We start from the raw sequence: 57,671 nt of genomic DNA, 5'->3' as shown, positions 1-57,671 counted from the left end.
GCCGCTCCCAGCGAGGGCGCGCCGTTGCTGGGGCTGGGGTTCTCGTACTGGTCCGACGCCGGGTCGTTCTCCGGCTCATACGTTCCATACGTGCCGTTGCTGCCCGAGCAGTTGTGGGGGTAGCAAGACTCCAGACCGGTGGGATCCGACTGGGTGACGGGGCTGTTGTTCGCGTAGGTGTAGCCGTTGAGGGACTGTGTCTGATCGGTGGTGAGAACTGGGTCGACACTGATGAATCGACCGGTCACTGGGTCGTACTCACGGGCGCCCAGGTGGGTCAGGCCGGTGCCACTGTCGGCGCTCTTCCCGAGGAATCCCTTGTCGTCGGCCCAAGTGCCGGTGGAGCCCGCGCGCGTAGCGCCGAAGGCGGTGGAGTACCGCTTGGTGACACCCTGCGCGTTCGCCTCGACCGCCAGCCCGGAGGTGCCGTGCTGGTCGGCGGCGAGCCAGGTCAGGGTGTTGCTGCCTGACTTGTTGCTGCGCAGGGCGACGGTGGCGTCACCGGCGGTGTAATAGCGCTGGGCCCAGCGCTTGGGCGTTGAGGTACTGGCATCCAGGTGCACCTCGGTGGCGCCCAGGTACAGGACGGTCTCTCCGGTGGCGTTGCGCCGGATGAGCAGGGTGCCATCGGCGTCATAGACGTAGCCGGTGGTGCTGCTGCCCTCGACGAGTTTGCCGAGGTCGCCTTCCTCGTTCCAGGTCAGGGTCTGAGTGGTGCTCCCGTCCGGCCTGGTGGTCGTGTTGCCGGTGGCGTCATAGCCGTAGGCGGCGCTCACGCCGGTGCAGGAGGAGGCGGTGGTGACCGCCGCCAGGGCGTGCTTGCGGGTGCCGTCGTAGCAGTACGTCTTCTTCGTGTCGCCGCTGGGGGTGTGGCTGGTCTCGGTCGTGCGCAGTCCGGAGTCCCGGTACGTGTACGAGGTCCAGTACGGGCTCGCCCCGCCCAGATTGGCGGCAGTGCGGCTGGTTGCCGAGCAGTCGGCGCTCTTAGGCGTCCATGCCTCGGTAAGGCGCTGGTAGCCGTCGTAGGCGAAGCACTGGTTGTCCGCCGCGGAGGTGGTGCCGAGTGTGGTGGGATCCGTGATCGAGGTGACGTTTCCGGCGTCGTCATAGCCGTAGTTGAGCTCTTGGAGCTCGTAACCGTGGGTCTGGTCGGTGACCATGGCCTGGGTGAGCCGGCCCGTGCCTTCCTCGAAGGCATTGGTGATGTACGCCTTCTTGGTTCCGGCCGCGGCGGACGTGCCCAGGGTGAGCTGCTCGGTTTCTCCGAGCGCCGAGTAGCTGGTGTCCAGGACGTAGCCGCTGGTGCCCGAGACGGTGGTGGGCAGGCCCACTCCGTTGTACTCGGTGGTGATCTTCTCGGTCGCCAGTCCGCCGGCAGCGGGTTCCTGGGTGTACTGCCGGGTGCCGTCGATGTTGTAGTACGAGGAGAAGTCGAGCGTGGCGGAGGACAACGCACCGGAGCTCACCAGCGCGTCGCCTGCCGGCAGGACCAGCTGGGTACCGGTGGGCCGGTACAGGGCGTCGTAGGCAGTGACTTTTTTGGTGTAGGCCGTACCCGTAGTCGCGCTGCCGTTGACGTAGCGGACGGCGGTGTCCAGCTGCCCCTTGGCAAGGGTGTCGTAGGTGTAGGCGGTGAGTTGCTTGGCGGGTACCTGTTCCTCGATGGTGGAGGTCAGGTCGGCCGTGGCCGGTGCGCTCCAGGTGCCGGAGACGCGACCGAGTACGTCGTAGGCGGAGATCGCCACGCGTCCTGCGGCGTCCTTGAGCCAGGAGACCTGGTCGAGATCGGTGTAGCCGGTGGTGGTCTTCCCCTTGTCGGGGTCGGCGGAGGTGACCTTGCGGCCGTGGAGGTCGTAGTCGTAGGACCACACGGAGTCGTCCGGTCCGGTGACCGTCGATTCCCTGCCGTCCGCGGTGTAGGTGAAGGAGGTGGAGGTGTACGCGGCGCCGGGGCCGGATCCGTAGGCGGCGTCGGACGGGGAAGGGCTCGCGTATTCACGACGTTCAACCGTGCGGCCGAGGGCGTCGGTGATCACACGGGTCGCGGATCCGCCGGTGAGAGCGGAGCTGGCCGTGGAATCACCGGTGTAGCCGGTTGTGGTCGTCCAGCGTTTGACGCCGTATACGAACAGGGAACTGCTGGTCGGGCGTTCCACCCCGTCGAAGACGGTGGCGGTCTGCTGGGCCGCCTCACCGTATTCGGCGCGTGTGTACGTGCCGCTCGGTGATTTGTCCTGGTCGAAGATCTGGGCGTACGTCTCGTGGGCGAGACCCCGGTTGTCATAGCGTGTGTCGGTCAGCAGGCGGCCGCCGAGCGGGGTCGGGGACTGGGTCTGCAGCGGACGTAGTTGGGCGTCGTAGATGCTGTAGCTGGTGTTGTAGGTGTTTCCGTCGGCTTTCAGCGTCGAGGTGGAGGTCCAGGACGGCGCGTCGGCGGTGACGGAGTAGGCGTAGGTGTAGTTCGCCGACTGTTCGGAGGAGCGGGAACGGTTGGGCAGCCAGACCGCTGTGGCGCGGCCCAGCGCGTCGTACGCCGTTTCAGTCAGCTTGGTGTTCACGTCGTAGACCTTGGTCTTCGACCCTCGCGCGGGATCCAGGTAGGTCAGGGTCTTCTGGCTCTTGGGATTGGTGAGGACCGTGCGGGTCAGCGGGCCGGCGCCGACGGGGGTGTAGGCGGCGGTCGTGGTGTTGTCTGCGGCATCGGTGATGGAGAGAGGGCGGCCGAGTCCTGCTGTCGTGGTGTCGTAGGCCGTTCTGCTGACCGTCTGCCAGGACGTGGGGTGGCGCTCCCCGCCGGTTGCGGTGGCCGGGTAGGCGGAGGCACGGCCCTTCCAGGTGGCCAGTCCCAGGGTCGGTGTCTGGGTGGTGCTCCAGGCGGTGGCAGTAGCGCTGTCGTAGACGGTCGCCGCATCGGACACCACGTCCCCCGGGGTCGCTGCCGAGGTCGGCAGCGACAGCGCGGTCTCGGCCACGGAGCAGGGACGGCCCACGACACGGGTGCGGGAGACCAGGGCCGTGATGCCGAGGGTGGTGTTGCGGGCGTACCAGGTACGGGTGCAGGTCTCGTCACCGGATTTGGCGGTGTCGCCGCTGTTGTCGACGCTCTCCGGCATGCCGTAGTCGTCGTAGGCGGTGGCACTGGTGGTGGTGCGCCAACTCGACGAGGCAGTCAGATACGTGTGGGTGTGTGCCTTGGCCTCGCGGACGTAGTACGCCTCGGTGTCCGCATACGACTTGTGCTGGGTCGCCGTCTTCTTCGACCAGGGGTCGTGGACGGCGACGCTTACCGGGGTGGTCCCGTCGTAGATGATCTCCTCACGCAGGAGGCCGGCGTACGGCTCGCTGTCGGTCTGGTCGGCGACGTCCAAGCCGCTGACGTCGATTCCCGCGACGGTGGCCGACCGGCGGGCGCTTGCGTCCAGTGCGCCGTCCGCGTCCAGCAGACGGTCGCCGTCCATCCCCTGGAGGTAGACCGAGACGGTCTTGCTACGTGTGGTGCCGGTGCCCTTGGTGACGGTGACCTTGCCGTAGCCGCGGAAGATGGACCAGGTGCGCTCGTCGACCGGGGTGAACGGATTGTCGTCGTAGTGCCATGCGGGAGCGGCGTAGGAGTACTGGCTCTCCACCGCGTCGTTCTTGCCGGTGGGGTCGGAGACGTTGACGGCGAGGACGCGATATTTGTGGAACCAGTCGAGCGACGCGTCCTCGGCGCCGTTGATGTTCCAGTACTGCGGGTAGCACGGTTTGGTGTTGTGGTCCACGGCGCTCGGCATGCTCGAACCGCGCACGCACTCGGGTTCGGACAATGTGACTCGGGTGATCGCACCGGTCTCGGTGGTGACGCTCTCGATGCGCGGACGGCTGAGCGGCAGGATGTCGTCGGTGGCGTCGACGCGGTTCTCCCGCATCTGGTAGGTGAAACTCACCGGCGGTAGGGGTATGTCGGTGCCGTTCTTGCCGGTGTGCCGCACGCTGTCGAGGACCAGCGTCTGGTCGCTGGTGTCGCCTATGTCACCGCCGTCCAGGAACTTCTGCGTGAACGCCCAGGAGTCGACCGCGGTGAACGCGACCGACTCCGTCGACCAGGCGAAGGTGTCGACCTGGGCGAGGCGTTTGCGGGTGAAGAAGAACGGGCCGCGCACGTCGCAGTCCGCGTCCTTCTTGCAGACCGCGTCGTAGGGGACGTCAGGCCAGTTGTCCGCGGTGGACTCCTTCAGCTCCGAACAGTCGGCAGCGGTGCAGCGCTCGCTGTAGGAGAAGGTGACCTTGTTGGAGGTGACGCCGGTGAACAGGGTGCTGGCGCGCTGACCGTAGAGAATTTTGTCGAGGTGGCCGCCGCGGATGTACTCGGCGGTGGCGGTGGTGGCGCCGTTCTTGCCGTAGTAGTTCGTTTCCGGGGTGTACCAGTACGTCATGGCGTTGCCGTTCAGATCCTCTGCGTAGTCGAGGTTCCAGCGCCATGCCTGGGTCGTGGAGCGGTTCGCGAAGGTGGATCCCTGGTCGTATCCGGGCTCGTCGGAATCGTCACCGAAGACCGGCACCGTCCACACCGACTGCGTGCGTTCCGTGCCGGCTCCGGGAAGCTTGTTCAGACCGAAGACGTACTTGGTGCCATCTCCGGTGGTGACGGTCCAGTGTTCGCCATCGCCGTCACCGTTGTCGGCCCCTGTGGAATGGGTGACGGTGGAGGCGTCGTCGTTCTTCAGTCGCCACCGACCGGTGGTGTCGTCCTTGACCAGTTCACTGGACTTACCGTTGAGGACGAGGGAGGCGTTGTCGTACTTCCAACACAGGTCCGACTTGCCGCTCTGGCCGTCCTTGTCGCAACTGCCGTAGGACCGCTCGACATAGGACCCTGAGGACAGGTCGAAGCCTTCGCCGACCTGGGTGGACTGGTTGTTGGTGGATGCGGTACGGCCGTCGATGCCACCGGAGTCGTACGACAATTCCAGTTCGGGCTGGGGGCCGACCGCCGCGGGCGGTGTGTCCAGCGGGTACGACCAGGTTAAGGCCCCTGACGAGCCGCCGGCCTCCCAGGATGAGGATGCGGACAGCGGGGTCGCCGAGTAGTCACCGCCGCCTGAAGCGGACGTACCTGAGGTGGCGGTCAGCGCGAACAGCGCAACGGAGGAGGCGGGGGTGAGCGCGACATCGGCCGAGACGGTCTGCCCGGCGGTGTCGTTGTCCGAGTCGATCGTGGTGCGGGTGCGGCACTCGGTCTTCCGAGGGGTGGCCAGGGCGCAGTCCGGTAGCCGCACCAGAGCCAGTCTGCTCGCCCATCCGCCACCGTAGGCGGAAGCGAAGGCCGAGTAGTCGAGGGTGAGGCGGGCACGGCCCGGCCGGGTGGCAGCCGCCGTGAACACCACACCCTTGATGCCGACGGCGTCAGTGGTACGGCGGTCCAGGACGCGGATCGTGGATGCGCCGCCCGCCGCCTTGCCGGCGCTGCCCCGGGCCACGGTGACCGGCAGTCCGCCTGCCCGGCCGGTCGAACGGTCGGATCGGGCTGTGGGCACGGCGACCGTGACCCGGCCCGGCTCGGGCCAGGCGGAGCGCTGCTCGCCTGCTGCACGCTGGGTCTGGGCGGTATTGCGCTTGCGCGCCGTCGCGACGGCCGCACGGGCCCGCGTGGCACCCAGGCCGTCGACCGCGTGCACCTCACTATCACGTTGCTTCGGCAGGTCGGGGCGGCCCAGGCCGCCGGTGGCAGCCGTCGCCGGTTGCGCGGCGGGCAGTGCTCCGGTGGCCAGTGCGACGGCCAGCGTCACGACGACAACCGCGCGTCTGCCGCGGAGCCAAGGAACCGCTCTCGTACCGGTGTTCACGGCATACCCCTGTCAAGGCACGGCCGCTGTCACGGCCACGGAGGGAAAAAGGAACAGGAAGACGGAGAAAAAGGAGCAGCGGCAGTTCAGCCGCCGATCATCGTGTCCAGTTGGGTGCCGTCGGCCGCCGCGCCGACCCAGATGCGGATGTCGGAGATCTTGCCGGGCAGGTGGTGACGCCACGCGTTGTTCATGAACGCCTTACCGACCGCGAACTCACCGGACCCCACGACCGCCGTGTAGGGCGTGTCGGTGTCGTTCTGGGTGGAGTCCAGGTAGAGGGCGACGGTGCCGGCCTGCGCGTCGTACGTCCCGGTCAGACGGACCCGGTTGCCGACGACGGCCGCGCTGTCGGAGTCGACGGCGGTGAAGGTGCCATCGGCGGCCAAGCGGCCGAATCGCCAGAAGCCGACGGGGACTTCGTAGGGGTTGTCGTCGTCGTCGAAGTGCGTCTCGGTGCCGGTCGTCTGGTACCACAGGCCCCAGGCAGAGCCGTCCGCGGTGCGCTGACCCAGCACTTGTCCGATGAAGCCGTTGCCCTTGGCGTTGAGCGCGCTCTGGTCGAGTTCGACCTCGGTGGTGACCGTGAAGGAGCCCGTGTCGTCGATGATCGGGCCCATGGTGGTGGCCGTGTCGTCGACACCGTCCAGGACGATCGCCTCGCCGTTGAGCGAGGCTCCGCCGGACAGGGCGAGGTCGTGCCCGTATCCCGTCAGCGGGTCGGCGAGTGCGGTACCGGTGGCTCCCTCGGGATTCCAGGAGGCCACGAGTTCGGTGGAGGTCGCGGTGCCGGTGGGATCCAGCAGCCGGGCCTCGGTGGCGATCGCGGCCGGTTGCAGCGCATCCTGGAAGACGGCGACCTCATCGATACGTCCACGCCAGTACTGCTCGTAGTCGCCGTACACATAACTGGCGCGGCCGAACTGGAGGGTCCCGTCGGGGGTCTGCTTCTCCCCGCCGGCGGGGACCGCGACCGGTTCACCCTGCGCACGTCCGTTGACGTACAGCTGAATCGTCCTGCCCTCGGCGTCGTAGACGGCCGCAAGGTGGGTCCAGACCTTCAGCGGCGGTCCTTCGGCCGTCGCGTTCTTGGTGACGTAGCGCCGGGTTCCGGCGCTGTCGGTCCAGTCGAAGCGGAACACCCACCGTTTGACCCCGGCCGACCAGTAGAGGACGAAGCCGGAGTGGTCGGTTCCGGTCTGGGACAGCACGGTCCGGTACTCGGTGTTCTCCGTCAGGTAGGCCCAGGCCGAAACGGTGTATGAGGACTGGGTGTTGACCGCGGCGGAAGACGTTGCGGCGTAGCCCGCGTGCCGGGTTGGATCGGATACGTCGTTCAGCCACAGTGAGCGGTCGCTGGAACCGCGGCGCCCCAAGCCGGACCAGCCGGATCCGGTGGTGTACAGCGTGGCGGGATGACGAGTGCCCGAGGCTGTCGCGGAGTCGGCGGCCAGCGTCTCACCGGAATTGACAGCGCTGTCGTTGAAATGCCAGCGACCGCTGGCACCCGGGCTCTCCTGGACGTTGAACCGCACGCTCGCGGTAGCACCCCAGCGACCACTGCCCACATTGTCCAATGCCCGGACCTGAAGCACCGTCGTGCCGGCGAGATCAGGTGCGATGGCCTTCTTCACCGTGGTTCCGGAGACCGTCGGCGACCAGGAACTGGAGGAAGACAGTTTGTAGCGGTATCCGATCACGGTGGCCGCGTCGCCGGACGCCGGGGCAAAGGTGAACTCGCCCTTGACTCCCGGTCCGCCGGCCGGTGGGCAGGCGTTGGCGGTGCATGACGTGTAGGTCGTGCCGAAAGCGATCATCGGCGCCTTCGGGGCGGTGGTGTCGACCTTGAAGTAACACCAGCCTTTGGTCGTCACAGTGCTGTGCGACTCCAGATAGCTCGCTCCGCCGTTGTAATAGGAGCGGGTGAACACCGCCATCCGGTAAGTGCCGCCGTCGGCGAATGTGACCGGAGAACTGACCGACACCCGTTGTCCGTCGTTGACGTATCCAGGGCTGACCGGTCGCACTGGCTCGGTAGCCACCTCCCACGCGCTGCCGTTTTTCTTCTGGACGTAGAAGTGGGTGCGAAGGTCCGCGCCGCTCTCACCACCGGCGAGGGTCTGGGCCACCGCGGTGAGCGTGGGGGTGGGGTCCGAGAGGACATCAGGGTCACTCGCATCCGTCTCACACGAGGTGACCTCTCCCGACAGGACGCCGGGACTGGTGGGCGGGGCCGGAACACCGACGTAGTCGACGTCCAGCACGGCATCGTCGTCGAACCGCTTCCAGCCATTGGGGTCTGACTCGTTGTACGCCTTCAACATCAACGTCAGGCGGGAGAAATCACCGGCCGCAAACGCTTTCACCGTGTTGGTGAGGTTCTCGTAGTTCTGCGCCGGATCGTCGTTGAACTCGATGGGCGCGTCCGGCTGGTCAGGATCGCACGCCGTGCCGCGACCCGCCGAGACGGTGCGGTCACCCATGATGTCCCAGTTGCTCGTCGGTCCGGGCCAGCGCGTCGACGAGGAGATGTTCGGCGTCCGCACCAACTGCACGGTCGTCTTCTCGCAGGACATCGACCAGCGTTCCGTCACCCGGAAGGTGGCATCCAGCACCCGCTTGCCGCGCAGCGCGGTCGGCGCGAACTCGAAGTACATGCGCTGCTTGTAACCGGAGCCGCAGTAGTACCCGTATTCGCCGCTCACGTAGGTCCCGCAGTAGCCCACACCTTCGCCGTCGTCCCCACCGGAGAAGTTGTAGAAGGTGTCGCCGTCGGAGGACAGCAGCGTGCGCTCCGACTCGCCCCACGACATGTCGGGATCGACATACACCGGGTAGACCGTGTCCGCACCGGTCAACAGAGCGGCGTCGGGCACGACGATGATGGAGTCCGCATCCGCAGTGACCGGCAGGACGGCCAGGTTGTCGCCGTCACTAGGGCCGGCCGCGGGGTCGGGATGCGAGTCGCCATCGGCGGGCACCGGCTCCTCGGCCGTACGGCGCGACATGGTGGACGTTCCCGCCGTCGCCGCGTCCCCAGCTGAGTCCCACTGCCGTGCCGCGGGGCTGCGGAACACGGCATTGCCATTGTCGTCTACGGCATCGAGACCGCTTCCCACGCCGTGGCGCAGCGTGACCCCTTGCGTCTCGACGGGGAAGTCCAGCGCCTTCAGCTCCTCGCTCGCCGCTGCCTCGGGTGTCTTGACTACCAGCACCTCGCGGTAACCCTCGATGGTCGCGGTCATCCGCAGGTCCACCCCAGGCATGACGTCCGGGTAGAGCGCCGAGTCCCCGTTCAACGTCGGTTCGGGTAGTTCACCCCGCCATCCGACCTTGAGCGATCGCCCGCCCTCTGCCACGGTCGCCAGAGCGGCTCCGTCCCCGCCCTCCGAGAAGGACACATCCACGGCCGCCGCCTTGGGGCCGATCCGGCCGTCCGCACGTCGCTCCAGTGATGTATCGGGTTCGACCCAGCTGCCTTCGGCGTCCTTCACCCGGACCGGCACGGCGGACATGCTGAGGGAAAACGTGGAACCGTCCGGATTCGCGTACGTCGTCGTGTATTCGGTGCGTTCACCGACGACCTCAACACGATGGCCGGTCTCCGCTGCTTTCGCAGCCGCCGCTTCGGCTTCGGAAGTGACGTCCGCTGAATCCGTGCGAGCTGTGCCGGAATGCGCGGCCGGTACGGCAGTCGAGATACTTGCCCCCGACACCTCCATGAGAAACACCATGACCGTCAAAAGGATCACAACAGTACGTGAACGTCTTCGACGAGCTCGGAAATGGTCAAGCCCCATGTGCGACAGCACGCGTCCCCCTGGTCACACGATCTTCACAGCGGAATGCCAGTTGTACACACCTTGATCGATCACGGTCAAGAAAAAATGAGAAATCGCCACCCACCTCGCCCCCGAAGGGAATCCGGTAAATATTTGCGGTTAACTCCTGGAATACAGATGGCGAAGCGCAGGGGTGACCGATTGCCGCAGCGTCGAGAAAAATCCCGCAGAACACCACCGAGGACTCACCACGCCGCTTCACCGTCCACAGGGCCGACCGCCGGCGGCTGATCCTGGACATTAGAGTCGATCAAGCACCGCAAGCGCTGACATCACCCCGCAGGGGTGGCCCACACGGAATTGAAGACATCCCCTCAAGGCCCGCACAGAACGCCCCCCCCAACCGGCGACCGGTTGAAGCTGAACCTTGCCAATATCGCTTCCTGCGACGCATAGGGCTCCACGACTACACCATTACCGCTCCACTCCTGGGCCGTGGAGTGGGCCGACAACCTCGCAGCCCATCTCTTCGAAGAAGCCGACGATCCGGACATCGACTGATTACATCCGAATGAGATCACGTCTGCAATCAACCAGAGCAAGAATCAAGAAATGAGCAGGTAGCAAAACAGGGGATCGCAGGTCTGTCCCGCGTCAAGCACACCGGGTAGGCCATACCCGGGGGGAGATCAGTCGACAGGCAGGCTGCGACTCAATTGGCACGGTAATCAATTGGAGCCGACCCTCGTTAAATCCCTCTACGCTGGTTTCCATTTCCTCGGCTGTCGAGAAGTCGGCGTGAACAGGTCAACGTGCCGGGCGCCGGATACCCGTACCGCCGTATCGGCGGCCAGTCGGTCTGCCGGAGGCGCGGCTCCTGCACGAGGAAGCCGTTCGACCTGCAGCAGCCGCTCTTGCACCGATCCGGACGGTACAGCTGCCCTCCGTCCGGCTGTCTTCGTCGCCCCTCTGGCCCAACCGACCGTGAGCGGCGCATCGTGGTGAGGCGGGTGGCAGGCCAACAACACACGTTGCCATCGGACGCGGCTGTGACTGCGTCATGACGACGGAAGTCGAGCGGATCGGCTGTCCGTTGCCCTGTATTCGGAAGGGCCCAGACCTGTGCCAGGGTGATCCTTGTGATTCCCGCACACACCGTCGACGAGCCGCCGCTCGCCTACGCCGACAGCTTCGACGTACCGATCCTGTTCCGTAACGGACCCGCGGACAAGCCCAAGAGGCAGTGGCGCACGGCGAAGCATGCGGCGTGGAGCGCGTCGGACGGGTTCCCGGCAACCGATGGCTGGTACGCCCCGACCACCACGTGGCGAGAGATCATCAAGGCCCGCCACCGAGGTCGGCCGCGACGTCACCCCCCACCTGCAGAACCAGCCCCGGTACGCACACGGGGAACTCGTCGCCCGGGTCTCCCCGTTGTACGCCTACCTCGGCGCCCACGCCGTCACGTCCCGGCACCCCGTACCGGGCGCAAAGGGCCGACGTCTGACCCTGAACCCGGTGTACGAGCACGGCACCGAGCGCACTGCGAAGAGCGCCGCCGCCTACCGGCTGGGCATGACGATGACCGAGTGGGCGTGCCGCTCCCTGCTCGGCCTCGGACAGACCCACCACCTTGAACTCGGCGGCCCTGTACCCGCCCTGAGCGACACCTTCAAGGACCCGAAGAAAACGCTGCCCGACCTGTGGGGACGGCACGAGGCGGAAGGGATGTACTGGCTGATCGAGGCCAAGGGCGGCAGTGTCGGCGTCGGCGAGCTCCGCAAGGGGTGGGTGCAACTGGAGGCCGGCAGCAAGATTCTCGGCCCCTAGGCACCGTATCGTCCTGGTCGGGGCGTCCGTGCGGCCCGGAGACGACCTCTTCCTCACGATCGACCATGACCTGCGTTCCGGCGAGCCGCCCCTTCCCCCGGCCGGATCCGACGCTGACGACGCAGCGGTCGGCCCTGGCAATCTCGAAGACCACCGCGGGGACAACGACGACGCGCTCATCGCTGCAGCCCGTGCCCAGATGCTCGCTTACCTGGCGCTGCGCTCCGCTCCCGCCTCTCAGTTGCGCACGGTACCGGTACCGGTACCGGCCGACCGCGCTTCCCGCCACCGGCGTTCCGGACTGACCACCCCCTTGGAGAGCGACGACCTCACCCTCTCCATGCGGGCGGACGCTCGCGGAGCGGCGCTCCACATCGAGTCGCACACTCTGCGCACCCAGATCCGCTCCTGGGGGCTCGACGACTTCCTCACCTGCCGCATCCCTGGAACCGAGGTCCACCTCGGCATGTCCAGAAAACTCTTCGCCGCTTGCGCACGTCTCCACGAAGAAGATCTGGCCATTGCCCAACGCAGAAGCTCGACCTGGAGGGCGACGAGGGTCTCCTCGAAGCGGCCACACCGGAAACGTATCTGGCCGTCAGCCGCTACGACCTGCCTCCCGCACGGCTTAATTAAGCCCTGGCGGCGTCGGGGGTGCTGCGCCTGTGGATGGTTTGCCATGTGGACGGGGGCCGGCCGTGGCGCACCAGTGTGGACGTGCTCCCCGACCATGATGTCCTCGCCACCATCGGGAAAGCGGCCGGCTCGGACGGTAGCGACTGCTTGGCAGCCGGCATTACCCGGCCGGCCCAGGTCTAGCAGGCTTCGGCAGTTCCGCCCTCGGGCCTGAAGAAGGCAACGACGGCCCTGCACAGCTGCGTTGCCAACTTGAGGGCGTCGCGGAGATGGCTGCGTGCTGCTTCGGCTTCCTTGTACGTCTTGGTCACCCCTCGCAGCGTTCTTGTCACCTTCTCGCTGAACTGGGCAAGGCGCTCGAGAAGCTCGATGCAAGAGGACTCGATGGGAGGGCGTGGTTCTGTAGCCATGCGATCAGTCTTATCGCTCGTTGGGCGCCTTGTCCGAGAATTGCGTAATGAGATGCCTTCACCCCTGTCGGGCACGGGCAGGGGTGAAGGAACGTTCATGTGGTGATGGTTAGCGGGTTCTCCATCCGCTTCCAGGCTCCCAGGACGGCCTTGTGGGCGTCCGGCTGCAGGTGGGCGTAGCGCTGGGTGGTCTGGAAACTCTCGTGGCCGAGGAGGTGTTGGACCTCGTAGAGCGAGACTCCCTTCTGGACGAGCCACGAGGCGCAGGTGTGGCGCATGGAGTGCGGCGGGTAGTGCGGGACGAGCTGCAGCTCGCCGTCGTCGCCGAAGCAGTAGGCGACCTCGACGGCGGGCCACCAGGCGACAGTCTCCTGGACCTGTCCCTGCCTCGTCCTCCGCGAGAGGCCCTCAACCGCTAAGCTCCCGCACGCCCTGCATAGCCTTCATGCCCTGGAAAGAACGCCTGGTCTCCTTGGGAGTCCTCTGGGACTTTCAGCTGCATCAAGGGGCACGAACGTGCAACAGCCGAAAGGTCGTTTCCGCAGGTCAGCGACTGGTGGTCGATCGTTCCTGCAGATCAGCCGAGTGACTGGTCTCTTCCGGGACATCTGACCCGATGACGCCGCCGCACCCTGCCTGACCTGCTGCCTAGCGGGCCGGGAAAGGGTGTAGCGGCATCCCTGAGGTGCTGCCGGATGGCGAGCTGTGCCACGCTCCGGTCGACGAGATGGCCGGTGTATCCGGCGTCGGCCCAGATCCGCGCCAGTCGCCCGAAGCGGCTTTCAGCTTGCGGCAGCAAGATACGGGCGGCGTCCCGGTCGGCACCGGGGCTGACCGGGACGCCGCTGCGGCACGGAGGGCGCGCGGCGTGGAGCCGTCAATACCCTTTTCACTCAGTTCAGTTGATGATTCCTGACGCCCCCCTCATGCTTGACAGATGAACCGTGACGATGAGTCCGTCGGGCAGGCCGATCATCACGGCCGACTCGTCGGGGAACTGAACGAGGTTCGGATCAAAGGGCTACTCCGGCTGCGCGGGCTCGCCCTCCCGGTGCTGACGGGCCTCGCGGAGCGACGCCCCGGGGGCCGGGCGGTGTCGGCCGAAGACGTGGAGCCGACCGACATAGAGAGGGTGATCCACGCCGTGGTGACGCGGCTGGATGGGGAGCGGCTGCGGGCAGCGGCCCTGTCCACCTTCGGCCTGGCGCCGGACACCCGCGATCTCAGCGCGAAGCAGCGCCGCGACCTGGCAGCCGAAGTGTTCGGCTTGACCGCAGACCACTTCCGGAAGAACCAGGAGAAACATCTCCTGGAGGAGGTGGCCGGGGCTCTGCTCGCATTCGACGGTTCCCGCTCCGGAGCGTCCACCGGGTACCAGCCGGACGGCGACCTGCGGCAGGGAGGCGGGGCGGCCCTACCGGACGGAGGCCCCGACCCGGGGCCTCCGTCCGTGGCGCCAACGCTGCCCGACCGGTCGACGGCCTCACGGCTCGTGCACGCCGGCCGCCACACGGCCACTGTCCCGCTCGGGCATCGGACGGTCGAGCTGACCCTGCACGTGGGTCCGATCCAGTTCCTCTGCGACATCGACGTACTGGTGTCGCCGGAGAACATCTTCTTCGAGATGTCCAAGACCTTCCGCCCGACGGTGTCCGGCAGCCTGCGCTGGGCCGGAGCGCGGAAGGACGCGGTGGGGGCCATCCTCGACGACCTGATAGCCGGGCAGTTGCACGCGTGGCTGTCACGTAACGGCACGCCGGGGTTGCCCGTCGCACCCGGTACCGTCGCCCCGACCTCGGCCGGCGAACTCGCCGGGCGCGGGATCAGGCGGATCTATCACGCGGCCGTCGCAACGCCGCTGGTAGGCACCGACCGGTACGACACCACGCCCGGCGCGGTCTCCGAAGCCGTGCGACGGGTGTTCCAACTCGCGCGGTGGGAGCGGCGGTCCGAAAAGGCCGCCCTGCGTTCGGTGGCCCTGCCGCTCCTGGGTGCCGGTCGGGGCGGGCTGGATCCGAGGATCAGTCTGGAGGCCATCCTCATCGCCCTCGAACACGTCCTGGCCGCCGATCCGGACTGGGCGGTCCATCTCGTGACGCACGACGCGGGCACCGCGCGCCTGGTCCTCGACGCCCTCACCGACCGGCGGGGGCATGTCTGCTGCCATCCGGCGTACTGAGGGTCGGCAGACGGCCCAAGAAGCCCGCTCGGGGACCGTCGGCCGCCTGAGGACCGTCACCGCTGTTCGATGACCGTCAGCGCGTACTCCTTCGGCGCCTGTCCCGGCACGGAGACGGTGACGGTGTCACCGCTGATGGCGTAGACGTAGCCTCCCCGTTCCGCGCGGTAGCCGTCGTCCGTGGCCTGCGCCGGGATGGTGATCGTGCTGTCGGGGTCGCCTTTCCGCCAGGCGCCGTGGTAATAGAAGCCGCCGTCGGAGGTCCGGCAGACGGTGATCAGGTGCTCGGACGTCCGGTAGCGCCGCATGAGTTCGGCCCCTGACCGCTCGGCGACCGGCAGGTCCGCGACGATCTCCTTCGGACAGTCCACGGCACTCACCGTCCGCGGCACGCTGCCCCGGGGCGCCGTGCCCTCGCCGTTCTCCACCGTCCACCGCGCGAGGGCGGCGACAGCCACCGTGCCGAGGATCAGCCCCGCACCCCAGCCCCGGCCCCGGCGCGCTCCGCTCCGCACCGGGCGGGCCGCCCCGGGCGCCGGCGGCGTCGGGGTCCCCGTCCTCCGCACGGCCGCGCCGGTCCCGGCGGGCGCGGCCCCCGCGGGGCGCCCCACCGGCGCGGGCGCTCTCGATGGTCCCCCGACGGGCGCCACCGCGCCCCGCCCCACGGCACGTGCTGCCGGTACGGGGACGAGGGCGGTGCCGCGGCGCTGCGCGGCGGCCGGGCCGACGGAGTCCCGGAACCGGTCGGCGTAGTCGTCCAGGACGCGGAGGGCGTCCCGGCGGTAGGTGGGGCGGCTGCCGGATACCAGATAGACGCGGTGCAGCGCGTCCCGCCACTCCGAGGGACGCGGTCGCCCGGCAGTGTCGTCGGGCCGGTCGAAGGCGCGGGCGAACAGGCCGCGCAGGGTGGGGTCGAGCCGGTCAGGGAAGTTCGACGCCTTGATCCACCGACCGCGGGGGCCCGCCTCGGACCAGCGGGGCCCTCCGGAGTTGAGGAAGAGGCCGCGGTAGAGCACGAGGGCCAGGGCGTACCGGTCGCTGTAGTGGTCGTGGGCCGGGACGCGACGCCGGATCAGCCGCGGGTCCTGCCATTCGTTGGTGCTCGGGCCCGAGGTGGGCGGGGGATGGTGGGGCCATAGACCGTCGCAGTCGATGAGGTAGGCGTGGGTGTCGTCCTCGCGCCAGACGATGTTCTTCCACGAGATGTCGCCGTGCGTCAGCGCGCGTCCGTCGAGCATGACGAGGATGTCGCAGATCCGGATCAGCACGCCGACACGGACGTCCGCGGCCGGCGGGTCGGCGCGCGCCATGCCCAGGAAGTCCAGCGTGCGCGGGTGGCGCTCGCCCTTGGAGTTGAGCCGCATGAACGAGTCGGGAATGAGCGGCAGCACCACCGCGTCGATGCCCTGGTGGCCGTCGACGACGTCGATGGGCCAGTTGACGGACGTCTCCGTGGTGCGGCCGAGCTTCCGATCGCCGTTCGTCCCCTCTGCGTTCAGCACGATGCCACGGCCGAGGGCGCTCAGCCGTGCCACCTGCTCCACCGCCGCGTGTGCAGTGATCGGTTTGTTGTACTTCTTGAGCACCCGGGTGCTCCCCCGGTCGTCCCGGCAGAGGTACAGATCCGCCTGGCCTCCCCGGTTCAGCAGGTCGGCCTGGACCTGATACCGGCTGCCGCTGCGTCCGCGGACGTTCACCGGATGCCCCCTTCCTCCGTCGGCCAGAGCACCAGCGCCGTCCGGTCGTCGTGCGAGCCCTGGAGGCGGTAGCGGAGCGAGTCGGCCATCCGGGCGGGACCGCACGGCTGCGACCAGCGGTCGGCCAGCCAGGCCCGGGTGCCCGGGGAGTTGAACAGGTCCGCGGCGACACCGTCCGTGGCGAGTATGAGCAGGCCGGGCCGCTCGGCGTGGAGGGCGGCGGTCTCGACGAGCCGTTCGGGCGCCGAGTGCGGCAGTGAGCCGGAGACCTGGTTCACGGGGCCGTCCCCGTTCTCGAAAACGGCTCCCCACCGCCCCACGGCCAGGGTCAGCACGTTGCAGTCGCCGACCCTGGCCGCCCATCCCGGCGTCCCGTCGAGCGGCACCACGCACACCGCGACCGTGCTCGACAGGGCGGAGTCGGTCAGCTGCGGCAGCGCGGCGGCCCGGTGCCGGGTGACGGCGGCAGAGGCCCGTACGAGCGTCTCGCTCAGCACGGTCTCCCCGGCCATCACGAGCGATTCCGCGGTGGCGAGTTCCCTCGCCACCGCGCAGATCTGCTCGGCGAGCAAGACCGCCCCGATCTGGGACGTCTCCGGCCGGGACCCCAGCCCGTCGCAGACGACGAGGACCAGCGCGGCTCCGTCGGCGGTGACGGTGAAGCGGTACGCGTCCTGGGCGGAGGTGCCCGCCTGAAGATGGGTCCCGCCGACCAGGCTCGCTGCCGCGATCCAGCGCCCGGCGAGGTGCCCCCCGTCGGCTCGCAGGCCCGGTAGCGCGGCGGGCAACGGTGTCAGGGACGGTGTCACAGGGATGCCGAGCGAACCGATCCATGGCGCGTCCGTGGGAAGTTCGGCGTGAACGCCGGCCTGGGCCGGGAGGTCCGACCGGACGGCGGTCGTGGTCCCCGGACCCGCCAGGCCGGCCGCCTCCGTGCCCCCGTAGTGCTCTCCCCAATCCGCCGGCCGTCCGGCGCCGGAGGTCTCCTCCTCTGCCGGGGCGCGGCCGGGGAGCCCATACGTCCCGGGGGCCGCGCCCGTCTCCGGGACGGTGCTTCGGGCAGGGTCGGAGCCTGTGCCCGCGCCGTCCCCGGCATCGGGGACGGGGTTCTCGTGCGCACCTGGTTCCGGCACCCGGCGCGCTTCCCCGCGGCGACCCCGCCAGGCCGTCAGTCGGCCCATGGTCAGTTCACCGTCTGCTGCGGCAGCGGAAGTTGGCTCAGCGCCTGGCCGACCGGCACCGAGAGGGCGCCCCCGCCGCTGGAGTTGAACGAGCCGGACGTGGTCCGGATGCTCCTGACCACGGTCGACAGGATCTCCCTGACCGCGGCCGCCGGGTCCCCGTCGTTCGCGTAGAAGGCGAAGTTCGTGGACACCTGGGCGATGACGCTCCGGTTGGCCTGGCCGAAGCCGAAACTGACCACCTCCGCCCCGTACTTGTCCTCCTTGCTCGTCAGATCGCGGAAGGGACCGGTCCAGTCCTCGGACGAGTTGTGCTCACCGTCACTGACGAAGAACACGACCGGTCGGTGGTAGGTGCTGCCCCGGCCGAGTCCGCTGATCCCCTCCCGCAGCGTTTCGTAGGCCGTGCGCAGACCGGCAGCGAAGTTGGTGCCTCCCTGCGGGGCCAGGACGGGCGGGACCGCGTACTTCAGGTCGGTCAGCGGCATGACCCGCTCCGCGTGGTCGGAGAAGGTCACCATGGCGAGCCGGGCGATCTCTCCTGTGGCGTGGTCGTCGAGGATGACCTGCTTGATCTCGGGCAGCATGGCGTTGACCGCCGCCAGCGGGGGCCCGGCCATGGACCAGGAGACGTCGAGGACCAGGCAGACGGGAAAGACCGGCGGCCTCTCACTTTCGGAGAACTCGGACATGATGATTCCGCTTTCGACTGGATCGAATTCCATCACGGCGGGCGTCGGCCGACCGGTGGAAACAGGTACGATGCGCGGTGGAATTAATCAATCATGCACCCACCGACACCTTTCGGTACGGGGCTACAATTCTCCCGCACAACCTTTTCCCACGCTTCTTTCAGAACATTTCTCAGAAGTATGACCACCCCACCTGCCCCACCGGTAGGCGAAAAGCAAATTCCCCGGGGAATCCCCGGGGAACCACCGGGGAACGTCCGGACCGCGCTCCAGGCACGGTCCGGACGCCCGGATCAGGACCGCGTCATGACCGGGTCGTCGTCCGATGGCGGCGCGATCACGGCGCGGTACCGGGCGAGAAGGCGGTTGACCCGCCGGATGCCGGGCTTGTCGTCAAGGGGGGCTGACGGATGCCCGGTGGGTCCCACCAGGTCACTACCCTCGGGAGACCCGAACAGCACCAACGCCGTTCGCGGGCTGTCGAACCGGGACCGCCACACGAACCCGTCCGCCCAGTCGGCCTCACTCCGCAGCCAGTCGCCCCAACGCCGGGTGAAGGCGTACTCGGTGGCATCCGAGGAGGACAGCCACATGTCCGTCTGGGCGACGGCCGCCATGTCCGGGGCGCTCATGAGGGAGACGAGTCTGACGTCCCGGGTGAGTTCGACCTGGGAGAGCAGGCGGCCCTCCACCTCCTTGCGTGGGAGGAGCCGCCGCCCGGCGTCGTCGAGTCCGGCGAAGGACAGACCGCGTACGAGCGTCTCATTGAGGGCGGTCGCCTGCAGCGGGGCGGCGAAGAGGGTGGAGTAGGAGTCCTTCCGTGTGGGCCCGAAGCGGTAACCGCCGAAATGCGGATCCTGCGGCTCGGGGTTGAAGGCGTCCGGATCCCACTTGGCGTGATGCACCCGGTACAGTACGGTGCCCGCCTTCCAGGTGGCAGGCCGTGCCTTCGCCAGGCCCTTCTCGGGCAGCTGTGCGCCACGAGGCATGTCAGTCCCCCTCTCCCACCGCGCCGGCCGCGGCCAGCAACTGCGCGTTAGCGTTCGTACGGAGCAGGGAGGCCGGAGCGGCTCCCAGCCAGAGGTTGGCGCCCAGCCACCAATCGGCGACGCCCCACGGATCATGAGCGGCGCCCAGCAGTTCGTTGACGCGGAGCACCACGGGCAGGGGACGACCCTCACCGTCGAACTGGAAGGCCGGCAGCCGGGGTTCGCCGGTGTCCCCGACCAGGATGATCAGGTGCGGGTGGTCGGCCCGCCGGCCGAAGTCCTCCTCCAGGTCGTCCGGGGTCAGGAAGGGTTCGGCCAGCAGGCGTGCCGCGACCGCCCGGAACACCTCCCGGGACGCCGGGTCGTCCTCGCCCTCGTCCTCGCCCCAGGGCCACTCCTCCTCCGGAACATGCGGGTCATGGTCCGCGCCCACCGGAAGGGTCGCTCGTGATCCGTCAGCCGACGGCATCCGCACTCCGCCGTAACGCGCGGCCAGGCGGGCGGACGGCAGGTCCCCGACGAAGGGCGACCCGGCGAGACGCCGCGCGATCGCCTCCTCCCGGTCCGAGGGCAGCGCCGCCGCCAGGTGGGCGCTCACAGCTCGGGAGATTCCGAGGATCCGCTCCTCGGAGCCCCCTTCCGCGTACAGGCCGAGGAGAAAGGCGAGCTGCTCCCTGTCACTCTCCGTCAGGCTTTCCTGTACACCTTGCGGATCCCGATCCAGTGCCTCCAGTAATATCCGATCTCTTTCCTCCACGCGCACTCCCTGATATTCATGTTCTTCGGGTCGGTGCGGCACCTTAGCCAGGCACCCTCGGGAAGCACAATTCCTGCGGGGAAGTAATTCGGCTCGCCCGGAGGAGAAATGCTCACGTCCGGTGCGGGGCCGGGCGGGCCACGCCGCCGTAAGCACGCATTCCGACCGGGCCGACCGGGCGGGCACCAGACACCAGGCAGACCAGTGGGCACACAGGGGGACGTCATGAACGGGAACACTCCCGGCATCGATCCGTACAAGGGCGAGCCGACGCGGTACATACCGCCGCCCAGCGTCCTCGGCGGCCCGTACGCTCCCCTCCCGGCCGCCCGGCGCGGCGCCGGGCGGGACGGAGCGGATCCGGGTGGGCGCCGGGCCCGCACCGAACTGGCCACCCGACTGCTGCTGGAGGCGGCCGCCGCCTTCGACGACGGCCCGGGGGCGGACGTCGGCCGGCTCGTCGCCCTGCTGGACGAGGCCGACCGACTGGTCGCGGAACTGATGGCGGGTTCCCCGGCCCCGCTCTCCGGGGAGCACCGCCGGCTCTGCCGGATCGCCGCGGAGGCGATGTCCCTGCGGGACGACCTCACCGGCCGGGAACCGGACTTCACCCGGATGGAGACCCTGCTGTCCGCGGCGGCGGAGTCGTCCGGCCCATCGCCGTCGGACGCCCGCCGAGGAGACACCGGCGTCACCGGCGCATCGGACGAGGACGACACGTGGTGGGACAGGGCGGACAGCGTCGAGGCCGCTTGCGCACTGGCCCAGCACCTCGCCGCTCGTTGGGACGGCGGTGGGGCGGACGGGGGCAGCCCGGCCGACGCGGACCGCATCATCGCCCTGCTGGCCCCGACCCTCGACGGTCCGGACCACACCCTGGTGGCGGATGTCTCCTATTTCCACGCGGTCCTCGGCTTCGTGCTGGCCGACCGCGCCGCCGGACCGGACCGGACCGACCCGGAGCGCCTCGCCGACCGCGCCGCCGCCCGGCGCCACCTCCGTGAGGCGCACGATGCTGCGGAGTCCCTCCCCGAGCTGGCCGCACAGGTGGCCTTCTCACTGGCCGAGGTGGGCTTCCTCGAACTCGGCAATCGGTCCGCCGCGTCACCTGGGCCTTTTCGGAGCGCCGCCGACGGCACGGGCGAGTACGTCGTGCTCCTCGACCTCCTGCGTCCGCTGTCGGCGGAGCGGGGACGGGCCGGCGGCAGGGCCGTCGCGCTCGGCGCCACCATCGCGGAGGCCCTGCTGGACACGGCCCCGGCCCCGGCGGAGCGCCGGCTCGCCGCGAGCTGGTTCGAGGAGTCGCTCACCCATCCGGCCGTCCCGGACGAGGACGCCGCCGACATCCGGTTCGCCTACGGTCTGCTGCTCGTCGACCGCGCCGAGAGCAACACGGCGCGACAGGACGTCGGAGACCCCCCGCCGCACGCCGACCGGGCCAAGGCCCTGGCGCTCTTCGAGAGGATCCTGCCCCTGCACCGGTCCATGGGAGGAGAGGGGCACACGGCGACCCTCGCAGCCGTCGTCGAGCTGCTCTGGCTCGAACTGTCGGACAGCAGGAGTGACGACTCCGGCTTCGACCGGTTCGTCACCGCCGCCCGGGAACTCGCCCGCCTGATCGACCCCGACGACACGGACCGCGCGGAGCTCCTGCTCAAGTCATCCATCGGCCTCGCCCAGCGGGCCCTGAACAGCGCCACCCCCCGCGCGTGGGGCCCGGCCGCCGACGCGCTCATGCTGGGAGACCGCACTCTGGCGGTCCCCGTGGAGCGGAGCGCACCCCGCGCGGCCCAGGACCTGCGCGAAGCGGCCGGGCTGCTGCGGATGGCGACCGGCCTCTACCACCACGAGGACGATCTCTACTTCGGGAGCCTCCTGCTGCAGGGCACCGTCGAGGTCCTGGACTTCGCGATCCGGCAGCCGGAGATCCGGCTGGACATCCTCCAGGAGGGCATCCGTCTGCTGCGCATCGCCCTGGAGCGGCTGCCCGCGCGCCACGAGTTGCGCGATCCCGACGTGACCGGCCTCTTCCTCATGGCACTGACCTGGCACGTTTGGTACAGCGCCCCTTTCGCGGCATCGGCACGCGAAGCCACTTCCCCCGGGCTGCCGGACATCGCGGGATACGCCGGCGTCGAGGACGACGTCCAACTCGTCGGGCGGCTGCTCGACGCGGAGGATCTGGAACGCGAGCCGCTCTTCACTCTCCTCGCGGCCCTGCTAGCCGTGATCACCGCACCCGACGGTCGGCACCTGGCCCCCGACATCTGCCGCGCCTGGCACGAACCGCTTCGACGGGCCGCGCGGGAACTGGGGCCCGAGGCGTGGACTATGAAGTCGATCATGCTCGGCATGTCGGGCGTCCTGGGCCTCCAACTCGCCGCTCGCGACGACGTCCCGCCCGCCGAGCGGCGCGCCGCGTCGGCCGCCGCCACCGTCTCACTCCGCGAAGCGCGGGATCTCGTCCCCACCGGCTCCCCCTTCCGCCGTATGCTCGACGCCGCCGCCCGCGGGGAGGCGGCGTCCCACGCTCAGGCGGTCGTGCACTTCCTCCTCGGTAGCGGGAGCGCCCTCGGCGCACAGCCGGGCATGCCGCTCCCCGGCGCCCCGGGAACCGTTCCTCGGCCCCCGTCCGGCCCGGGGCCCGGACGGGACCTCCGTACGGAACGGAGTACCGCGACGCGTCGGCCCGACTCCCGCACCGAGCCCGGCACTTCCGCGCCCGACGTCACCTCCCGCCCCGGTCGGGACGCCCCGGGCACGACCTCCTCCCGCTCCTCCGAGAATTCCCCCGCGAGGACCACGTACGCCCCCGTCGCCCCCGACCCCGCTACAGGACGGCCAGTCCGGCCTGGAACACCCGACGCCCGTACCACGCAACGTACTTCGAGCTCTCCGCGCCCCTCCGCCGACGTCGGCGGAGAACCGGCCGGCGGCTCGCCCGAGGCGGCGGAACGCACCGACCCCTCCGAGCGCCTGGAGCTCGACCCCGACGTGGTCGTCGCTCTCGGCGACGGCAGCCCGGACCCCTTCGCGCTGCCGGTCAGCCGGGTCATGGAGCTGGTTCACGGCGCCGACGGGCCGCGCTCCGCCGAAGCCGCGGCCACCCTGGCAATGGCCCATCACCGGCGGTGGCTGCGCGAGCGCCACCACACGGACCTCACGGTCGCCGCGGCCCTGCTCATGGAGGCGACCGACCGACTCGGGACACAGGAGCCCGGGCTGACGGCGCTCGGTGACCGGTGTGCGGAGTTCATGGGCGGCCTGCTGCTCGACCGGTACCTCCTCCTGGGTGACCACGCGGACCTCGACTCCGCCGCCCACACGTACGAACGGTTGCTCGATCGGGTGCCGGAGGATCTGGTCCACCCCCCGCTGGACGTTGCCCTGACGACCGCCCTCGCGCGGTCGCGCCCGGACCTTCCTCGTCTCTTCCGGCCCGCCGACCAGCCCCCGGCCCCTTTCCGTGCCGAGGTCACGGCCGCCGCCGGCACCGCGTGGCTGCTCCTCGCCCGCTTTCGCGCCGGGCGCCAAGGTGACCAGGGGTTCTCCACGGCGCTCGCCATGCTCGGCGAAGCCGCTCGGCACCTTCCCGACGGCCACCCGCGGCTGCCCGTGACCCGCTCCGAGCTGAGCCGGTGGGAGCTGGCGGAGGCGAGGAGGTCGGGAGACCGGGCCGCCGCCCGAGCCGCCCTCGACCGAATCGTGGCGGCCGCGGATGCCGGGCAGGGCAGCCCGCACCGGTCCGTCCTGGCCCTGCGGGCGGCTGCCGCGCTGCAGGCCGCAGAGGGGGATGGCGAGGCCGCGACCGGGACACCCTCAACGGAGAATCTCGACCGTGCCATCACCCTGTTGGAGGAAACCGCCGAGGAGGGCGGCCACGACTTCCACGGCTCGCGGGCCCGTTGCCGTTACGGCCTCGGTGTCCTCCTCCTCGACCGCTTCCACCGCACCGGTCGCCGCGGCGACCTCGATGCCGCGGTGACCGTTCTCCAGGACGTGCGCGGCACTGTCGCGCCCACCCCCGGTGATCCCTTCGTCATCTTTGTCACTCGGGCCCTCGCCCTGGCCTACCGGGCCCACGGCCCCGGAGACGGCGTACGGCGGCGGCAGTCCCGGGAGGCTGCGAAGTCGGTGCTCGGCGCGCACGGCAGGGCCGTCCTGCTCCAGACCGGCACCGACCGCGGTCTGGCGGCCGCCCGCTCCGTCGCGGCCGACATGCGGCGGTCGGTGCGCTGGTGTCTGGCAGACCGACTCCCCGAGGCGGCCGTCGAGGCCGTGGAGCTGGGCCGCGGTCTCGTCCTGCACGGCGCCACCGTGGGCGTGACGGTCCCCGAGATGCTCCGGGCGGCGGGCCGACCAGAACTTGCCGCCCAGTGGTCGGCTGTGGCGCCCGCCGTGAGCGACGCCGGGATGGCCTCGGTCCCCGACGACCTGCGCCGCCGCGCACTCCAAGCGCTGACCGCCGGAGCCTCGGAGCCCGAGCTGTTGTCCGCGCCCTCCCCCTCGCGGATCGGCCGTGCCTTGCGCAACACCGGAGCCGACGCCTTGGTCCACCTCGTCCCCGGCGAGGACGGTCCCGGCCACGCGCTGGTCGTCACCGCCACCGGAGCGGTGCGCGTCCTGCCTCTTCCCAGGCTCAGGGACATCGGGTCCGGCCCGCTGGCGGCCTATCTGGGCGCCCTGCGCGCGTTCCAGGAGGAGAGTCGGCCGGAGAACCGGCCACACCCCAGCGACCTGCCGGTGATGCACAGCCGGCACCGGCGCAGGCTCGCCCGGAAGGAGCGGGAATGGCGGGAGTCGCTGGATGCGCTCGCCTCTTGGGCAGGCGAGACCGTCATGAACGAGCTGGTGGCCGCCGCCAGGGCATGGTGGCCGGGTCGGCTGCCCCGGCTGGTGCTCGCACCGGCCGGCGCGCTCGGCGTGGTCCCTTGGCACGCGGCCCGCTGCCCGAAGACGCCGGGGAGCCCGGCCATCGGCTTCAGTCACGCCCTCGAACACGTCGCCGTCTCGTACTGCGCGTCGGCCCGGCAGCTCATCGACGTGGCCACACGGCCGAGGCTCACGCCCGGGCAGGGGCCGGTGGTACTGGTGGTGGACCCACTCGGTTCCGCGTCCATGCGGGGGGAGACTTTGCTGATCCAGCGTCTCCATCAGGGGAGCACCGTGATCGGCGACCCGTACAACGCCTCGGCCGGCGGGTCCGGTGCGCCCCTGGGCGCCACCCAGCCGCTGCCCGCGACCAGCGGCGCCCTGGACCCGTTCTTGCCGGGCCGCGGCGCCACCAGTGCGGCTCTCCTGCACATCAACTGCCACGCGGACACCGGCCCCACGGCCGCCCGGTCGGTGCTGCGTCTCGCCCAGGGCCAGGCCCTCACCGTCGCGGACCTCCTGGAAGGCGCGAGAAGGCGAGACCCGCGCGCGCCCGGCGGCACGGTGATCCTCGCCAACTGCACCAGCGATCTGACCCTCAGCGACCACGACGAGGCGCTCACCCTGTCCACCGCGCTCCTGAGCGCGGGAGCCACCACAGTCGTCGGCTCCCGCTGGGCAATCCCGGACGACCCGCGCACGACCCTGATGATGGGCATGCTCCATTACCACTTGCGCGGGGGCGCGTTCCCTGCGGACGCCCTACGCGCCACCCAGTTATGGATGCTCGACAGCGGCAGGACGCTTCCCGAGGAACTGTCGGTGCCGGGGCCTGCCCTGGAACGGCCGTTGGAGGATCTGGACATCTGGGCCTCGTTCACGCATCAGGGACAGTGAGGGTCGTGCCGCATCCGTGCGACGAGGCCGCCGTCACCGTCGTGCCAGAGCCCGGCGGTCGTGTCCGTCAGGGGGCCACTTCGACACAGTCGTAGTGGTGGCGGCCGTAGGGACTGGGGGCGAGGCGTGCAGTCGGCCGAGGCGCACGAAAAAGCTGACGGGCCGCTTGCTGTGGGGGCGCGAAGCTTGGCGGGCACCGTCAGCCCACTGCCACCGGCGACCGCAGAGTCGTCGTCAGCCGTCAGGAGCCTACGATCCCGCAAGCCATCCACCGAGCGCCGCCCACCCAACGCCAAGGTTCCAGCTCCCTCGTCGACAACGGGGTTCGGCGAGCTCTGCTTGGGCGTACAGAGCCGAAAGGACGTCCATCAGCCATGGAAGTCCTCTGGAACTTCCGGCTCCATCAACTGGCACAAACGTGAAACAGCTGAAAGACCATTCGCCCAGGTCAGCTTCCATCAGTAACTCATCACAGCCGGTCACCGCGTTCGATGGTCCCTTCCGGGACATCTGATCTGCACGATCCGGCGACTCCGCATTGAGCGTCACCAGCCCTCGGCGTCACATCGTCACTCGCAGCTTTGACGCCACCTGACCTGCTCAATGCACACCTGACACCCCATCAGAACGAGCGTCACGAGCGTCATTTCAGCGTCAAGATATCGCCCGTAACGCCCACACCGCCCATAACGCGCACGCGCAAAACCCCAGGTCAGGCGCCCTTAGCCACCGGCTCCAGGATCGCCACGCACTCCACATGATGCGTCATCGGGAACAGGTCGAACGCCCGCAGCGTCCGCACCCGGTAGCCGCCCTCCTTGAAGTACGCCAGGTCCCGGGACAGCGCCGCCGGGTCGCAGGCCACGTACGCGATCTTGCGGGCGCCCAGTGACGTCAGCTGCTGGACCGTCTTCTTGCCGGCGCCGGAGCGCGGCGGGTCCAGGACGATGAGGTTGACCTCGGTGATGCCGGTGCGCGGCAGGACCGCCTCGACCTTGCCCTGCTCGATGCGGACGCGGTCGAACGCGGCGAGGTTGTGCCGGGCGTCCTCCACCGCGCGCTTGCCGGACTCGATGCCGAGCACCGCGCCCTTGTCGCCGATGCGGTCGGCCAGCGCGCCGGCGAAGAGGCCGACACCGCAGTACAGGTCGAGCGCCATGTCGCCCTTGCGCGGCAGCAGGCCCTGCATGACGGCCTTGACCAGGGTGTCGGCCGCCTGCGGGTGGACCTGCCAGAAGCCGCCGCTGCCGACGCGGTGCGTACGGCCGTCGGCGCGCTCGCGGACGAAGGCGCGGCCGTGCACCCGGTGGATGCCGCCGTCGTGCTCCTCGACGCGCATGACGGAGGCGGGCTTGTCGAGTTCGACGAGGGGCAGCCGGGCGCCGGGCTTGGGTTCGAGGATGACCATGCGGTCCTGCGAACCCGTCGCGGCGATCGCGTCGACGGACTCCATGCCGGACCAGTCGTGCTTCTCGATGCCCAGTTCGGAGACCCCGGGGGCGGCGATCATGCAGTGCTCGATCGGCTCGACCTCGTGCGAACGGTGGCGGCGCAGACCGGCGTTGCCGTCCTCGTCGACCGCGTACTGCACGCGCGTGCGCCAGGCGGGCACCTCGCCGGGCGGGAGCTTGTCGCCCTCGGCCGGCATCACCGTGCCGTCCCAGCCGGCCTCCTCCGGGGTGAGGCCCGCGAGCCGCTGGAGCTGCTCGGCGACCACCTCGCCCTTGAGCCGCCGCTGCGCACCCGGCTTGGCGTGCTGCCAGTCGCAGCCTCCGCAGCGCCCGGGTCCCGCGTAGGGGCACGGGGCCGCCACCCGGTCCTTGGACGCTTCCCGGATCTCGACCGCGTCCGCGCGCAGGAACCGCGAGTCCTCCTCGCCGTCCGTGACCCGCGCGAGCACCCGCTCGCCGGGCAGCGCATGCCGTACGAAGAGGACCTGGCCGGCGTCGGTGCGCGCGACGCAGTGTCCGCCGTGCGCGACGGGGCCGACCTCGACCTCGTACTCCTGTCCCACGAGCGACCCCGCCGGCGTTTTCTTCGGTTCTGCCTGCATTACGGGGTGACTCCAGATGCGAAAGGGGAACGTGCGACAGGGGGGCGAACGGCCGAAGCGGCCGGACCACAGCCCACCAGTCTACGTGGACGCCGCCCGACCGCTCACCACAAGCCGCTCACCACGAGCCACTCGCCACCGAGGGGCGCCCTCAGCGCTTCGGCCCCGACGGCCCCGACGGCTCCTTCGGCCGGTGCTCCGCCGGGCCGCGCCGCACCGAGCCCGGGGCGGTCCACTCCGAACGCCTGCGGGCCCGCTTCTTGGCCACCTCGGACGACTCCAGCTGATAGGGCACGGACGTCACCATCACGCCCGGTGTGAACAGCAGCCGGCCCTTGAGCCGCAGCGCGCTCTGGTTGTGCAGCAGGTGCTCGTACCAGTGGCCGACCACGTACTCGGGGATGATCACCGACACCACGTCGCGCGGGGACTCGCGGCGCAGCCCCTTCACGTACTCGATGACCGGCCGGGTGATCTCGCGGTACGGCGAGTCGAGGATCTTCAGCGGCACGGTGAAGCCGCGCCGCTCCCACTCGTCGCGCAGGGCCTTCGTCTCGGCCGGGTCGACGTTGACGCTGAGCGCCTCCAGGGTGTCGGAGCGCATCAGCTTGGCGTAGCCGAGCGCACGCAGCGCCGGCCGGTGGATCTTGGAGATCAGCACGACGGAGTGGACGCGCGAGGGGCGCAGCGTGTCGTCGGACGGACCCTCGGGCGCGGCGATCTCCTCGGCGACCCGGTCGTAGTGCTTCCGGATCGCGGACATCGTCGCGTAGAAGATGACCATGCCGAGCAGGGCGACCCAGGCGCCGTGCGTGAACTTGGTGCCGAGGACGACGACCAGGACCAGGCCGGTGAAGAAGGCGCCGAACGCGTTGATGGCCCGGGAGCGGACCATGTGCCGGCGCTTGGCCTGGTCCTTCTCGGTGGCCAGGTGGCGGTTCCAGTGCCGGACCATGCCGGTCTGGCTCAGCGTGAAGGACACGAACACACCGACGATGTAGAGCTGGATGAGGCGCGTCGAGTCGGCGCCGTAGATCCAGATCAGCAGGATGGCCGCGCCGGCGAGCAGCACGATGCCGTTCGAGAAGGCGAGCCGGTCGCCGCGGGTGTGCAGCTGACGCGGCAGGTAGCGGTCCTGCGCGAGGATCGAGCCGAGCAGCGGGAAGCCGTTGTACGCGGTGTTCGCGGCCAGGAAGAGCACGAGCGCGGTGGCTGCGGCGAGCACGATGAACAGGAAGCTGCCGCTTCCGAACACGGCTTCGGCGACCTGGGAGATCACCGGGTTCTGGACGTAGTCGGAGCCGACGGCGACGCCGTTCTCCAGCAGGTCGTGCGCCGGGCGCTCGGCCATGCGGACGTTGGTCGCCATGGCGAGGGCGATGATGCCGCAGAACATGGTGACGGCCAGCAGACCCATCGCGGCGAGCGTGGTCGCCGCGTTCTTGGACTTGGGCTTGCGGAAGGCCGGGACGCCGTTGCTGATCGCCTCGACACCGGTGAGCGCCGCACAGCCTGAGGAGAAGGCGCGCAGCAGCAGGAAGACGAGGGCGAACCCCGCGAGCCCCTGGTGCTCGGCCTTGATCGTGAAGTCGGCGGTCGGCGCCTTCATGGTGTCGCCGAGGACGATCGAACGGAACGCACCCCACGCGATCATCAGGAAGACACCGGTCACGAACACGTACGTCGGGATCGCGAAGAGCTTCCCCGACTCCTTGACCCCGCGCAGGTTCATCAGGGTCAAGAGCACGATCACGGCGATCGCGCACAGGACCTTGTGCTCCACGACGAACGGGATCGCCGAGCCGAGGTTCTCGATGCCGGACGCGATCGACACGGCGACGGTGAGTACGTAGTCCACGAGCAGCGCGCTGGCGACGGTGAGACCGGCCTTGGGGCCGAGGTTGGTGTTGGCCACCTCGTAGTCGCCGCCGCCGCTGGGGTAGGCGTGCACGTTCTGCCGGTAGGAAGCCACGACGGTGAACATCAGCACGACGACCGCGACGGCGATCCAGGGGCTGAAGTGATAGGCCGACACGCCCGCGATGGACAGGACGAGCAGCACTTCTCCCGGCGCGTACGCCACGGAGGAGAGCGGGTCGGAAGCGAAAACGGGGAGTGCGATGCGCTTCGGCAGGAGAGTTTCTCCGAGCCGGTCACTGCGCAGTGCGCGCCCGATCAGGATCCGTTTGGGCACGTCGGTCAGTTTGGACACGGTGAGGATCGTAAGCGCTCGAACACGGCCCCGCCCACCCTCCCCCGCCCACCGGAACGCCTGATCGGCGGGATCTGTGACCGGGATCTGCTCTACGAGTGAAATCCGGTGTGCGCTCGCTTATGTAATCCCTGGCCAGGCGGATCTCCGTGCCTATATGAAAAAAGCCAAAACTTTGCTCCCCTTTGCCAATTCATGGAGGTTTCATGCTCGCCACCGCGGAACTCACCGGCGCCGCCGCCGAGCTCATCGGTGCCGCGGCCGGACTGGTCGGTCTGTGTGTCCTGGCCCTCGTCAGCGTGCGCAGCATCAGCCGCCGTTGACGGCCGACAGCACCGGCACGGCACCGACACGGCACCGACACGGCAGCGGTCGGCCGATCGTCGTCACGGTGCCGGACTGACCGCCGGCATGGTGCCGGACTGATCGTGGTCACGGTGCCGGACTGATTGTCGTCGCGGTGCCGGACTGACCGTCGGCACGCTGTCGGGCCGATCGTCGTCACGGTGTGGGGCCAATGTGCACGGGGGTGCCGCCGACGGACCGCGCGTGTGTAGCTTGGGCGTCGGTCTGAGACCCTGTTTCAGCCTGAGCAGTAACTTTTCACACCGGAAGGACGGTCGTGCACATCGTCATCATGGGCTGCGGCAGAGTGGGTTCCGCTCTCGCCCAGACCCTGGAGCAACAGGGGCACACGGTCGCCGTGATCGACCAGGACCCCACCGCCTTCCGACGACTGGGCTCCGGTTTCGGCGGCCGTCGTGTGACCGGCGTCGGTTTCGACCAGGACACCCTGCGCGAGGCGGGCATCGAGGAGGCGGGCGCCTTCGCCGCCGTCTCCAGCGGCGACAATTCGAACATCATCGCCGCCCGGGTGGCCCGTGAGATGTTCGGCATCGAGAACGTGGCGGCGCGCATCTACGACCCGCGCCGCGCCGAGGTGTACCAGCGCCTGGGTATCCCCACCGTCGCCACCGTCCGCTGGACGGCCGACCAGATGCTGCGCCGGCTGCTGCCGTCGGGTGCCGAGCCGCTGTGGCGCGACCCCACCGGCGGGGTGCAGCTCGCCGAGGTGCACGCGTCGACCGCGTGGGTGGGCCAGCGGATCAGCCGGCTCCAGGAGGAGACCGGCGTACGCGTGGCCTTCCTCACCCGCCTGGGTGAGGCGGTGCTGCCGTCCTCGCAGACGGTTCTCCAGGAGGGCGACCTGGTGCACGTGATGATGCGCACGGACGACATCGAGAAGGTCGAGGCGTCGTTCGCCGAGGGCCCCGAAGAGGAGAGCGGTCACTGATGAGGGTCGCCATTGCCGGTGCCGGCGCCGTGGGCCGCTCGATCGCGGGCGAGCTCCTGGAGAACGGGCACGAGATCCTGCTGATCGACAAGGCGCCGACCGCCATCTCGGTCGAACGCGTCCCGATGGCGGAGTGGCTGCTCGCCGACGCCTGCGAGATCACGTCCCTGGACGAGGCGGCGCTCCAGCGCTGCAACGTGGTGATCGCGGCCACGGGTGACGACAAGGTCAACCTCGTCGTCTCCCTGCTCGCGAAGACCGAGTACGGGGTCCCGCGGGTCGTCGCCCGCGTCAACAACCCCAAGAACGAATGGCTGTTCAACGAGTCGTGGGGCGTGGACGTCGCCGTCTCGACCCCGCGCCTGATGTCGGCCCTCGTCGAGGAGGCGGTGAGCGTCGGCGACCTGGTCCGCCTGCTGCGCTTCAGCCACGGCGACGCCAACCTCGTCGAGCTGACCCTGCCCCCGGAGTCCGCGCTGGCCGGCACCCAGGTCGGCGACGTGGCCTGGCCCGAGGACACCTCGTTGGTCACGATCATCCGCGGCACCCGGGTCCTCACCCCGACCCGCGAGGACTCCCTGGAAGCGGGCGACGAACTCCTCTTCGTGGCGGCCCAGGCCCGCGAGGAACAACTGGAGGACCTGCTGTCGGTACGCCGCGAGGGCACGACGGACTGACGAGCGGCAGACATGAAGAGGGGGCGCCCGGATCTCTCCGGGCGCCCCCTCTTCATCATGCATGGACTTCATCATGCGTGGATTTCTTCACGCATGGACTTCTTGACGCAGGGCGCCTAGTCCGCGGACCGGGCAGCCGCCTGCCGTTCCTTCTCGGCCTTCTCCTCGGCCTCCATCTCGGCGAAGACGTCGATCGGCGGCGGAGCCTTCGCGAGGAAGACCCACGTCAGCCACACCGCGAGCAGGAAGGGCGGAATCTTCAGCGCGATCAGAACCCAGCCGAACTGAGTCGTGTCGGCCCACCAGTAGAGCGGGAAAAGGATCGCGCACTTGGCGAGCAGGATGAGACCCCACGCGTAACTGGCCTTCGCGTAAGCCTTCTTGCGGCCAGGATTACGCGTACGCCAGGAGAGGTTCTCCTTGAAGACCGGCCCGAGGATCAGGCCGATCAGCGGCACTCCGGCGAGCGTCGTGATGATGTACGCGAGGGCGAGCCCGAGCGTGTACAGCATGCCCGGCAGGTAGAAGTCCTTCGCGTTGCCCGTCATCATCGCGAAGACGACACCGAAGGCGACACCGAAGACACCGCTGAACGCGTGCTTGACGGTGTCCTTCATGACCAGACGGACCACGACGAGCAGGATCGACACACCGAGGGCCGCGATGGCCGCCGAGTGCAGGTCCTTGTTGATCGTGAAGATCGTGACGAAGAGCAGGCCCGGCAGGACCGTCTCGATCATGCCCCGCAGACCGCCGAACGCCTCGAAAAGGGCGGCTTCGGTCACCGCCCGTGAGTCCTGCGCATCCTGCGCGTCCCGCTGGGCGTCTTCGGTCGGCTTGTCGAGCGACGTCACCGGCTACTCCCGTCCGAGGGGTCTGAGTTCGTACTTCGGATTGAACAGCACGCGCCGGCCCCGGCTCATCGAGATACGGCCCGACGCCATCAGCTTGCGCCCCGGTTCTATCCCCACGATGGAACGCCTGCCGAGCCACACCACGTCCAGAGCGGCCGAACCGTCGAACAGCTCGGCCTCCAGGGCCGGGACACCGGCCCTCGGGCGCAGGGTGACCGTGCGCAAGGTACCAGTAACCGTGACCACCTGTCGGTCGCGGCAGTCACCGATACGGGTGCAGCCCGCGGTCTCGGCGTCCTCGCGCAGCTCCTCCGACTCCAGGTCCTCCTGGGAGCTGGAGAGCCGGTCGATCATGCGCCGGAACCGGCCCGCCGGCTTTTCGGATCGAGGGACAGCACTCATACCTCAAAGCGTACCGGGGGCCGCTGACAGGAACGTACCCGTAGCACTAACGCTCGAACCGGTAGCCCATCCCCGGTTCGGTGACGAAGTGCCGCGGATGCGAGGGGTCCACCTCCAGTTTGCGGCGGAGCTGGGCCATGTAGACCCGCAGGTAGTTCGTCTCGGTGCCGTAGGAGGGGCCCCAGACCTCCTGGAGCAGCTGTTTCTGGCTGACCAGGCGGCCCGTGTTGCGCACCAGCACCTCCAGGAGGTGCCACTCGGTCGGGGTGAGGCGTACGTCGCGGCCGTCCCGGTGGACCTTCTTGGCGGCCAGGTCGACGGTGAAGTCCTCCGTCGTGACGATCACGTCGTCCTCGCCGCCGCCGGTGGGCTCGGCACGGCGGACCGCCGCGCGCAGCCGGGCGAGCAGCTCGTCCATACCGAAGGGCTTGGTCACGTAGTCGTCGGCGCCCGCGTCCAGGGCCTCGACCTTCTCGTCGGAGGAGTGCCGGGCGGACAGGACGAGGATCGGTACGCGTGTCCAGCCGCGCAGTCCCCTGATCACCTCGACGCCGTCCATGTCGGGCAGGCCCAGGTCGAGCACGACGACGTCGGGATGGCGGGCGGCGGCGAGCTGGAGGGCGGTGGCGCCGTCGGGGGCCGCGTCGACCTCGTACTTGCGTGCCTTGAGGTTGATCACGAGGGCTCGGGTGATCTGCGGCTCGTCGTCGACCACGAGGACCCGGGTCATGAAGCCTGCCTTTCCGGTTGTACGGGTTCTTCTTGTACGCGTTCCGCCTGCGAGGCCTCTTCTTGTACGCGTTCCGCTCGCACGGCCTCTTCTTGTACAGCCTCTTTCTGTACGGGTCCCGCGGCGTCCGGGGCTTCCGGGGCTGCCAGGGCTGCCGCGCGGGCGGAGCCCACCTTGAGCGTGAGGACCATGGTGAGGCCCCCGCCGGGGGTGTCCTCGGCGTTGAGCGTGCCGCCCATGGCCTCGGCGAAACCTCGGGCGACCGCGAGGCCGAGACCGACCCCGGCGCCGCGCGGGGCGTCGCCGTACCGCTGGAAGGGAGCGAATATACGGTCCTTGGCCTCGTCCGGGACGCCCCGGCCCCGGTCCACGACCCGCACCTCCACCCGGTCGCCGAGCGCGCTGGCGGCGACGAGGACGCGCTCACCCCCGGGGCTGTACTTGACGGCGTTCTCGACGAGGTTCGCGACGGAGCGCTCCAGCAGGCCCGGGTCGACGGCGACCATGGGCAGCGTCTCGGGGATCTCCAGTTCCACACTGTGTTCCGGTACGCCGCCCAGGGCCATCGGGACGACCTCGTCGAGGTCGATCTCGCGGATCAACGGGGTGACCGTGCCCGTCTGGAGGCGGGACATGTCGAGCAGGTTGCCCACCAGATGGTCCAGCCGGTCGGCGCCCGCCTCGATGCCTTCCAGCAGCTCCGCCTCGTCCTCCTCGGACCAGGCCACGTCGTCCGACCTGAGGGACGACACGGCGGCCTTGATCGCTGCGAGCGGCGTCCGCAGGTCGTGGCTGACGGCGGCCAGCAGCGCCGTGCGGATGCGGTTGCCCTCGGCGAGCGTGCGGGCCTGGTCGGCCTCCTGCTGGAGACGCTTGCGGTCGAGGACGACGACGGCCTGGGCGGCGAAGGCGGCCAGCACCCGACGGTCCTCGGCGGGCAGCACCCGGCCGGAGAGGGCGAGCGCGGTGTGGTCGCCGACCGGCATGTCCACGTCGGCGGCCTCGGGGAGCGTCGGCGGGTGCGGGCCCACACTGCCCGCGCAGACCCACGGCTCGACGTCGCCGGCTCGCTCCAGCAGGGCCACCGACTCCATGCCGAAGGTCTCACGGACACGTTCCAGCAGGGCGTCGAGGCTGGTCTCGCCGCGCAGGATGCTGCCCGCGAGGAAGGAGAGGATCTCGGACTCGGCACGCAGCCGGGCCGCCTGGTGGGTACGGCGGGCCGCCAGGTCCACGACCGATGCCACCGAGATCGCCACTCCCACGAAGATCACGATGGCGACGATGTTCTTGGGGTCCGAGACGGTCAGCCGGTGCAGCGGCGGGGTGAAGAAGTAGTTCAGCAGGAAGGAGCCGAAGGCCGCCGAGGCGAGTGCCGGGAGCAGCCCGCCGAGCAGGGCCGCCGCCACGGTCAGCGTCAGGAACAGCAGCATGTCGTTGGCGAGCCCGAGGTCCGCGTCGGCGTTGATCAGCAGCAGCGCTAGGACCGCCGGGCCGACGACACCGGTCAGCCAACCCGCGATGATCCGGGACCGGCCCAGGCGCGCACCCCGGGCGACCGGCAGGCCGCGCCCCTTGCCCGCCTCGTCGTGCGTGACGATGTGCACGTCCAGGTCGGGCCCGGACTCCCGGGCGACCGTGGCGCCGACGCCGGGCCCGAACACGTACTGCCAGGCCTTGCGCCGGGAGGAGCCCAGCACGATCTGGCTGGCGTTGACGCCGCGGGCGAACTCCAGGAGCGCGGACGGGATGTCGTCGCCCACCACGTGGTGGAAGGTGCCGCCGAGGTCCTCGGCGAGGGTCCGCTGGACGGCGAGTTCCTTGGGTGAGGCGGCGGTGAGGCCGTCACTGCGGGCGATGTAGACGGCCAGCACCTCGCCGCCCGCGCCCTTCTCGGCCAACCGGGCGGCCCGGCGGATCAGCGTACGGCCCTCGGGACCGCCGGTGAGGCCGACGACGATGCGTTCGCGGGCCTGCCAGGTGGAGCGGATGCCGTGCTCTCCCCGGTACTGCTGGAGGTACTCGTCGACGCGGTCGGCGACCCAGAGCAGGGCCAGCTCGCGCAGCGCGGTGAGGTTGCCGGGGCGGAAGTAGTTGGACAGGGCCGCGTCGACCTTGTCCGGCTTGTAGATGTTGCCGTGTGCCATCCGGCGGCGCAGTGCCTGGGGGGACATGTCGACCAGCTCGATCTGATCGGCCCGCCGCACCACCTCGTCCGGCAGGGTCTCGCGCTGGCGTACGCCCGTTATCGACTCGACGACGTCACCGAGCGATTCGAGGTGCTGGATGTTGACCGTCGAGACGACGTCGATGCCGGCGGCGAGCAGTTCCTCGACGTCCTGCCAGCGCTTGGCGTTGCGCGAGCCGGGCACATTGGTGTGCGCCAGTTCGTCCACCAGGGCGACGGCGGGTGCGCGCTCCAGGACCGCGTCGACGTCCATCTCGGTGAAGGCGGCGTCGCGGTGGGCGAGCTCCCTGCGGGGGATCTGCTCCAGGCCGTGCAGCATCACCTCCGTCCGCGGCCGGTCGTGGTGCTCCACGAAGGCCACCACACAGTCCGCGCCCCGCTCGACACGGCGGTGCGCCTCGGACAGCATCGCGTACGTCTTGCCGACGCCAGGTGCCGCACCGAGATAGATCCGAAGCTTGCCGCGTCCCATGGCCTCATTGTCTTCCCAAACGCACTGCGTGGCTGGCTAGACCATACGACCGACGATCAGGACAAATGGGACGGCAAGCACGCGCAACCCCGTCCTTGACACAACCCTGACGCACACCGCCGGCCAGGGGCGCGGCGAACGGCGCAGCCTTTCGCCTTCCAGGGGCGCAGCCCCAGGGGCACGGGGAACGGCGCAATCTTTTGCCTCTAGGGGCGCGGGGAACGGCGCAATCCTTTTAGGGGCGCGGGGAACTGCGCGACCAGCCCCCACCGGGCCGCAGACGAAATCCAGCGGCCGGAACCTGCCCCGGCAGGGGCCCCGGCCCCTGCCGTCAATTCTCCACGATCTCGCCGTCACGCAGCTCAAGGACCCGATCGGCCAGATCCAGGAGCGCCGCGTCATGCGTGGCCACGAGCGCGGTGACCCGCTCGCTGCGGACGACCGCCCGCAGCAGCTCCATCACGCCGATACCGGTCTCGGCGTCGAGCTGCCCGGTCGGCTCATCGGCAATGAGCAGCGCCGGATTGTTCGCAAGGGCACGGGCGATGGCGACACGCTGCTGCTGCCCCCCGGACAGCTCACCGGGCCGCTGCGCAGCATGGTCGGCGAGCCCGACCAGCGAGAGCAGCAGCTCGACACGCTCCTCACGCTCACGCGGTTCGGCCCGGCGCAGCCGCATCGGCACGCCCACGTTCTCGGCGGCCGTCAGGATCGGGATCAGCCCGAAGGACTGGAAGACGAAGCCGATACGGTCCCGGCGCAGCTCAAGCAGCCCGTTCTCACCGAGTCCGGAGAGATCGAGTCCGTCGACCGTGATCCGCCCCCCGTCCGGCTCGTCGAGCCCGCCGACGAGGTTCAGCAGTGTGGTCTTGCCCGACCCCGAACGCCCTTTGAGTGCGACGAGTTCTCCGCGCGGTATGTCGAACGACACCCCGCGCAGGGCGTGTACGGCGGTGGCTCCGCTGCCGTACGAGCGGTGGACGTTCTCCACCCGGACCATCGTGTCCGTGGCGACCGTGTCCGTGACGACCTGAGTGCTCATGCCTCTCCCCCGTGGACCGGGCGCCAGTATCACCGTCCGGCGCCCGGACCTGCAACGGTTCAGCTCAGGTTGTCGCCGTGCGTGAGCGTCTCCCAGGCTACGAACAGGTTGTTGCTGCCCGCCGGACGGTTCTGCGCCGTCAGCCGCTCGGTGTTGCTCATGGCGATGCCGAGACGGTTGTGCAGGGCGTTGTAACCGACCTCGGTGACCGGTCCGAGCCCGAGGTGCAGCGACCCGCCGCACAGCCAGCTCGGAGCAGCCTCGCCGAGTTGGTACTTCGCCTGGAAGCCGAGCGCGTGCCGCAGCCGCTCGCCGACGTCGGTGCCGTACAGGTCCTGGCCCTGGATGCGACTGGTCTCGGCGATGTGCGCGATCGCGGAGATGCCGTATCCGGTTTGGGTGAAGTCGCGGCAGGTCTCCTGGGTGACCCCGTTGACGAAGGTGGACTGGCCCTGCCAGTAGTTGACGATCTTCTGGGTGGTGTCGAGGTTCTGGCTCGGCACGGTCTTCGGCAGGGCGCCGTCGGAGGATATGTAGACGTAGGCGGCCGTACGGGTGCGGAACTTGGCCATGGCCTTGTCGTACGAGGCCTTGTCCTCCAGGAAGACGGAGATGCCGACGGCGGCCTCCATCATCGACAGCTCCCAGTTGCCGTTGGAGTTCGAGCCGTTGATGACCATCGGCAGATAGACGTCGCGCAGCATCGTCGAGAAGCGCCCGGAGTTCGCCCAGCCTCCGTCGTACGTGTACTTGATGATCTCGGCGGCCTTCGGCCAGGACGAGCCCGCCCAGCCGGTCTGCAGCGGTGCGTTGCTGTTGGTGTGGTCCCTGATGGTCGCGGACCAGGCGTCCATCAGCTCGATCGCCTTCTTCGCGTACCGGGCGTCGCGCGTGACGTACCAGGCCAGCGCCTGGGTGTACGCGGCGATCGCGTCCTCTCTCTCGTCGGTGCAGCCGTAGTTGGGGTTCGAGTACGAGCCGCACTCCACGACCGCGCGGGGCTTGGCGGTGCGCGTGAGCGAGCCGTACTTGCTGGACATCATCTGGTCGTACGCGCCCTTCCAGGGCTGCGCCCCGGCGTTGACCTGCTGGCGGGCGAAGTCCAACTGGCCGCGGGAGACGGTGACTCCGGGGTGCGCGAAGGTCGCGGGGGCCGCCTCGGCGCGTTCGGCGGCGGGCCAGGCGAGGGTGCCGACCAGCAGGGCGGTGACGGTGGCGAGGAGCGCGGAGCGGGCTGCCCCGCGGTGGCGCGCGGGGCGTACCGGGCGTGCGGGACGTGGGGGGACCGGAGCGGTCGGCTTCATGGGGGGCCATCCGTTCTCGTATGTGAACACGGAATGCCTTTATGAACACAGGCGTTGGCCGGGACCATAGGTACAGACCATGTCCGCGTCAAGAGAAACGGCGGTCGGCGACAGCGGACCGCTCAGCCCTTGACCGTGAAGCCGTGCTGCCGGCCGAGCTTCTTCAGCGTGGTCTGCCCAGGAATGCCGTTGGCCTCCGCGCCGCTGAAGCCGTAGCGGCGCTGCAGGGCCGCGTACGCCTCGACGGTCCTGCTGCCGAAGGATCCGTCGGCCCACTGAGATGGCAGCAACCCCTCGGCCACCAAGGCCTTTTCGACGACCAGGACATCCGGCTTGTGCGTCTTTCCGCCCTGGGGAAGCCCCGGGTCGCGGCGCGCGGCGGCGATCAGATTACTGAGGTCGACGACGGGCTTGGCGGCCGCGCTGCCACTGTCCGGCTTCTCGGCCGGGGCCGCTTCGAAGAGGGCGGACCTGTCGAGGTCGCCCGGGTCCCAGTGGTCGTTGCCCGGGATGTTCGCGTGACCGTAGTGGCCGCCCTTGCTCATCCAGACCGAGCGGGGGCGGTTGGTGGCGTCGGCGGCCGAGGTCGCGAGGCGCCCGGCCGGGAAGGTGTCCGGGATCTTCCATGAGCGGATCGCGGCCATCATGGCCCGGTAGTTCGGGCCCGGCTCCCAGGTCTTGGTGAACGGCTTGGCGGCCCGTCCCAGCACCTCGATCTGGATGCAGACCTTTCCGACGCGATTGGTCCTCGTCGACCCGTCGTTGAGCAGTGCGCGGGCGCTGTGGTTCAGCGGGCCGAACTGCCCGAGGCGGTCGGTCGTCGGGTCGTAGAGCAGGTGCGGTTCGGCGGTCTTGCGGATCAGGAGCGCCGTCACGGCCTTGAAGGCGTCGTCGCCCGTGCCGCTCTCCGTGGTGTGCCAGACAACACGGCCCGGAATCGACGGATGATCCATCGCGCCTCCGATGCTCCCGTCACCCAAGCGCTGTGCCTTCTCGATCCAGTTGGTGCCCATTTCACGTCCCCCGTGATTCGCATGATCAACAAGTCGGCCTTCGAGCAAGGGAGTTGAGATCTCCGCCCTCCCTCGTCATGCCCAGGGTGACGCAGCGTAGTCACATTCGGGTAGCGGCTCCGGGCCTTCTTCACTCATTTGGCCCACACGCGGATCCCCGAGAGGCATGAATGTCCAGACATGCGCGGGGCAGGAACAGCGTGAAGGGCCTCCGCGACCGCGACCCCCGCCGCGCCCGCCGCCCCTTACTCCGCCCCGGCCGGCCCGCCGGCGCCCCACGACCCGTCCATCACCGCGCACGCCCGTGCCGACCTGCGGTTCACGGCCCCGAGGGCGCCGTCCGGGGCGCAGTGGCCGCACCGGCCGCACACGACGACGGGCCGCACTCCCCGAAGGGAATGCGGCCCGTCGCACACGTACGAGTACGCGGCTTTCGAGGCGCCTAGCGGACCTCGGTGATCTCCGGTCCGCGCTGCAACTGCCCCATGCCGCCGGAGAAGCGGGACCCGGCCTGCTCCTCCTGCTGAACACCCTCAGCGACCATCTGCGCGTCGTCCGGCAGCTTCAGCACGATCGGGTCGCGCGGGGCCATCGGGCCCTCTCCGCGGACCACCACGGTGTCCCGGAAGATCTGCTCCAGCAGACCGGCGGCCTGCGGCTGCACCGCGCCCTGCCCTGAGATCACTCCGCGCAGGAACCAGCGGGGGCCGTCCACGCCGATGAACCGGACGACCTGGAAGCCGCCCGTGCCGTCCGGCAGCTGCACCGGCACCTGGGCGCGCAGCTCCCAGCCCAGCGGCCCCTCGACCTCGTCGATGACACCGCCCTGCTGGGTGATGCCGGTGGCGATCTCCTCGCGCACCTCGCCCCAGATGCCCTCGCGCTTGGGAGCGGCGAAGGCCTGCAGCTGGACGGCGCTGTCCTTGAGCACCACGGTGGCCGCGACGATCGCGTCGCCCGCGACCTCCACCCGGAGCTCCATGCCGTCGACCCCGGGCACGAAAAGGCCTCCCAGGTCGACCCGGCCGTCGGCCGGGTCGCGCACCTCGGTGCCGTCCCAGGGACCGTCGGGGCGCGGCTCCGGTTCGAGCCTCACGCGCTCGCGCTCCGCCCCGTCCGCCTCAGTGTCGACTCCGTCGACGACCTGCTCGGCCTCGCCCGCCGCGTCCTCGGCGGCACTGCCCTTCTTGCGACGTCCGAACACGTCACTGTCCTTCCCGGTCGGATACGACCGAAGCGTATCGATTCCCACCCGTTGTGCCGCCCACCGCGGAATGCCCGCCGGTGGACCCGAAGCCCCCTGCGGCCCGCGCCGAGTCGGGAAGCTCCGCGACTTCCTGGAAGCTCACCTTCTCGACCTGCTGGACGACCAGTTGGGCAATCCGGTCGAAGCGCTCGAACCGCACGGACTCGCGCGGGTCGAGATTCACCACGATCACCTTGATCTCCCCACGGTACCCGGCATCAACCGTCCCCGGGGCATTCACGAGAGCGACACCGCAGCGGGCGGCAAGCCCCGAACGCGGGTGCACGAAGGCCGCGTACCCCTCGGGAAGCGCGATGCACACCCCGGTGGGGAGCACGGCGCGTTCGCCGGGCTCCAGCACATGGCTCTCGGTGGTCCGCAGATCCGCGCCGGCGTCGCCGGGATGCGCGTATTCCGGAAGCGGTACGTCCGGGTCGACGCGCTTGATCAGCACGCCCACGGGGGCTTGGACGGGGGTCACGGGTTCACCTCGAAAGCACGGGCACGACGGACCTGGTCGGGGTCGTCCATGGCCGCCCGGATCTCCTCCGGCCGGCCGTTGTCGACGAAGTGGTCGACCTTCACCTCTACGAAGAGAGCGTCCGCGCGGACGGCGACGGGCCCCGCGGGGCCGCCGATCCGTCCCGTGGCGGAAGAGTAGATCTTTCGTCCGGCCACCGCCGTCACCTCGGCCTCCAGGTACAGCACGGTGCCCACGGGCACGGGCCGTACGAAGTCGGTCTCCAGGCGGCCGGTCACGGCGATGGTGCGCAGCAGCCAGTTCAGCGACCCGAGGGTCTCGTCGAGGGCACTGGCGAGGACTCCGCCGTGCGCGAGGCCCGGAGCGCCCTGGTGTGCGCTCTGCACGGTGAATTCGGCGGTGATCCGCACCCCGTCGCCCGCGCGGGCCTCAAGGTGCAGTCCGTGCGGCTGTCCGCCGCCGCAGCCGAAGCACTGGTCGTAGTGCGCGCCGAGGAGCTCGCCCGGGGCGGGCGCGTCGGGATGGCGCACCGGCGCCACGGCGTCGGCCGGGGGCCGCAGGGCCGAAGATGTACCACTCACAGGCGCAGACCTTACCTCCGCGTCAGCGGCCCGTACGCACCGTGGCAGGCTTGGCGGTATGCAGCCCTCCGCCTCGCCGTACGAAGAACGTCTGACCGCGCCCCGATCCTGGTGGTTCGTCTGCCTGCTGGTGGGCGTCTCGATGGCGCTGATCCTGCTCCCCTTCGGCACGCTGCCCCTGCTGGGCGGCCTGGTCGGCGGCACGGCGGTGTCGGCGGTGGTGGCCAGTTCGTACGGCTCCGCACGGATCCGTGTGGTGGGCGGCGCCCTGATTGCCGGGGACGCCAGGATCCCGGTCTCCGCCCTGGGTGAGGCACACGTCCTCGACCCCGAAGAGGCCCGCGCCTGGCGGTCGTTCAAGGCCGACGCGCGCGCCCACATGCTGTTGCGGGCGTACATCCCGACGGCCCTGCGCGTGGACATCACGGACCCGGCCGACCCGACTCCGTACGTCTATCTGTCGAGCCGTGACCCCGAGCGTCTGGCGGCGGCCCTGGAGGCCGCGCGCACGAACGCGTAGACGGACGGCGACCGCGGCCGGACCGCACCGGGCGGTCCCGGTGTCCGGTCTGCGGTTCCCACGGTGTCCGGCCCGAGGCCCGACCCGGATCTGTGTCCGAGCCCGAAACCGAACAAGTTTCCGTACGCGTACTCGTACGGAAACTTTTCCTTTCAGGGGCCAGAACTTTGCCCGCCGTACGGGATTCGGCGGCCGGTGGTCCGTACCGGGGTCAGCTCCCCAGCTCCCTCCGGAGGTCGCCCATGCCGAGCGGCTCGGCCGGCTCCTCCAGGGGCGGCAGCGCCGGGAGGGCGTCCCAGGGCACCTGCACCTTGCGGAGGTCCTTGCGGACCCGGTCCGCGAGCTTTCTCGTGTCACGGCGGTTCATGAGCGCCCCGACGGCCGCGCCCACCATGAACGGCATCAGGTTCGGCAGGTTGCGGACCGTGCGCTTCATGATCTGCTGGCGCAGCTCGCGCTTCATCTGGCCCCCGAGGGCCGCGTTGAGCGTCGACGGTTTGGTCACGTCGATGCCGCGCTCCTCCGACCACGAGTTCAGATACGTGGTGGAGCGCTCTTTCAGATTGCCGGGCGGCCGCAGGCCGTAGACCTCGTACAGCTCGGCGATCAGCTTCAGTTCGATCGCGGCGACGCCGGTGACCTCGGCGGCCAGCTCCGTGGGCATGGCCGGCGGTACGGGCATCATCGCGGCGGCGCCGACGCTCGCGCCCACGGTGGACGTCGCGTTGCACGCGCCCGCGACGAGTTTGTCCGCGAGCTGTTCGGGCCCCAGGCCCGGAAACTGCCTGCGGAGTGCGGCGAGGTCGCGTACGGGGATCCGCGGGGCGATCTCGATGATGCGGTCGGTGACGTACGCCAGAGCGGCCCTGGCCCGGCTGCCGCCCTTACGGACGCCCTCCGCGACCCCGTGGCCGACGGCGGCCGCCCGGCGTCTGGCGACAGGCGCCTTGGTCACCGGCACCTCCAGGGCACCGGAGGCGCCTGTCGCGTCCACTGCTTCGAGCGAGGCCGGGTGGCCCCGCTCGTCGTCGTGCATGCCGTCCTGAGACGGACCGGCCGCTCCCCTGTCACGAAAGCGGCGCTTCCAGGGCGGGGTCGAGCCTGTCACGGCCGACCCTGCCTCAGTCGCAGTCGCGGCAGATCGGCTGACCGTTCTTCTCGCGGGCCAGCTGACTGCGGTGGTGGACCAGGAAGCAGCTCATGCAGGTGAACTCGTCCTGCTGCTTCGGCAGGACCCGGACGGCCAGTTCCTCGTTCGAAAGGTCCGCTCCGGGCAGTTCCAGGCCTTCGGCCGCCTCGAACTCGTCCACGTCGACCGCCGAAGTCGACTTGTCGTTCCGGCGAGCCTTCAGTTCTTCAAGGCTGTCCGAGTCGACGTCGTCGTCGGTCTTGCGTGGGGTGTCGTAATCCGTTGCCATTGTCGCTCTCCCCCTCTGGGTGTCTGCGGTGTCTCAGCGCAGGTAACGCGTGAGAGGCCGGACTTGTGCCCGACCTGAGGCGGAGATTTTGCCTCACATCAAGGTCTGTTACTCAATCGACACCCAACCGGACTCCTGAGGAGTGATCGGCTTGGATGGCGAAGCGGACCGTACACGGTCCGAATGCCGCACTTCAAAGGCGTCTCACCGTGTACTTCCCGTGATCTCGACCCCCGAAAACCCGGATTATCCCGGCTTTCCGGCAGTCCCATTGATCACGGAGGGTAGATGACCGGAAAGAGGCCCTGTGATCGATCACACACGAACGTGCCTTTCGTCTGCCCGGGAAATTCCGCGCAAAGCGAACATCCTCGCGTGTCGGCGACATGGTCTCAGATAGGCAGGGCCACTCGCATCACCAGGCCACCCCCCTCGCGCGGTTCCGCGACGATGTGGCCGCCGTGGGCGCGGGCCACCGACCTGGCGATCGACAGTCCCAGACCCACACCCTTGTCACTTCCCGTCCGCTCGGTGCGCAGCCGCCGGAACGGCTCGAAAAGATTGTCGACCTCGTACGCGGGGACCACGGGTCCGGTGTTGGACACCGTGAGGACCGCCTGGCCGTGCTGCACCTGCGTGACGACCTCGACCCAGCCGTCCTGTGCCACGTTGTAGCGCACGGCGTTCTGGACGAGGTTCAGGGCGATCCGCTCCAGGAGGACGCCGTTGCCCTGGACGACCGCGGCGGACCGGTCCCCGCGGACCTCCACGCCCTTCACGTCCGCCTCGCCGCGCACCTGGTCTATGGCCTGCGAGGCGACCTCGGCGAGGTCGACCGGCTTGCGCTCGACGATCTGGTTGTCGCTGCGGGCGAGCAGCAGCAGGCCTTCTACGAGCTGCTCGCTGCGCTCGTTGGTGGCGAGCAGGGTCTTGCCCAGCTGCTGCAGCTCCATGGGGGCGCCCGGATCGGACAGGTGCACCTCCAGGAGCGTGCGGTTGATCGCCAGGGGCGTCCGCAGCTCGTGCGAGGCGTTCCCGACGAACCGCTGCTGAGCCGTGAAGGCCCGCTGCAGCCGCTCCAGCATGTCGTCGAAGGTGTCCGCCAACTCCTTGAGCTCGTCGTCCGGGCCGTCCAGCTCGATCCGCCGGGACAGGTCCGAGCCCGCCACCGCGCGCGCGGTGCGGGTGATGCGGCCCAGCGGGGAGAGAACGCGGCCTGCCATCGCGTAACCGAAGGCGAAGGCGATCACGGCGAGACCGAGAAGGGCCATCAGCGAGCGGCTGAGCAGTCCGTCCAGGGCGTGCTGCCGCTGGACGGCGGTGCACTCCTTGAGCATGGCGTTCAGCTCTTGGTTGTTGCCCGCCCCGCTCAGCTGCGGACAGGTGGCGCTGGTCAGTTCGAGGTTGCTGCCGGTCACCTGGAAGTCGACGCCGCTGCCCTCGTGCAGGGCCTGGGCCGCGAGCAGATAGATGATCGACAGCAGCAGGATCCCGGCGATCAGGAACATCCCGCCGTACAGCAGCGTGAGCCGTATGCGGATGGTCGGGCGCAGCCAGGGGAAGGGGGGTTCCGGTTTCCTCGGGTCCCAGGTGGGCTTCGGGGGCGCCTTGGGGGGCGCGGGGGTGGTGGTCATCGGGGTCAGATCCGGTATCCGGAGCCGGGCACGGTGACGATGACCGGCGGCTCTCCGAGCTTGCGGCGCAGGGTCATCACCGTGACCCGCACGACGTTGGTGAACGGGTCGGTGTTCTCGTCCCAGGCCTTCTCCAGGAGCTGCTCGGCGGAGACGACCGCGCCCTCGCTGCGCAGCAGGACCTCCAGCACGGCGAACTCCTTGGGCGCGAGCTGGACCTCCTTGCCGTCGCGGAAGACCTCGCGGCGGTTGGGGTCGAGCTTGATCCCGGCGCGCTCCAGGACGGGCGGCAGCGGCAGGCTCGTACGCCGGCCGAGTGCACGCACGCGTGCCGTCAGCTCGCTGAAAGCGAACGGCTTGGGGAGGTAGTCGTCGGCGCCGATCTCCAGGCCCTCGACCCGGTCGCTGACGTCTCCGGAGGCGGTGAGCATCAGCACACGGGTCGGCATGCCCAGCTCGACGATCTTCCGGCAGACGTCGTCGCCGTGCACGAGCGGGAGGTCACGGTCGAGGACGACCACGTCGTAGTCGTTGACGCCGATGCGCTCCAGGGCGGCCGCGCCGTCGTACACGACGTCGACGGCCATGGCCTCCCGGCGCAGTCCGGTGGCCACCGCATCGGCGAGCAGCTGCTCGTCCTCGACGACGAGTACGCGCACGTCGCTTGTCCTTCCTGTGTCCGCCCGCGCGGCGACTTCTCGGCGCACACGGGCGGGGTCCGATGGGGTCCTCCCGCTCGAACGCAGCCGAGAGCAGGGAGGGTGGGACTCCATCCTGCCCTTTTCGGCCATAAGTCGGCTGTAAGACGGGTTCAGGAGCGGGGAATGCCAGATTTTCTCGGGAGGTTGAGGTTTCCGTGAAAGGGAGCGAGGGGAGGACGGCTTTACACCCCGCGATCACGCTCTGCTCGTGCCGCACCACCCGGCGGTACGTCATGGTCCGCTTCCGCAGAGCGGGCGTGGGTGTCCGGCACTGACGCCGCCCGGCTGGGCAGCGCCGGGCATCCCTGGAGACGTGATCGCCCCTTCCGAACGGCACACCCCCGTGCCATCACCGACCCACGACCCAGGACGAGGGGGCGCAGCATGGACGCATTCACCGCAGGACTTCTGCAGCGCATAAGGGCGACCGAGTCCGACCTGACGATGGCTCGCGAGACCGGCGACGACTTCCTCGCGGAGGTCGAGCAGGCGGAACTCGACGACCTGCACCGCCTTGCCGCGGAGCACGGTGTGCAGGTCGGCGTGTCACACGTCTGACCCATTTCGTGACAGGAGCGGGGCCCCGGCAGATCCAGCCCGGGGCCCCGCTCGGTCGTGCGTCACGCGGTGCGGGTCGCGGTGACAGGTCACGTCACGCGGTACCGGCCGCGCGGTGTCAGTCGTGCCAGGCGCCGAGTTCGTCGAGCCGGGACTGGAGGGTCTCGAAGAGGCCGGGCGGGGCCGCGACGGTCAGGTCGGTCGACAGGGGCTCTCCGGGGCGTCCGCCGGTCAGCGCGCCCGCCTCCCGGGCGATCAGGTCGCCCGCGGCGTAGTCCCAGGGGTTGAGTCCCCTCTCGTAGTACGCGTCCAGACGGCCCGTCGCCACGTCGCACAGGTCGATGGCCGCCGATCCGCCGCGGCGGATGTCGCGGACCTGGGCGATCAGCTGCCCGACCACCTCGGCCTGCCGGGTCCTGCGGTCCGCGAGATAGCCGAAGCCGGTGCCGACGAGGGCCAGCCCGAGGTCGGGGGCGGGCCGCACGCGCGCGGGGCGGTCGCCGACGAAGGCGCCGCCGCCCAGGACGGCCCGGTAGGTCTCCGCGCGCATCGGGGCGTGCACGACCCCGACGAGCGTCTCGCCGTCCTTGCGGGCCGCGATGGACACGGCCCAACTGGGTAGCCCGTACAGATAGTTGACCGTACCGTCGATCGGGTCGATCACCCACTGGACGCCGCTGCTGCCCTTGATGTCGGCGCCCTCCTCCCCCAGTACGCCGTCGTCCGGCCTGGCGTCGGCCAGCAGACCGGTGATCAGTTTCTCGGAGGCGATGTCCATCTCGGTGACGACGTCGACGGCGCTGGACTTGGTCGCCGCCACACCCAGGTCGTCGGGGCGGCCGTCCCTCAGGAAGGCGCCCGCCCGGTGGGCCGCGTCGAGCGCGATCTCCAGCAGCTCGGCCTTCAGCTCGTCGTTCGCTGTGGCGGTCACGGGGCTCCTCATACGTACGGGCTGTCGGCGCCCGCGGCGGCGGGCTTGGGGGCGCGGGCCGGGCAGCAGCCCGCGGGGCAGAGGTCGTGGCTCGGGCCGAGAGCGCCGAGGGCGCAGGGCGAAACGTCTCTGCCGTTCTCGGTCGCGGCCCGCTCCACGACGAGGTCGCGGATCGCGGCGGTGAACCGCGGGTCGGCGCCCACGGTGGCCGAGCGGCGCACCGGCAGCCCCAGCTCCGCGGCCTTCGCCGTGGCCTCCGTGTCGAGGTCGTACAGGACCTCCATGTGGTCCGAGACGAACCCGATGGGCGCCATCACGACCGCGGGGACGCCGGCCGTGTGCAGCTCCTCCAGGTGGTCGCAGATGTCCGGCTCCAGCCACGGGATGTGCGGGGCTCCCGAGCGCGACTGGTAGACGAGCCGCCAGGGGTGCTCGGTCCCGGTCCGCTCGCGCACGGCGTCGGCGACGAGCCGGGCTACGTCCAGGTGCTGCCGTACGTACGCCCCGCCGTCGCCGTGGCCCTCCACCGGTCCGGAGGTGTCCGCCGCGGATGTCGGGATCGAGTGCGTCGTGAAGGCGATGTGCGCGCTCGCGCGGACGTCCTCGGGAAGCTCGGCGAGGGACTTCAGCACGCCCTCGGTCATCGGCTCCACGAAGCCGGGGTGGTTGAAGTAGTGGCGGAGCTTGTCGATCCGTGGTGGCCGCAGCCCCTCGCCCTCCAGGGTCGCCAGGGCCCCGGCCAGGTCCTCGCGGTACTGCCGGCAGCCCGAGTACGAGGCGTACGCGCTCGTGGCCAGCACCAGGACGCGGCGGCGGCCGTCGGCGGTCATCTCCCGCAGGGTGTCGGTCAGGTACGGGCCCCAGTTCCGGTTGCCCCAGTACACGGGCAGGTCCAGGCCGTGCTCCGCGAAGTCCTTGCGCAGGGCGTCCAGCAGGGCGCGGTTCTGGTCGTTGATCGGGCTGACCCCGCCGAACAGGAAGTAGTGCTGCCCCACCTCCTTGAGGCGTTCCTTGGGGATGCCCCGGCCCCGGGTCACGTTCTCCAGGAACGGGACCACTTCGTCGGGGCCCTCGGGGCCGCCGAAGGAGAGCAGGAGCAGGGCGTCGTAGGGAGTGGCATCGAGCGCGTCTCGCATACCTCGATCCTGCCACCCGCCTCCGACAGCCGGGCATCGGCGGGGGGCCGAACGGCAGGTGGACGCGGTGGCCGGGGACGTCCCCGGATGGGTTAGGGTCACCTGGCTCGTAAGCTGTATTCGTCGGATTCACGCCTTACCGGACCCTCACCGGAGACCACCCGTGCTCAGCCCCTACCGCGCCCTGTTCGCGGCACCCGGCTCCAGGAGTTTCACCGCCGCGGGCCTCCTCGGCCGGATGCCGCTGTCGATGATGGGCATCGGCGTGGTCACGATGATCTCCCAGGTCACCGGGCGGTACGGGCTCGCGGGCGCCCTCTCGGCGACGATCGCGCTGTCCGCGGCGGTGCTCGGGCCCCAGATCTCCCGTCTGGTGGACCGGTACGGGCAGCGGCGGGTACTGCGGCCCGCCACCCTGTTCGCGCTCACCGCGTCCGCCGGGCTCCTGCTGACCACCCACTTCGACGGGCCGGACTGGGTGCTGTTCCTCTGTTCGGCCGGCATCGGCTGCGTACCGAGCGTCGGCGCGATGACCAGGGCGCGCTGGGCACTCATCTACCGGGGCAGGCCCGAACTCCACACCGCGTACGCCTTCGAGTCCGTCATCGACGAGATCTGCTTCATCTTCGGGCCGATCATCTCCATCGGCCTGTGCACGGTGTGGTTCCCGGAGGCCGGGCCACTGCTCGCGGCCCTCTTCCTGGCGGCCGGCGTCTTCTGGCTGACGTCCCAGCGCGCCACCGAGCCGCCTCCGCATCCCCGCGGCCACCACACGGGCGGCTCGGCGCTGCGCTCCGCCGGACTGCAGGTCCTGGTGGCCACCTTCGTGGCGACCGGCGCGATCTTCGGCGCGGTCGACGTGGTCACCGTGGCCTTCGCCGACGAGGAGGGCCACAAGGGCGCGGCGAGCGTCGTCCTGGCCGTCTACGCGGCCGGCTCCTGCGTGGCCGGGGCCGTCTTCGGGCTGCTGCGCTTCTCGGGGGCGCCCGCCCGCAGGTGGGTACTGGGCATCTGCGCCATGGCCGTGAGTATGATCCCTCTGCTACTGGTCGGAAACTTGCCGTTCCTGGCTGTGGCGCTGTTCGTTGCGGGCCTGTCCATCGCACCGACGATGATCACGACGATGGCCCTCGTCGAACTGCACGTACCACGCGCGAAACTGACCGAGGGCATGACATGGGTGAGCACCGGGCTCGCGGTCGGGGTAGCGCTCGGTTCCTCCCTGTCCGGCTGGGTGATCGACGCAGCCGGGGCGCGGGCCGGGTACGGGGTCCCGGTCGCGGCCGGGGCTGTCGCGGTCGCGGTGGGTTTCCTCGGGTATCGCCGGCTCAGCAGGCCGGTTCCGCAGCGGGGAGGAACCCATGAGAAGCACAGTGAGCGCGAAGAGCGGCACCTGGCGTAACTGGGCCGGGAACGTCACCGCCCGGCCGGCCCGGGAGGTCACTCCCGCCTCCGTCGAGGAACTCTCCGCCGCCGTGCGCCAAGCCGCCGAGGACGGACTCAGAGTCAAGGCCGTCGGTACGGGCCACTCCTTCACCGCGGCGGCGGCGACCGACGGCGTACTGATCCGCCCTCAGCTGTTGACCGGCATCCGCCGGATCGACCGTGACAACGGCACCGTCACCGTGGAGGCCGGCACACCGCTCAAGCGCCTCAACCTCGCCCTGGCCCGCGAGGGCCTGTCGCTCACGAACATGGGCGACATCATGGAGCAGACGGTGTCGGGCGCGACCAGCACCGGCACGCACGGCACCGGCCGCGACTCCGCCTCGATCGCCGCCCAGATCGCGGGACTTGAACTGGTGACCGCCGACGGCTCGGTCCTCTCCTGCTCCGAGAAGGAGAACCCCGAGGTCTTCGCGGCGGCCCGGATCGGAATAGGCGCCCTGGGGATCATCACCGCGATCACCTTCTCCGTAGAGCCCCTTTTCCTCCTCTCCGCGCGCGAGGAGCCGATGAGCTTCGACGAAGTGACAGGTTCGTTCGACGAACTGTTCACGGAGAACGAGCACTTCGAGTTCTACTGGTTCCCCCACACCGGCAACTGCAACACCAAGCGCAACAACCGCAGCGTGGGCCCGGAGAAGCCGGTCGGTACCGTCCGCGGCCTGTACGAGGACGAGTTCCTCTCGAACGGGGTCTTCCAGGCGGCCAACTACGTGGGCCGGGCCGTCCCCGCCACGATCCCCTCGATCGCCCGGATCTCCAGCCGCGCCCTGTCCGCGCGCACCTACACCGACATTCCCTACAAGGTCTTCACTTCTCCGCGCCGGGTGCGTTTCACGGAGATGGAATACGCGGTTCCGCGAGCCGCCCTGGTCGAGGCACTGCGCGAACTGAAGGCCATGGTCGACCGTTCGCCTCTGCGCATCAGCTTCCCGGTGGAGGTGCGAACGGCCCCCGCGGACGACATCACCCTCTCCACCGCGTCCGGCCGGGACAGCGCGTACATCGCGGTCCACATGTTCAGGGGGACGCCGTACCAGGCGTACTTCAGCGCCGCCGAGCGGATCTTCACCGCGCACGAGGGCCGTCCCCACTGGGGCAAGGTGCACACCCGTGACGCGGAGTACTTCGCCGATGTCTATCCGCGCTTCGGCGAGTTCACCGCCCTGCGGGACGACCTCGACCCGGAACGGCGCTTCGGCAACGACTACTTGCGGCGGATCCTGGGCGACTGACGGCCCGGACAGACCACGAGCAGCCGTCGCGCCGACCGGTTGCCCGAGCACAGGACGTACGGTCGAAGCGACTCACTCCACATCCGGCGATCATGTGAAGAACCAGTCTCATCATGATCACGAGAATGTCACCCCGGGCGGCCAACTCCCGCCTCCGGACAGAAGTTCGGTGGCGTGCCGATCCACGCAAGTGGCCCGAATGGAGTACTGTTGCGAGCCCTGGGACCGGACGCACGCCAGGGTGTCCGGAGCCGTACAGGACCGCCGAGAGGGGGCCCGTTGCACAGGGTGATGAGGGTCGTCACTTAGCGTTGCGAATAGGTAACCGTGCCATAACGGCGAGTTCGGGCCACCGTCCGACACGCCGGGCAACTCGGCAAGGTTGTGGCAGGCTGCACCCGGGCAGGCCACACTCGACTAGCGGAAGCAGCGACGCACGTGACGTCGGCAGGCACCACCCGGGAGGTCCCCATGCCCGAACTGCGTGTCGTGGCCGTCTCCAACGACGGCACACGGCTGGTGCTGAAGGCTGCGGACAGCACGGAGTACACGCTTCCGATTGACGAGCGTCTACGCGCCGCCGTACGCGGCGACCGTCCCCGCCTCGGCCAGATCGAGATCGAGGTGGAGAGCCATCTCCGCCCCCGAGACATCCAGGCACGCATACGCGCGGGAGCATCCGCCGAAGAGGTCGCCCAGCTCGCCGGAATCCCCGTCGACCGGGTGCGCCGCTTCGAGGGACCCGTCCTCGCCGAACGTGCCTTCATGGCGGAGCGGGCCCGCAAGACGCCCGTCCGCCGCCCCGGCGAGACGACCGGCCCCCAGCTCGGCGAGGCCGTGCAGGAGCGCCTGCTGCACCGCGGCGCCGACAAGGAGACCGTCCAGTGGGACTCCTGGCGCCGCGACGACGGCACCTGGGAGGTGCTGCTCGTCTACCGCGTGGCGAGCGAACCGCACTCCGCGAGCTGGACGTACGACCCGCCCCGGCGGCTCGTCCAGGCCGTCGACGACGAGGCGCGCTCGCTGATCGGCGAGTCCGACGACCTCGGCACCGCCGAACCCAGCTTTCCGTTCGTCCCGCGTATCGCGCGGCTGCCCCGCGACCGTCCGCTGGACCGCGCCTTGGACCGGCAGATCGAGCGGCCGAGCCTGCCGCCGTCGTCCGAACCGGACATCGAGGAGGGCGTCAGCGAGCGTGAGCGTGACTCGCTGACCAGCCTCCTGGAGGCGGTGCCCAGCTTCCGCGGCGACATGGTCGTGCCCGAGCGGCCCTCGGCAGGACCCGCCGTCTCGACGGCCTCCGCGACCTCGGCCACGGAACGCTCCGCGGCGGAGGAACAGCCCGTCCCGGAGTCGGAGGTGGAGGAGCCGCCGGCTCCTGCGGCCTCGGCCGGTTCGGCCTACGCGGACGTGCTCATGCCGCGCTCGGTGGCCAGCCACCGCGACCGGCTCGTCGGCGCCACCGACCGGCAGGCCGAGGCGGACGGCGTCCGTCCGGGACGCAGAGCGGCCGTGCCGAGCTGGGACGAGATCGTCTTCGGGACGCGACGCAAGAAGCAGGACTAGGAAGTGGCGAAGTGACAGGGGCTCGCACCGTCTCGGTGCGAGCCCTCTGCTTTCCCGATCACCCTTCCTCACCGGCCCGGCCTTCCTCACCGTTCCGGCCTTCCTTACGGGTCCAGGTGCTTCTACGGATCCGACGTTCCTTGCGGGTCCGGCTGCTCCTGGGGGTCCGATGTTCCTTGCGGGTCCGACGTTCTTCACAGGGCCGGCTGCTTCTACGGAGCCGACGTTCCTTGCGGGTTCGCCCTTTCGTGTCGGCTCGTTCGCCGGTGCCCCCGGCGCCCCCGGTGCTACTGCGGATCGGGGCCGGTAGCGACCGGGCGCCCCTCGTCCCGCGACCACTCCGACCAGGACCCCACGTACAGCGCCGCCGGGATGCCCGCGACCGCCAGCGCGAGGACCTCGTGCGCGCCCGAGACGCCCGAGCCGCAGTAGACGCCGACCTCGGAAGAACCGTCGGCGCCCAGGGACGCGAAGCGCTCGGCGAGTTCGGCGGGCGGCAGGAAGCGACCGGATTCGGCCACATTCGCGGTGGTCGGCGCCGAGACCGCGCCGGGGATGTGGCCGCCGACCCGGTCGATCGGCTCGACGTCGCCGCGATAGCGCTCGGCGGCCCGGGCGTCGAGCAGCAGACCCGTGCGGGCCAACGCCGCGGCGCCGTCGGCGTCGAGCAGGGACACCTTCCCCGGAGCCGGTACGAAGGTGCCGGCGGCCGGAGCGGCAGGGCCGCTCTCGACCGGACCGCTCCAGGCCGCGAGGCCGCCGTCAAGCACACGCACCGACGGGTGACCCGTCCAGCGCAACAGCCACCAGGCCCGCGCGGCGGCCCAGCCGAGCCCTCCGTCGTACACGATGACGTCACGGTCCGCGGAGACCCCGGCCGCGCGCATGGCCTCGGCGAAGACCTCCGGGTCCGGCAGCGGGTGGCGGCCCGCCGCGCCCGCGGGACCGGCGAGTTCGGTGTCGAGGTCCACGTAGACGGCCCCCGGAATGTGCGCCTCCTCGTAGGCGTGGCGCAGGTTCGGGCCGCCCAGCTGCCAGCGGATGTCCAGCACGACCGGCGGGTTCGGCCCCGTCAGGTCGCTCGCGAGTCGGGATGCGGAGATGATGGCGTTCATGGCCACCATCCTCGCGCACGGGGTGGCCACTTCGTCCAGGTCCGGCTACTGTGCTCCGCCGGGCAGACCCGACCACTCGGCGTGCAGGAACGGGCACACGCTGTACGGCCGATGGACATGCTCAGGCAATCGCGGGGAAACGGATGGGCAACAGGAATGCGGGCATCCTCGCGCCGTGGGCCGTCCGGCCGTGGCGCGGCCGACCGCCGGTGGTGCGACCATCGGCACCGGGCGCCGCGCTCAAGGACGGCGACAGGCCCGGTTCGACAGCGGAAGTGAAGCGGCCCCGCGAGGCGCCGAGGAGAGGGTGACGATGACCGAGGCACGGGAGTCGGCCGGCCTGAACGGCTCTGCGTACACGCCCGGCACGCCCTGCTGGGTGAGTCTGATGGTGCACGGGATGGCCGCGACCCAGGAGTTCTACGGGGAACTGTTCGGCTGGGAGTTCCAGCCCGGTCCGCAGCAGCTGGGGGCCTATGTACGGGCGCAGCTGGACGGACAGGAGGTGGCGGGCATCGGCCAGCTCCCACCGGACCGCCATCTGCCCGTGGCGTGGACGCCCTACCTCGCCTCGGACGACGTGGACCTGACGGCGGAGACGGTCCGGCACTGCGGCGGCACGGTCGGCGTCGGCCCGCTGGTCGCCGACAACGCCGGGCGCCTGGCGATCGCCTCGGACCCCTCGGGTGCCGTGTTCGGCGTCTGGCAGGCGGCGGCCCATCTCGGTGCGGGCATCGCCGGGGTGCCCGGGACCCCCACCTGGAACGAGCTCGTCACCCGTGAGTCCGCGGGTGTCGCCAAGTTCTACGAGACGGTCTTCGGCTACGAGGAGGAGCCCGTCGTCTCCGCCGACTCCGACTACGTCACCCTGCACATCAAGGGCCGCCCGGTGGCCGGAATCCACGGCGTCGGCAACGCCCTACCCCGCGACCGGGGCGCCCACTGGATGACGTACTTCGAGGTCGTCGACGTGGACGCGGCGGTGGCCCTGGTCGTCGAACTCGGCGGCCACGTCCTCAAGCCGGCCCACGACAGCCCGTACGGCCGGATCGCCATGGTGGCGGACCTGGAGGGCGCGGCGTTCTCACTGGTACGGACCAGCCGCTGAGCCGAGCGCGTACGCGGCGGCGCCGGGCCCTTGGGGGCCGGGCTGCCATGTGCCGGGCCCGCACTGCCGGGCCGCGGTGTCCGCAGAGAACACGTCGGCACTACGCGCCCTCCAAGGAGACCTCTTGGAACGGCTCCTGCCCGTCAGGCGGCCCTACTTTCCACAGAGAAAGCCTCCAACCAGTTCGGCGTCCGCAATCGTCGAGCAGAATCCGGTATTGATATTTCATATCAACTCGCCCAATTGAAAAGGCCAGTGGACGCCATAGAGCAAAGAACATTTGATGGTATGCCCCATGACACGGCGAACAGAAGTCACAACAAGCACGGAACCGAGCCACAAACCAAGGGGAACGACGAGCCACGCAAGACCTGCGACAAACAGTACGACAAGACACACTGCCAGCCATGCGAGGATTCCGTACCAGGCATCACGCAGCACCTCCTTCCACCCCACACGCAGTCCCGACTCCGCACGGTCGGTCAGGTAGCCCAGGTAGATGTGGTCAAGTGTTCCGCACCGGGAATCATTCACCGTCGCCCTCACAGCGCGAGCTCCCATTGCCTCGTGAACGTTGTACAGCACAGGCAGTGATCCCACCATGTTCCGCTTGGCGAAGAATGATGCGTATTCATCGTTGGCACCCTTCAGTATCCCACCGCCTGCACCACGCCCTCACAGAGCCCCGGCCGCTATTCTCCTCGCCTCACTCTTGGCCGTTCGGGTAAGAAATTGAATGGCGCCGCGTTCGCGTTCTTCGTCGGTCGCATCCGCCGTGTGAGCACCGAGCCCTGCCACGAAGACCGCTTCCGCTCCGGCCAGGAATACGCCGCCTTCACAGACCACTGTCGCGATGCACACGGCACTGGACGGGCTCAGGTCGCCGTTGCCAGTCGTGGTGTCCGACCAGGTGCTGTCACTGTTCTTGTGGTCGAGGTCGTGATAGGCGCGCAGCTGTGCGTCCTTCTCGCCTCCGGCCGCGGTCTGTGCCGTCGCGGTCAGGGCCGGGGTCGGGTCGGGTCGGGTCGGGTCGGAGACGATCGTCGGGTTCGACTCGGTCGTTGCACACACCGTGCCCGAGCCGGTCATCAGGCCGATGCCGGTGGGCTTGGCCGGCAGGCCCGCGACGTCCACCCCGCCGGCACGGCGTCGTTCTTGAACCGCTTCCAGGCACTGGTGTCGCTCTCGTCGTGCGCCCGGACCTCCAGCGTGAGCCGGGAGAACGCGCCCGCCGCGAATCTCCCCCATCAGACCGACTGAAGGGGACAGTGATGCGCTCGGTCGCACTCTGGGGGCGCTTCCACAAGAGCCTCGCGCCCGCCGGCGGGCCTCTTCCACGTCTTGGCCTGTTGGGAGCTGGCACCACGTCAGGCAAACGGTTCGCGTCAGCGGCCCGGCCCACACGCCTCAGTCGGAGGCCACCGGCAGCACGTCGGGCGAGAGCGCGCCGGCATGGGCGGATGCGCTCGTCATACGGCGACGATGGTGGCGTCGGCACAACACCTCGTAGCCGACCTCCGCAGCCGGATGGTTCACATCGCCGACGACGATCTGCTCGCCCTCCACGACCATCTCACCACCCACGGTGCGGGCGTTGTGCGTGGCGCGGGCGCCGCACCAGCACATCGCCTCCACCTGGAGTGCCTCTATCCGGTCCGCCAGCTCGATCAGCCGCTGCGAGCCAGGGAAGAGCCTGGCCCGGAAGTCGGTCGTGATACCGAAGGCGAAAACGTCGAGCTCCAGGTCGTCCACGACCCGCGCCAACTGGTCGACCTGCTCCGACGCCAGGAACTGCGCCTCATCCACGATCAGATAGTCGACCCTGTCGCCCTGCGACATACGACCCACGACATAGGAGTACAGATCCATCTCCGGTGCCGCCTCAACGGCATCCGTCACCAAGCCGAGCCGCGAGGAGAGCTTTCCCTCTCCCGCCCGATCATCACGTGTGAAGATCACGCCTTGCAGACCTCGTGCGGACCGATTGTAGATTCGCTGCAGAGCCAG

The 57,671-nt window shown here is 69.7% G+C and carries 40 protein-coding genes and 1 pseudogene (2 of these 41 running past the window's edge); 12 read left to right on the top strand and 29 right to left on the bottom strand.

From position 1 onward, the window contains the following. A protein-coding gene (locus C6Y14_RS38445; protein ID WP_225891488.1) for an RHS repeat domain-containing protein crosses the window boundary here: on the bottom strand, positions 1-5,825 show its 5' portion. Its footprint begins 703 nt before the window's first position; 5,825 of the gene's 6,528 nt are visible here — the first part of the coding sequence; its start codon is at positions 5,823-5,825; its stop codon lies beyond the left edge, outside the window. Positions 5,826-5,911: 86 nt separating this feature from the next. Next, on the bottom strand, positions 5,912-9,340 hold the full coding sequence (locus C6Y14_RS38440; protein WP_225891487.1) for a LamG domain-containing protein: 3,429 nt from the start codon (positions 9,338-9,340) through the stop codon (positions 5,912-5,914). 1,566 nt (positions 9,341-10,906) lie between these two features. On the opposite strand from C6Y14_RS38440, the gene C6Y14_RS45380 reads away from it, so the two are divergent. Further along, entirely contained in the window at positions 10,907-11,437 is a 531-nt protein-coding gene (locus tag C6Y14_RS45380; protein WP_225891486.1) for a hypothetical protein, read from the top strand. Between the two features lie 1,141 nt (positions 11,438-12,578). Here C6Y14_RS45380 and C6Y14_RS38430 read toward each other — a convergent pair. Then, positions 12,579-12,761 carry a tyrosine-type recombinase/integrase gene (locus C6Y14_RS38430; RefSeq protein ID WP_263973123.1) on the bottom strand — a complete coding sequence of 61 codons (183 nt, stop codon included), beginning with the start codon at positions 12,759-12,761 and terminating at the stop codon, positions 12,579-12,581. A 15-nt stretch (positions 12,762-12,776) separates the two neighbouring features. Here C6Y14_RS38430 and C6Y14_RS45630 point away from each other — a divergent pair, with 15 nt between their 5' ends. Further along, positions 12,777-12,902 (top strand): hypothetical protein, encoded by a 126-nt coding sequence (locus C6Y14_RS45630; RefSeq protein ID WP_263973122.1) that lies wholly within the window; start codon positions 12,777-12,779, stop codon positions 12,900-12,902. Positions 12,903-13,420: 518 nt separating this feature from the next. After that, positions 13,421-14,662 carry a macro domain-containing protein gene (locus C6Y14_RS38425; RefSeq protein WP_107021543.1) on the top strand — a complete coding sequence of 414 codons (1,242 nt, stop codon included), beginning with the start codon at positions 13,421-13,423 and terminating at the stop codon, positions 14,660-14,662. A 56-nt stretch (positions 14,663-14,718) separates the two neighbouring features. On the opposite strand, the gene C6Y14_RS38420 is transcribed toward C6Y14_RS38425, so the two are convergent. The 5 genes from C6Y14_RS38420 to C6Y14_RS44365 all read right to left on the bottom strand — a co-directional run bounded on the left by C6Y14_RS38420 (position 14,719) and on the right by C6Y14_RS44365 (position 19,978). After that, entirely contained in the window at positions 14,719-16,359 is a 1,641-nt protein-coding gene (locus tag C6Y14_RS38420; RefSeq protein WP_107021542.1) for a hypothetical protein, read from the bottom strand. Further along, positions 16,356-17,492 (bottom strand): protein phosphatase 2C domain-containing protein, encoded by a 1,137-nt coding sequence (locus C6Y14_RS38415; RefSeq protein ID WP_107021541.1) that lies wholly within the window; start codon positions 17,490-17,492, stop codon positions 16,356-16,358. The genes C6Y14_RS38420 and C6Y14_RS38415 overlap by 4 nt, the downstream gene beginning before the upstream one ends. Positions 17,493-17,542: 50 nt before the next feature. Continuing rightward, positions 17,543-18,232 carry a vWA domain-containing protein gene (locus C6Y14_RS38410; RefSeq protein ID WP_107021540.1) on the bottom strand — a complete coding sequence of 230 codons (690 nt, stop codon included), beginning with the start codon at positions 18,230-18,232 and terminating at the stop codon, positions 17,543-17,545. Between the two features lie 293 nt (positions 18,233-18,525). Next, on the bottom strand, positions 18,526-19,221 hold the full coding sequence (locus tag C6Y14_RS38405) for an RES family NAD+ phosphorylase (protein WP_107021539.1): 696 nt from the start codon (positions 19,219-19,221) through the stop codon (positions 18,526-18,528). A gap of 1 nt (position 19,222) precedes the next feature. After that, entirely contained in the window at positions 19,223-19,978 is a 756-nt protein-coding gene (locus C6Y14_RS44365; protein WP_159074391.1) for a DUF3168 domain-containing protein, read from the bottom strand. Between the two features lie 225 nt (positions 19,979-20,203). Between C6Y14_RS44365 and C6Y14_RS38395 the strand changes: the two genes are divergently transcribed. Beyond that, positions 20,204-25,747, top strand: coding sequence for a CHAT domain-containing protein (locus C6Y14_RS38395; RefSeq protein ID WP_107021538.1), 5,544 nt, complete (start codon positions 20,204-20,206; stop codon positions 25,745-25,747). Positions 25,748-26,459: 712 nt separating this feature from the next. On the opposite strand, the gene C6Y14_RS38390 is transcribed toward C6Y14_RS38395, so the two are convergent. Next, the gene (locus tag C6Y14_RS38390; protein ID WP_107021537.1) at positions 26,460-27,800 is read right to left on the bottom strand and encodes a class I SAM-dependent RNA methyltransferase; all 1,341 of its coding nucleotides are present in this window, start codon (positions 27,798-27,800) and stop codon (positions 26,460-26,462) included. Positions 27,801-27,951: 151 nt separating this feature from the next. Further along, on the bottom strand, positions 27,952-30,012 hold the full coding sequence (locus C6Y14_RS38385) for an APC family permease (RefSeq protein ID WP_107021536.1): 2,061 nt from the start codon (positions 30,010-30,012) through the stop codon (positions 27,952-27,954). Between the two features lie 622 nt (positions 30,013-30,634). Between C6Y14_RS38385 and C6Y14_RS38380 the strand changes: the two genes are divergently transcribed. Next, entirely contained in the window at positions 30,635-31,306 is a 672-nt protein-coding gene (locus C6Y14_RS38380) for a potassium channel family protein (protein WP_107021535.1), read from the top strand. Further along, a complete protein-coding gene (locus tag C6Y14_RS38375) occupies positions 31,306-31,983 on the top strand; it encodes a potassium channel family protein (RefSeq protein WP_107021534.1) in 678 nt (225 codons plus the stop codon). The genes C6Y14_RS38380 and C6Y14_RS38375 overlap by 1 nt, the downstream gene beginning before the upstream one ends. A 116-nt stretch (positions 31,984-32,099) precedes the next feature. Here the strand turns inward: C6Y14_RS38375 and C6Y14_RS38370 are convergent, their stop codons facing one another. The 10 genes from C6Y14_RS38370 to C6Y14_RS38325 all read right to left on the bottom strand — a co-directional run bounded on the left by C6Y14_RS38370 (position 32,100) and on the right by C6Y14_RS38325 (position 42,296). Next, positions 32,100-32,837, bottom strand: coding sequence for a DUF3159 domain-containing protein (locus C6Y14_RS38370; protein ID WP_107021533.1), 738 nt, complete (start codon positions 32,835-32,837; stop codon positions 32,100-32,102). A 3-nt stretch (positions 32,838-32,840) separates the two neighbouring features. Further along, entirely contained in the window at positions 32,841-33,239 is a 399-nt protein-coding gene (locus C6Y14_RS38365; RefSeq protein ID WP_107021532.1) for an OB-fold nucleic acid binding domain-containing protein, read from the bottom strand. Positions 33,240-33,285: 46 nt separating this feature from the next. Then, on the bottom strand, positions 33,286-33,969 hold the full coding sequence (locus C6Y14_RS38360; RefSeq protein WP_107021531.1) for a response regulator: 684 nt from the start codon (positions 33,967-33,969) through the stop codon (positions 33,286-33,288). After that, positions 33,966-36,629, bottom strand: a complete 2,664-nt coding sequence (locus tag C6Y14_RS38355; protein ID WP_107021530.1) for a sensor histidine kinase — start codon at positions 36,627-36,629, stop codon at positions 33,966-33,968. Before C6Y14_RS38355 ends, C6Y14_RS38360 begins: the two co-directional genes overlap by 4 nt. 331 nt (positions 36,630-36,960) lie before the next feature. Then, positions 36,961-37,671 (bottom strand): ABC transporter ATP-binding protein, encoded by a 711-nt coding sequence (locus C6Y14_RS38350; protein ID WP_107021529.1) that lies wholly within the window; start codon positions 37,669-37,671, stop codon positions 36,961-36,963. A 59-nt stretch (positions 37,672-37,730) separates the two neighbouring features. Then, positions 37,731-38,975, bottom strand: coding sequence for an alginate lyase family protein (locus tag C6Y14_RS38345; protein WP_107021528.1), 1,245 nt, complete (start codon positions 38,973-38,975; stop codon positions 37,731-37,733). Positions 38,976-39,097: 122 nt separating this feature from the next. Beyond that, positions 39,098-39,988: a peptidoglycan-binding domain-containing protein gene (locus C6Y14_RS38340; protein WP_107021527.1), complete on the bottom strand. Its 891-nt coding sequence runs from the start codon at positions 39,986-39,988 to the stop codon at positions 39,098-39,100. Between the two features lie 442 nt (positions 39,989-40,430). Continuing rightward, on the bottom strand, positions 40,431-41,192 hold the full coding sequence (locus C6Y14_RS38335) for a DUF3710 domain-containing protein (protein ID WP_107021526.1): 762 nt from the start codon (positions 41,190-41,192) through the stop codon (positions 40,431-40,433). A gap of 1 nt (position 41,193) precedes the next feature. Continuing rightward, complete coding sequence (dut, locus tag C6Y14_RS38330; RefSeq protein ID WP_107021525.1) at positions 41,194-41,715, bottom strand: dUTP diphosphatase; 522 nt, start codon at positions 41,713-41,715, stop codon at positions 41,194-41,196. Then, a complete protein-coding gene (locus C6Y14_RS38325; protein WP_107021524.1) occupies positions 41,712-42,296 on the bottom strand; it encodes a PaaI family thioesterase in 585 nt (194 codons plus the stop codon). Before C6Y14_RS38325 ends, dut begins: the two co-directional genes overlap by 4 nt. Positions 42,297-42,354: 58 nt before the next feature. Here C6Y14_RS38325 and C6Y14_RS38320 point away from each other — a divergent pair, with 58 nt between their 5' ends. Beyond that, a complete protein-coding gene (locus C6Y14_RS38320; protein WP_107021523.1) occupies positions 42,355-42,816 on the top strand; it encodes a DUF3093 domain-containing protein in 462 nt (153 codons plus the stop codon). 211 nt (positions 42,817-43,027) lie between these two features. On the opposite strand, the gene C6Y14_RS38315 is transcribed toward C6Y14_RS38320, so the two are convergent. The 4 genes from C6Y14_RS38315 to C6Y14_RS38300 all read right to left on the bottom strand — a co-directional run bounded on the left by C6Y14_RS38315 (position 43,028) and on the right by C6Y14_RS38300 (position 46,527). Continuing rightward, positions 43,028-43,924 carry a hypothetical protein gene (locus C6Y14_RS38315; protein WP_107021522.1) on the bottom strand — a complete coding sequence of 299 codons (897 nt, stop codon included), beginning with the start codon at positions 43,922-43,924 and terminating at the stop codon, positions 43,028-43,030. Positions 43,925-43,937: 13 nt separating this feature from the next. After that, positions 43,938-44,234 carry a DUF4193 domain-containing protein gene (locus tag C6Y14_RS38310; protein ID WP_005481602.1) on the bottom strand — a complete coding sequence of 99 codons (297 nt, stop codon included), beginning with the start codon at positions 44,232-44,234 and terminating at the stop codon, positions 43,938-43,940. A 392-nt stretch (positions 44,235-44,626) separates the two neighbouring features. Beyond that, positions 44,627-45,868, bottom strand: a complete 1,242-nt coding sequence (locus C6Y14_RS38305) for a sensor histidine kinase (protein ID WP_107021521.1) — start codon at positions 45,866-45,868, stop codon at positions 44,627-44,629. Positions 45,869-45,873: 5 nt separating this feature from the next. Further along, the gene (locus tag C6Y14_RS38300) at positions 45,874-46,527 is read right to left on the bottom strand and encodes a response regulator transcription factor (RefSeq protein ID WP_006380516.1); all 654 of its coding nucleotides are present in this window, start codon (positions 46,525-46,527) and stop codon (positions 45,874-45,876) included. Positions 46,528-46,953: 426 nt separating this feature from the next. Between C6Y14_RS38300 and C6Y14_RS44685 the strand changes: the two genes are divergently transcribed. Next, complete coding sequence (locus C6Y14_RS44685; RefSeq protein ID WP_169801958.1) at positions 46,954-47,127, top strand: hypothetical protein; 174 nt, start codon at positions 46,954-46,956, stop codon at positions 47,125-47,127. Between the two features lie 118 nt (positions 47,128-47,245). Here C6Y14_RS44685 and C6Y14_RS38295 read toward each other — a convergent pair whose 3' ends face one another. Further along, positions 47,246-48,070: an inositol monophosphatase family protein gene (locus C6Y14_RS38295; RefSeq protein WP_107021520.1), complete on the bottom strand. Its 825-nt coding sequence runs from the start codon at positions 48,068-48,070 to the stop codon at positions 47,246-47,248. Further along, positions 48,067-49,194, bottom strand: a complete 1,128-nt coding sequence (locus tag C6Y14_RS38290) for a ferrochelatase (RefSeq protein ID WP_107021519.1) — start codon at positions 49,192-49,194, stop codon at positions 48,067-48,069. Before C6Y14_RS38290 ends, C6Y14_RS38295 begins: the two co-directional genes overlap by 4 nt. Positions 49,195-49,357: 163 nt before the next feature. Here C6Y14_RS38290 and C6Y14_RS38285 point away from each other — a divergent pair, with 163 nt between their 5' ends. The 3 genes from C6Y14_RS38285 to sepH all read left to right on the top strand — a co-directional run bounded on the left by C6Y14_RS38285 (position 49,358) and on the right by sepH (position 53,441). Beyond that, a complete protein-coding gene (locus tag C6Y14_RS38285) occupies positions 49,358-50,596 on the top strand; it encodes an MFS transporter (protein ID WP_107021518.1) in 1,239 nt (412 codons plus the stop codon). Next, on the top strand, positions 50,556-51,875 hold the full coding sequence (locus C6Y14_RS38280; protein ID WP_107021517.1) for a D-arabinono-1,4-lactone oxidase: 1,320 nt from the start codon (positions 50,556-50,558) through the stop codon (positions 51,873-51,875). The genes C6Y14_RS38285 and C6Y14_RS38280 overlap by 41 nt, the downstream gene beginning before the upstream one ends. A gap of 471 nt (positions 51,876-52,346) precedes the next feature. Next, a complete protein-coding gene (sepH, locus tag C6Y14_RS38275) occupies positions 52,347-53,441 on the top strand; it encodes a septation protein SepH (RefSeq protein ID WP_107021516.1) in 1,095 nt (364 codons plus the stop codon). Positions 53,442-53,728: 287 nt separating this feature from the next. On the opposite strand, the gene C6Y14_RS38270 is transcribed toward sepH, so the two are convergent. Continuing rightward, the gene (locus C6Y14_RS38270) at positions 53,729-54,556 is read right to left on the bottom strand and encodes a sulfurtransferase (RefSeq protein WP_107021515.1); all 828 of its coding nucleotides are present in this window, start codon (positions 54,554-54,556) and stop codon (positions 53,729-53,731) included. Between the two features lie 313 nt (positions 54,557-54,869). On the opposite strand from C6Y14_RS38270, the gene C6Y14_RS38265 reads away from it, so the two are divergent. Beyond that, positions 54,870-55,664 carry a VOC family protein gene (locus C6Y14_RS38265; RefSeq protein ID WP_107021514.1) on the top strand — a complete coding sequence of 265 codons (795 nt, stop codon included), beginning with the start codon at positions 54,870-54,872 and terminating at the stop codon, positions 55,662-55,664. 864 nt (positions 55,665-56,528) lie between these two features. On the opposite strand, the pseudogene C6Y14_RS45960 reads toward C6Y14_RS38265, so the two are convergent. Both C6Y14_RS45960 and C6Y14_RS38255 read right to left on the bottom strand, forming a co-directional pair. After that, positions 56,529-56,902 (bottom strand): annotated as a pseudogene (locus tag C6Y14_RS45960) (LamG domain protein jellyroll fold domain protein); the annotation flags it as partial. A 169-nt stretch (positions 56,903-57,071) separates the two neighbouring features. Further along, positions 57,072-57,671, bottom strand: partial view of a thymidine kinase gene (locus tag C6Y14_RS38255; protein WP_107021513.1) — the 3' portion only. 51 nt of this gene lie beyond the right edge of the window; 600 of the gene's 651 nt are visible here — the last part of the coding sequence; its start codon lies beyond the right edge, outside the window; its stop codon occupies positions 57,072-57,074.

It is taken from the genome of Streptomyces dioscori, assembly GCF_003024195.1.
Taxonomy (GTDB): domain Bacteria; phylum Actinomycetota; class Actinomycetes; order Streptomycetales; family Streptomycetaceae; genus Streptomyces; species Streptomyces dioscori.
This window is presented reverse-complemented; position numbering and strand designations above follow the sequence as displayed.

Bases quoted from the DNA above. Each gene is read 5' to 3' on its own strand.
- C6Y14_RS38440 (WP_225891487.1), bottom strand. From the start codon at position 9,340: ATGTCCGCCGTGCCGGTCCGGGTGAAGGACGCCGAAGGCAGCTGGGTC.
- C6Y14_RS45380 (WP_225891486.1), top strand. From the start codon at position 10,907: ATGGCTGGTACGCCCCGACCACCACGTGGCGAGAGATCATCAAGGCCC.
- C6Y14_RS38430 (WP_263973123.1), bottom strand. From the start codon at position 12,761: ATGCGCCACACCTGCGCCTCGTGGCTCGTCCAGAAGGGAGTCTCGCTC.
- C6Y14_RS38425 (WP_107021543.1), top strand. From the start codon at position 13,421: ATGAACCGTGACGATGAGTCCGTCGGGCAGGCCGATCATCACGGCCGA.
- C6Y14_RS38410 (WP_107021540.1), bottom strand. From the start codon at position 18,232: ATGTCCGAGTTCTCCGAAAGTGAGAGGCCGCCGGTCTTTCCCGTCTGC.
- C6Y14_RS38405 (WP_107021539.1), bottom strand. From the start codon at position 19,221: ATGCCTCGTGGCGCACAGCTGCCCGAGAAGGGCCTGGCGAAGGCACGG.
- C6Y14_RS38395 (WP_107021538.1), top strand. From the start codon at position 20,204: ATGAACGGGAACACTCCCGGCATCGATCCGTACAAGGGCGAGCCGACG.
- C6Y14_RS38390 (WP_107021537.1), bottom strand. From the start codon at position 27,800: ATGCAGGCAGAACCGAAGAAAACGCCGGCGGGGTCGCTCGTGGGACAG.
- C6Y14_RS38375 (WP_107021534.1), top strand. From the start codon at position 31,306: ATGAGGGTCGCCATTGCCGGTGCCGGCGCCGTGGGCCGCTCGATCGCG.
- C6Y14_RS38365 (WP_107021532.1), bottom strand. From the start codon at position 33,239: ATGAGTGCTGTCCCTCGATCCGAAAAGCCGGCGGGCCGGTTCCGGCGC.
- C6Y14_RS38360 (WP_107021531.1), bottom strand. From the start codon at position 33,969: ATGACCCGGGTCCTCGTGGTCGACGACGAGCCGCAGATCACCCGAGCC.
- C6Y14_RS38355 (WP_107021530.1), bottom strand. From the start codon at position 36,629: ATGGGACGCGGCAAGCTTCGGATCTATCTCGGTGCGGCACCTGGCGTC.
- C6Y14_RS38350 (WP_107021529.1), bottom strand. From the start codon at position 37,671: ATGAGCACTCAGGTCGTCACGGACACGGTCGCCACGGACACGATGGTC.
- C6Y14_RS38345 (WP_107021528.1), bottom strand. From the start codon at position 38,975: ATGAAGCCGACCGCTCCGGTCCCCCCACGTCCCGCACGCCCGGTACGC.
- C6Y14_RS38340 (WP_107021527.1), bottom strand. From the start codon at position 39,988: ATGGGCACCAACTGGATCGAGAAGGCACAGCGCTTGGGTGACGGGAGC.
- C6Y14_RS38320 (WP_107021523.1), top strand. From the start codon at position 42,355: ATGCAGCCCTCCGCCTCGCCGTACGAAGAACGTCTGACCGCGCCCCGA.
- C6Y14_RS38310 (WP_005481602.1), bottom strand. From the start codon at position 44,234: ATGGCAACGGATTACGACACCCCACGCAAGACCGACGACGACGTCGAC.
- C6Y14_RS38305 (WP_107021521.1), bottom strand. From the start codon at position 45,868: ATGACCACCACCCCCGCGCCCCCCAAGGCGCCCCCGAAGCCCACCTGG.
- C6Y14_RS44685 (WP_169801958.1), top strand. From the start codon at position 46,954: ATGGACGCATTCACCGCAGGACTTCTGCAGCGCATAAGGGCGACCGAG.
- C6Y14_RS38295 (WP_107021520.1), bottom strand. From the start codon at position 48,070: ATGAGGAGCCCCGTGACCGCCACAGCGAACGACGAGCTGAAGGCCGAG.
- C6Y14_RS38290 (WP_107021519.1), bottom strand. From the start codon at position 49,194: ATGCGAGACGCGCTCGATGCCACTCCCTACGACGCCCTGCTCCTGCTC.
- C6Y14_RS38280 (WP_107021517.1), top strand. From the start codon at position 50,556: ATGAGAAGCACAGTGAGCGCGAAGAGCGGCACCTGGCGTAACTGGGCC.
- sepH (WP_107021516.1), top strand. From the start codon at position 52,347: ATGCCCGAACTGCGTGTCGTGGCCGTCTCCAACGACGGCACACGGCTG.
- C6Y14_RS38270 (WP_107021515.1), bottom strand. From the start codon at position 54,556: ATGAACGCCATCATCTCCGCATCCCGACTCGCGAGCGACCTGACGGGG.
- C6Y14_RS38265 (WP_107021514.1), top strand. From the start codon at position 54,870: ATGACCGAGGCACGGGAGTCGGCCGGCCTGAACGGCTCTGCGTACACG.